At 71.2% G+C, this 55,137-nt stretch carries 55 protein-coding genes, 3 tRNA genes and 3 pseudogenes (1 of these 61 only partly in view); 36 read left to right on the top strand and 25 right to left on the bottom strand.

The features are described 5' to 3' along the window. From E6R18_RS25995 to E6R18_RS25985, 3 genes are all read right to left on the bottom strand, one after another. Positions 1-284: the 5' portion of a hypothetical protein gene (locus E6R18_RS25995; protein ID WP_240799855.1), read on the bottom strand. Its footprint begins 358 nt before the window's first position; 284 of the gene's 642 nt are visible here — the first part of the coding sequence; it begins with the start codon at positions 282-284; its stop codon lies off the left edge, out of view. Further along, positions 277-1,179 (bottom strand): radical SAM protein, encoded by a 903-nt coding sequence (locus tag E6R18_RS25990; protein WP_136319330.1) that lies wholly within the window; start codon positions 1,177-1,179, stop codon positions 277-279. The genes E6R18_RS25995 and E6R18_RS25990 overlap by 8 nt, the downstream gene beginning before the upstream one ends. 108 nt (positions 1,180-1,287) lie before the next feature. Continuing rightward, entirely contained in the window at positions 1,288-1,980 is a 693-nt protein-coding gene (locus E6R18_RS25985) for a haloacid dehalogenase-like hydrolase (RefSeq protein ID WP_136319329.1), read from the bottom strand. 99 nt (positions 1,981-2,079) lie between these two features. Between E6R18_RS25985 and E6R18_RS25980 the strand changes: the two genes are divergently transcribed. Then, complete coding sequence (locus tag E6R18_RS25980; RefSeq protein ID WP_136319328.1) at positions 2,080-2,853, top strand: XRE family transcriptional regulator; 774 nt, start codon at positions 2,080-2,082, stop codon at positions 2,851-2,853. After that, a complete protein-coding gene (locus tag E6R18_RS25975) occupies positions 2,840-3,307 on the top strand; it encodes an NUDIX domain-containing protein (RefSeq protein ID WP_136319327.1) in 468 nt (155 codons plus the stop codon). The genes E6R18_RS25980 and E6R18_RS25975 overlap by 14 nt, the downstream gene beginning before the upstream one ends. Here the strand turns inward: E6R18_RS25975 and E6R18_RS25970 are convergent. From E6R18_RS25970 to E6R18_RS25960, 3 genes are all read right to left on the bottom strand, one after another. Next, positions 3,295-3,858, bottom strand: a complete 564-nt coding sequence (locus E6R18_RS25970) for an HD domain-containing protein (RefSeq protein WP_136319326.1) — start codon at positions 3,856-3,858, stop codon at positions 3,295-3,297. The two genes, E6R18_RS25975 and E6R18_RS25970, sit on opposite strands and share 13 nt — an antisense overlap. Before the next feature lie 603 nt (positions 3,859-4,461). Next, positions 4,462-4,905, bottom strand: a complete 444-nt coding sequence (locus E6R18_RS25965; protein ID WP_136319325.1) for a hypothetical protein — start codon at positions 4,903-4,905, stop codon at positions 4,462-4,464. Between the two features lie 150 nt (positions 4,906-5,055). After that, entirely contained in the window at positions 5,056-5,454 is a 399-nt protein-coding gene (locus E6R18_RS25960; RefSeq protein ID WP_136319324.1) for a hypothetical protein, read from the bottom strand. A gap of 756 nt (positions 5,455-6,210) precedes the next feature. Here E6R18_RS25960 and E6R18_RS25955 point away from each other — a divergent pair. Next, a pseudogene (locus tag E6R18_RS25955) lies at positions 6,211-6,402 on the top strand (VapC toxin family PIN domain ribonuclease); the annotation flags it as partial. A 140-nt stretch (positions 6,403-6,542) separates the two neighbouring features. On the opposite strand, the gene E6R18_RS25950 reads toward E6R18_RS25955, so the two are convergent. Next, entirely contained in the window at positions 6,543-7,208 is a 666-nt protein-coding gene (locus E6R18_RS25950) for a hypothetical protein (RefSeq protein WP_136319323.1), read from the bottom strand. Between E6R18_RS25950 and E6R18_RS25945 the strand changes: the two genes are divergently transcribed. From E6R18_RS25945 to E6R18_RS25930, 4 genes are all read left to right on the top strand, one after another. Further along, positions 7,183-7,695: a TetR/AcrR family transcriptional regulator C-terminal domain-containing protein gene (locus tag E6R18_RS25945; RefSeq protein ID WP_136319322.1), complete on the top strand. Its 513-nt coding sequence runs from the start codon at positions 7,183-7,185 to the stop codon at positions 7,693-7,695. The genes E6R18_RS25950 and E6R18_RS25945 overlap by 26 nt on opposite strands. 161 nt (positions 7,696-7,856) lie before the next feature. Further along, positions 7,857-8,366 (top strand): SigE family RNA polymerase sigma factor, encoded by a 510-nt coding sequence (locus E6R18_RS25940; protein ID WP_136319321.1) that lies wholly within the window; start codon positions 7,857-7,859, stop codon positions 8,364-8,366. 94 nt (positions 8,367-8,460) lie between these two features. Continuing rightward, complete coding sequence (locus E6R18_RS25935) at positions 8,461-9,702, top strand: hypothetical protein (protein WP_136319320.1); 1,242 nt, start codon at positions 8,461-8,463, stop codon at positions 9,700-9,702. A gap of 86 nt (positions 9,703-9,788) precedes the next feature. Then, entirely contained in the window at positions 9,789-10,682 is an 894-nt protein-coding gene (locus E6R18_RS25930) for a phosphorothioated DNA-binding restriction endonuclease (protein WP_136319319.1), read from the top strand. Positions 10,683-10,743: 61 nt separating this feature from the next. Here E6R18_RS25930 and serS read toward each other — a convergent pair whose 3' ends face one another. Continuing rightward, positions 10,744-12,036, bottom strand: coding sequence for a serine--tRNA ligase (serS, locus tag E6R18_RS25925; protein WP_136319318.1), 1,293 nt, complete (start codon positions 12,034-12,036; stop codon positions 10,744-10,746). 269 nt (positions 12,037-12,305) lie between these two features. On the opposite strand from serS, the gene E6R18_RS25920 reads away from it, so the two are divergent. The 4 genes from E6R18_RS25920 (at position 12,306) to E6R18_RS25905 (ending at position 16,263) form a co-directional block, all read left to right on the top strand. Continuing rightward, on the top strand, positions 12,306-14,399 hold the full coding sequence (locus tag E6R18_RS25920; RefSeq protein WP_136319317.1) for a TerD family protein: 2,094 nt from the start codon (positions 12,306-12,308) through the stop codon (positions 14,397-14,399). Positions 14,400-14,491: 92 nt separating this feature from the next. Continuing rightward, positions 14,492-15,112 carry an HhH-GPD-type base excision DNA repair protein gene (locus E6R18_RS25915; RefSeq protein ID WP_136319316.1) on the top strand — a complete coding sequence of 207 codons (621 nt, stop codon included), beginning with the start codon at positions 14,492-14,494 and terminating at the stop codon, positions 15,110-15,112. A 129-nt stretch (positions 15,113-15,241) separates the two neighbouring features. Further along, entirely contained in the window at positions 15,242-15,538 is a 297-nt protein-coding gene (locus E6R18_RS25910; RefSeq protein ID WP_003955420.1) for a type II toxin-antitoxin system VapB family antitoxin, read from the top strand. 131 nt (positions 15,539-15,669) lie between these two features. Further along, positions 15,670-16,263, top strand: coding sequence for a LytR C-terminal domain-containing protein (locus E6R18_RS25905; protein WP_136319347.1), 594 nt, complete (start codon positions 15,670-15,672; stop codon positions 16,261-16,263). 41 nt (positions 16,264-16,304) lie between these two features. Here E6R18_RS25905 and upp read toward each other — a convergent pair whose 3' ends face one another. After that, positions 16,305-16,940 (bottom strand): uracil phosphoribosyltransferase, encoded by a 636-nt coding sequence (gene upp / locus E6R18_RS25900; protein ID WP_136206637.1) that lies wholly within the window; start codon positions 16,938-16,940, stop codon positions 16,305-16,307. A gap of 116 nt (positions 16,941-17,056) precedes the next feature. Between upp and E6R18_RS25895 the strand changes: the two genes are divergently transcribed. The 5 genes from E6R18_RS25895 to E6R18_RS25875 all read left to right on the top strand — a co-directional run bounded on the left by E6R18_RS25895 (position 17,057) and on the right by E6R18_RS25875 (position 19,607). Further along, complete coding sequence (locus E6R18_RS25895) at positions 17,057-17,269, top strand: hypothetical protein (protein WP_136319315.1); 213 nt, start codon at positions 17,057-17,059, stop codon at positions 17,267-17,269. 194 nt (positions 17,270-17,463) lie between these two features. Continuing rightward, positions 17,464-18,021, top strand: a complete 558-nt coding sequence (locus tag E6R18_RS25890) for a hypothetical protein (protein WP_136319314.1) — start codon at positions 17,464-17,466, stop codon at positions 18,019-18,021. A 9-nt stretch (positions 18,022-18,030) separates the two neighbouring features. Next, complete coding sequence (gene tadA / locus E6R18_RS25885) at positions 18,031-18,537, top strand: tRNA adenosine(34) deaminase TadA (protein WP_136319313.1); 507 nt, start codon at positions 18,031-18,033, stop codon at positions 18,535-18,537. A gap of 77 nt (positions 18,538-18,614) precedes the next feature. Beyond that, positions 18,615-18,702: transfer RNA gene (locus E6R18_RS25880), tRNA-Ser, on the top strand. Between the two features lie 224 nt (positions 18,703-18,926). Continuing rightward, complete coding sequence (locus E6R18_RS25875) at positions 18,927-19,607, top strand: class I SAM-dependent methyltransferase (protein WP_136319312.1); 681 nt, start codon at positions 18,927-18,929, stop codon at positions 19,605-19,607. 22 nt (positions 19,608-19,629) lie between these two features. Here the strand turns inward: E6R18_RS25875 and E6R18_RS25870 are convergent, their stop codons facing one another. Then, a complete protein-coding gene (locus E6R18_RS25870; protein ID WP_026250074.1) occupies positions 19,630-20,124 on the bottom strand; it encodes an RNA methyltransferase in 495 nt (164 codons plus the stop codon). Between the two features lie 127 nt (positions 20,125-20,251). Between E6R18_RS25870 and E6R18_RS25865 the strand changes: the two genes are divergently transcribed. The 6 genes from E6R18_RS25865 (at position 20,252) to E6R18_RS35415 (ending at position 25,343) form a co-directional block, all read left to right on the top strand. Next, entirely contained in the window at positions 20,252-21,373 is a 1,122-nt protein-coding gene (locus tag E6R18_RS25865) for a DUF371 domain-containing protein (protein WP_136319311.1), read from the top strand. A gap of 412 nt (positions 21,374-21,785) precedes the next feature. Beyond that, positions 21,786-21,950, top strand: coding sequence for a hypothetical protein (locus tag E6R18_RS34175; protein ID WP_168712436.1), 165 nt, complete (start codon positions 21,786-21,788; stop codon positions 21,948-21,950). A gap of 9 nt (positions 21,951-21,959) precedes the next feature. Then, positions 21,960-22,253, top strand: coding sequence for a Dabb family protein (locus tag E6R18_RS25860; RefSeq protein ID WP_136319310.1), 294 nt, complete (start codon positions 21,960-21,962; stop codon positions 22,251-22,253). 292 nt (positions 22,254-22,545) lie between these two features. Beyond that, positions 22,546-23,397, top strand: coding sequence for an RNA polymerase sigma factor SigF (locus tag E6R18_RS25855; RefSeq protein WP_136319346.1), 852 nt, complete (start codon positions 22,546-22,548; stop codon positions 23,395-23,397). Between the two features lie 234 nt (positions 23,398-23,631). Beyond that, positions 23,632-24,498 (top strand): RNA polymerase sigma factor SigF, encoded by an 867-nt coding sequence (locus E6R18_RS25850; RefSeq protein WP_136319309.1) that lies wholly within the window; start codon positions 23,632-23,634, stop codon positions 24,496-24,498. Between the two features lie 638 nt (positions 24,499-25,136). Next, a complete protein-coding gene (locus E6R18_RS35415) occupies positions 25,137-25,343 on the top strand; it encodes a hypothetical protein (RefSeq protein WP_136319308.1) in 207 nt (68 codons plus the stop codon). Positions 25,344-25,370: 27 nt separating this feature from the next. Here the strand turns inward: E6R18_RS35415 and E6R18_RS25835 are convergent, their stop codons facing one another. Beyond that, the gene (locus E6R18_RS25835) at positions 25,371-25,586 is read right to left on the bottom strand and encodes a hypothetical protein (protein ID WP_136319307.1); all 216 of its coding nucleotides are present in this window, start codon (positions 25,584-25,586) and stop codon (positions 25,371-25,373) included. Positions 25,587-25,834: 248 nt separating this feature from the next. Between E6R18_RS25835 and E6R18_RS25830 the strand changes: the two genes are divergently transcribed. From E6R18_RS25830 to E6R18_RS25810, 5 genes and pseudogenes are all read left to right on the top strand, one after another. Next, positions 25,835-26,356 (top strand): MarR family transcriptional regulator, encoded by a 522-nt coding sequence (locus E6R18_RS25830; RefSeq protein ID WP_136319306.1) that lies wholly within the window; start codon positions 25,835-25,837, stop codon positions 26,354-26,356. Positions 26,357-26,379: 23 nt separating this feature from the next. Further along, positions 26,380-28,881 (top strand): MFS transporter, encoded by a 2,502-nt coding sequence (locus E6R18_RS25825; protein WP_136319305.1) that lies wholly within the window; start codon positions 26,380-26,382, stop codon positions 28,879-28,881. 225 nt (positions 28,882-29,106) lie between these two features. Beyond that, the gene (locus tag E6R18_RS25820; protein ID WP_136319304.1) at positions 29,107-29,925 is read left to right on the top strand and encodes a YceI family protein; all 819 of its coding nucleotides are present in this window, start codon (positions 29,107-29,109) and stop codon (positions 29,923-29,925) included. A 26-nt stretch (positions 29,926-29,951) separates the two neighbouring features. Further along, positions 29,952-30,150, top strand: a pseudogene (locus E6R18_RS25815) (hypothetical protein). Beyond that, positions 30,147-31,076, top strand: a complete 930-nt coding sequence (locus E6R18_RS25810) for an NAD(P)-dependent oxidoreductase (RefSeq protein ID WP_136319303.1) — start codon at positions 30,147-30,149, stop codon at positions 31,074-31,076. Before E6R18_RS25815 ends, E6R18_RS25810 begins: the two are co-directional and overlap by 4 nt. Here the strand turns inward: E6R18_RS25810 and E6R18_RS25805 are convergent. After that, positions 31,070-31,864, bottom strand: a complete 795-nt coding sequence (locus E6R18_RS25805) for a TetR/AcrR family transcriptional regulator (RefSeq protein ID WP_136319302.1) — start codon at positions 31,862-31,864, stop codon at positions 31,070-31,072. The two genes, E6R18_RS25810 and E6R18_RS25805, sit on opposite strands and share 7 nt — an antisense overlap. 97 nt (positions 31,865-31,961) lie before the next feature. Then, a complete protein-coding gene (locus E6R18_RS25800; protein WP_136319301.1) occupies positions 31,962-33,518 on the bottom strand; it encodes an MFS transporter in 1,557 nt (518 codons plus the stop codon). A gap of 169 nt (positions 33,519-33,687) precedes the next feature. Between E6R18_RS25800 and E6R18_RS25795 the strand changes: the two genes are divergently transcribed. Then, positions 33,688-34,563 carry an endonuclease/exonuclease/phosphatase family protein gene (locus E6R18_RS25795; RefSeq protein ID WP_136319300.1) on the top strand — a complete coding sequence of 292 codons (876 nt, stop codon included), beginning with the start codon at positions 33,688-33,690 and terminating at the stop codon, positions 34,561-34,563. 12 nt (positions 34,564-34,575) lie between these two features. Here E6R18_RS25795 and E6R18_RS25790 read toward each other — a convergent pair whose 3' ends face one another. Further along, positions 34,576-36,750 carry a glycosyltransferase family 39 protein gene (locus E6R18_RS25790; protein ID WP_136319299.1) on the bottom strand — a complete coding sequence of 725 codons (2,175 nt, stop codon included), beginning with the start codon at positions 36,748-36,750 and terminating at the stop codon, positions 34,576-34,578. Continuing rightward, positions 36,747-38,153, bottom strand: a complete 1,407-nt coding sequence (locus E6R18_RS25785) for a bifunctional glycosyltransferase family 2/GtrA family protein (RefSeq protein WP_240799854.1) — start codon at positions 38,151-38,153, stop codon at positions 36,747-36,749. Before E6R18_RS25785 ends, E6R18_RS25790 begins: the two co-directional genes overlap by 4 nt. Positions 38,154-38,524: 371 nt before the next feature. Here E6R18_RS25785 and E6R18_RS25780 point away from each other — a divergent pair, with 371 nt between their 5' ends. Next, complete coding sequence (locus E6R18_RS25780) at positions 38,525-39,868, top strand: hydroxymethylglutaryl-CoA reductase (protein ID WP_240799853.1); 1,344 nt, start codon at positions 38,525-38,527, stop codon at positions 39,866-39,868. A 197-nt stretch (positions 39,869-40,065) separates the two neighbouring features. Here the strand turns inward: E6R18_RS25780 and E6R18_RS25775 are convergent, their stop codons facing one another. Further along, on the bottom strand, positions 40,066-40,539 hold the full coding sequence (locus tag E6R18_RS25775; protein WP_136319298.1) for a carboxymuconolactone decarboxylase family protein: 474 nt from the start codon (positions 40,537-40,539) through the stop codon (positions 40,066-40,068). 70 nt (positions 40,540-40,609) lie between these two features. Between E6R18_RS25775 and E6R18_RS25770 the strand changes: the two genes are divergently transcribed. Further along, a complete protein-coding gene (locus E6R18_RS25770) occupies positions 40,610-41,491 on the top strand; it encodes a sigma-70 family RNA polymerase sigma factor (protein ID WP_136319297.1) in 882 nt (293 codons plus the stop codon). A gap of 170 nt (positions 41,492-41,661) precedes the next feature. On the opposite strand, the gene E6R18_RS25765 is transcribed toward E6R18_RS25770, so the two are convergent. From E6R18_RS25765 to E6R18_RS25750, 4 genes are all read right to left on the bottom strand, one after another. After that, positions 41,662-43,230 (bottom strand): HAMP domain-containing sensor histidine kinase, encoded by a 1,569-nt coding sequence (locus E6R18_RS25765; protein ID WP_136319296.1) that lies wholly within the window; start codon positions 43,228-43,230, stop codon positions 41,662-41,664. After that, complete coding sequence (locus E6R18_RS25760) at positions 43,223-43,960, bottom strand: response regulator transcription factor (RefSeq protein ID WP_168712435.1); 738 nt, start codon at positions 43,958-43,960, stop codon at positions 43,223-43,225. The genes E6R18_RS25765 and E6R18_RS25760 overlap by 8 nt, the downstream gene beginning before the upstream one ends. An 89-nt stretch (positions 43,961-44,049) precedes the next feature. Beyond that, positions 44,050-44,925, bottom strand: coding sequence for an amidohydrolase family protein (locus tag E6R18_RS25755; protein WP_136319294.1), 876 nt, complete (start codon positions 44,923-44,925; stop codon positions 44,050-44,052). 13 nt (positions 44,926-44,938) lie between these two features. Next, the gene (locus E6R18_RS25750) at positions 44,939-45,820 is read right to left on the bottom strand and encodes a DUF2797 domain-containing protein (RefSeq protein ID WP_136319293.1); all 882 of its coding nucleotides are present in this window, start codon (positions 45,818-45,820) and stop codon (positions 44,939-44,941) included. Positions 45,821-45,907: 87 nt separating this feature from the next. Between E6R18_RS25750 and E6R18_RS25745 the strand changes: the two genes are divergently transcribed. The 4 genes and pseudogenes from E6R18_RS25745 to E6R18_RS35035 all read left to right on the top strand — a co-directional run bounded on the left by E6R18_RS25745 (position 45,908) and on the right by E6R18_RS35035 (position 48,592). After that, on the top strand, positions 45,908-46,852 hold the full coding sequence (locus E6R18_RS25745) for an RNA polymerase sigma-70 factor (protein ID WP_136319292.1): 945 nt from the start codon (positions 45,908-45,910) through the stop codon (positions 46,850-46,852). Between the two features lie 93 nt (positions 46,853-46,945). Then, complete coding sequence (locus E6R18_RS25740) at positions 46,946-48,139, top strand: FAD-dependent oxidoreductase (RefSeq protein ID WP_136319291.1); 1,194 nt, start codon at positions 46,946-46,948, stop codon at positions 48,137-48,139. 46 nt (positions 48,140-48,185) lie between these two features. Further along, positions 48,186-48,407 (top strand): annotated as a pseudogene (locus tag E6R18_RS35040) (thioesterase domain-containing protein); the annotation flags it as partial. Positions 48,408-48,415: 8 nt separating this feature from the next. Further along, a complete protein-coding gene (locus E6R18_RS35035) occupies positions 48,416-48,592 on the top strand; it encodes a thioesterase domain-containing protein (protein WP_240799859.1) in 177 nt (58 codons plus the stop codon). A 54-nt stretch (positions 48,593-48,646) separates the two neighbouring features. Here the strand turns inward: E6R18_RS35035 and E6R18_RS34170 are convergent, their stop codons facing one another. From E6R18_RS34170 to E6R18_RS25710, 5 genes are all read right to left on the bottom strand, one after another. Further along, positions 48,647-48,820: a hypothetical protein gene (locus tag E6R18_RS34170; protein WP_168712434.1), complete on the bottom strand. Its 174-nt coding sequence runs from the start codon at positions 48,818-48,820 to the stop codon at positions 48,647-48,649. Then, entirely contained in the window at positions 48,817-49,233 is a 417-nt protein-coding gene (locus E6R18_RS25730; protein ID WP_136319290.1) for an ATP-binding protein, read from the bottom strand. Before E6R18_RS25730 ends, E6R18_RS34170 begins: the two co-directional genes overlap by 4 nt. Positions 49,234-49,358: 125 nt before the next feature. Further along, on the bottom strand, positions 49,359-50,573 hold the full coding sequence (locus tag E6R18_RS25725; RefSeq protein ID WP_136319289.1) for a helix-turn-helix domain-containing protein: 1,215 nt from the start codon (positions 50,571-50,573) through the stop codon (positions 49,359-49,361). A 285-nt stretch (positions 50,574-50,858) separates the two neighbouring features. Continuing rightward, a tRNA-Arg gene (locus tag E6R18_RS25715) sits at positions 50,859-50,931 on the bottom strand. A 182-nt stretch (positions 50,932-51,113) separates the two neighbouring features. Further along, positions 51,114-51,204 (bottom strand) — tRNA-Ser (locus E6R18_RS25710). A gap of 196 nt (positions 51,205-51,400) precedes the next feature. On the opposite strand from E6R18_RS25710, the gene E6R18_RS25705 reads away from it, so the two are divergent. Together E6R18_RS25705 and E6R18_RS25700 are read left to right on the top strand one after the other, a co-directional pair. Then, entirely contained in the window at positions 51,401-51,859 is a 459-nt protein-coding gene (locus E6R18_RS25705) for an SSI family serine proteinase inhibitor (RefSeq protein ID WP_136319288.1), read from the top strand. 212 nt (positions 51,860-52,071) lie between these two features. Continuing rightward, the coding region (locus tag E6R18_RS25700; RefSeq protein ID WP_206308429.1) for a PAS domain-containing sensor histidine kinase at positions 52,072-55,137 on the top strand (3,066 nt) is incomplete at its 3' end.

The following is a 55,137-nucleotide window of genomic DNA, read 5'->3' as shown; positions in this document are numbered from 1 at the left end:
TGGTTGGCCAGACAGCGTGCGAAGTAGCTTTCGACGACGACCGGGATGCCGGCGGACAGGTACCGCTGGATCTGATCGGTGGCGGTGAACAGGGCCGAGAGGTAGAAGCACATGCGCGCCTCTACGTTTCCCAGCCGGTCGACCTCCTGCCGCAGTGCCTGGTAGGTGGGCGGCACGGTGGGGACCAGTACCGCGCCTCGGGCGGCTGCGAGCATGGGGGCGAGGGTGGATTTGCCGGTGCCGCGGAGCCCTTCGACGCTCTCGAACGATGCCGGGTCAGACACGTCCGTACACCACGTCCGGTACCGCGAGGGTGAGTTCGTCGGTGGCGGAGGGCCGGTGGTCGATGTGGTCGGTGAGCTTGTCGTACCAGAAGGCGTGCGAGTCCTTGCCGACGGCCTTGCAGGACATGGTGAGCGCGCCGCGCGGGTCGGCCTCGATCCGCTCGATCTCCACAGGGCCACCGGCGGGGAGGCAGGCGTCCGGTGCACCGAGCTCGGACAGGTCCTCGTCGAGGATCACCTCGATGTCCAGCTCGGCCGAGGCCAGGCGCTCCCGCAGACGGGTGTAGGCCGTGGCGTCGTTGACGAGGAGCTCGGGGTGATCCGCTGCGTTGCCGACCGGCCGGAGGCAGTAGAGTTTCAGCTGCTCCACCCCGTAGTGCTGCAGTGTGCGGGCGAGCGGCAGGACCTCGTCGATGTTGCGTGAGGTGACCGTCATGGTGGCGCCGGTGCGGACGCCGAGCTGCTGGGCGATTTCGAGGGCGCTCAGGGCACTGCGGTAGCTTCCGAACTTCCGGATCTTATCGTTGGTCGTACCGATGCCCTCCAGCGACACCCGGAGCAGGTCCAGGTCGGGGGCGATCTCGGTCAGCCGGCGTTCGATGCGGTAGCCGTTGGTGCAGATCTCGACCTGCATGCCCAGGTCCCGCTTGGCGTACCGGACGACCTGGGCGAGGTCTCGGTAGACGAACGGCTCGCCGCCCAGCAGGGTGACGGCCTCGGTGCCGTACTCGTCGCGCATCAGCGTGAGGAGGTTGGCCGCCTCGTCCGTGGTGAAGGCGTCGGCGTGCTGGAGCCGTTTGCCGTGGAAGCAGTGCAGGCATTCGAAGTTGCAGCGGTAGAGCAGCTGCAGGTAGAGCATCCGGATCCTGCGGATCCCGGTGACTTCGCTGATCACGAGGGTCTCCTTCGAGGCGCTTGCCTGGTGGGAGACCTGATATTGGCGGGACAGATACGGACCTCGTCACCGCGTATCGGGACGCTCCGAGGACGTCCTGGGACGTTTTCAGCGTGCGGAGAGCCCCTCCAGGATCCTGAGTACACGGCCGGTGTCCGTCAGATCGGGCAGGACCGTATGGGCACCGGCGGCTGCCAGCTCCTGGGCGCTGTGGACGCCGGAGGCGACCGCGATGATCTCGGAGCCCGTGGAGAGTGCGGCTTCCACGTCCCTTGGGGTGTCTCCGACGAGCACGACGGGCACGCCATCCGGGGCGTCCCGGAGCCGCTGGGCACGCTCCCGGGCGACAGCGACCAGGTCGGGGCGCTGGAGGGCATCGGCCCCGTAGGCACCGACCGGCAGGTCGAGGAGTGGATCAAGGCCGAAGGCCGCGACCTTCACGCGGGCGTTGTCCGCGATATTGCCGGTGAGCACCGACGACACCCAACTGCTGCGTACAGAGACCTCCTTCAGGACTTCCCGTACGCCGGGCAAGGCTGTTCCCCGACGGCTGAGGTCCTGGAGACGCGCCTCTCCTGCGTCGGACAGCGCCCCCTCGATGGCGGTCCAGTCCGGTTCGGCCAGGCCGTTCCGCTCGAACATGTCGCGCATGATCAGCCGGTCCGTACGCCCTTCCGTCCGCGCCGGCCCTGCGGGCGCCCTTCCCGCCAGGGCCGTGAAGGCGGCGGCGTAGATCTCCTTGCTGACCCCGGCGTTCTCGATGAGGGTGTGGTCGATGTCCCACAGGACGATGAGCTCCATGCCTCCAGCGTAAATACAGCGGTCATGGCCCCCTTCCTTCTGGGGAACGTCCCGAAACGTCCTTGCCGCTCCTGACCGGTCTCGGCTTGTATGGCGTCTGTGAACGAGCGATTGCACTCCGTGCTCGCCCAGCGCGGCATCCCACCCGAATCACTCGCCGAAGTCTGCGAGGTGGACCCCAAGACCGTTGGCCGGTGGCTCGGCGGACGCGTTCCCCATCCTCGCCACCGCTTCCGCGTGGCCAAGCACTTACGGGTGGAGGAACTGTTCCTCTGGCCCGCACCGGCGCCGAGCACGCCCCAGCAACTCGCAGGTTCAGGACAGGAGCTGATCGGGACCTACCAGAACCGGGCGAGCGTCCCGCGCGACACGTGGCTGTCGCTGCTCAACAGCGCCCAGGAACAGATCAGCGTCCTCGTATTCTCCGGCACCTTCTTCGCCCAGTCCAACCCGCACGTCGCCAAGATGCTCGCCGAGCGCGCGTCGAGCGGGGTGCGAGTGCGGCTCTGCTTCGGCGACTCGAAGGGCCAGGCGGCAGCAATCCGGGGCCACGAAGAGGGAATCGGCGACACACTCGCCGCCAAGATCCGTGCCTCCCTGACCTACTACCGGCCCTTGTTGTCCGAGGCCGGATGCGAGGTGAGGCTGCACGACACCACGCTCTACACCTCCATGTTCCGGTACGACAATGATCTTCTGATCAACCCGCACGTCTGGGGCCAGCCGGCCAGCGCCAACCCCCTCCTCCATCTCCGCAGAGCAGACACGGCGGGCTGGTTCGACAACTACGCTCAGAGTTTCGAAGCTGTCTGGGCCACCGCACGGCCCTGGACACCAGACCAGGAGGGGCCCTCGCCGCATGGGCAGGACTGAGTACTACAACGACCCCAAGGCCCCCAAGGCGAACACACTCATCCCCGCCAACAACCTGCTCGTTGTCGACGACAACGGCGCCATCCTCCTCCAGCGCCGCCGGGACACCGGCCAATGGGCCCTGCCGGGCGGAGCCCAGGACATCGGCGAGACTGCGGCCCAGTGCGCCGTGCGTGAATGCCAGGAAGAGACCGGGATCATCGCCGAGGTCACGGGCTTCCTGGGGGTCTACACGAACCCGAACCACATCGTGGCCTACACCGACGGCGAGATCCGCCAGCAGTACGAGAACACTTACATCGGCCGGCCCGTAGGCGGTGAGCCCACGATCAACAACGAGGCCGACGGCGTCCGCTACGTCCAGCCGAGCGATCTGGACGATTACGACATCCACCCCAGCATGCGCCAGCAGATCGGTGACTACCTCGCCGGCACGTACCCCTACCTGGGCTGAGCCGCCAACGCTGCTTCCACCCGGCTCACGGCCGCAAGGATGTCTGGCTCCGCCCGACGGATGAATCGTCCCACCAGGCTGTCAGGGCCGTACCGGGCGGTGATCTCCGCTAGCCGGGCCTCTGCCGAAGTGATCTCACCATCGGGCGTTGTCGTCATATCGCAGTAGACCAAGGCGTCAACGAGCAGCTTGTTCTCAAGCAGGGGAAACTCGGTCTCCAGCACGTCCCGCAGCCCGCGCTCCGCAGCTTCCAGCAAGGCCAACGAGTGGTTCGCCACCAACCGAACCAGCCGTTCATTCGCAGCGTGGACGTCACGAAGAAACCGAGCGCCATCCAGTGGATGAAATCCGGTCACGGTCAGCCGCGGAGCGTAGCCCACATCGTGCAGCACAGCGGCGGACGCCAAGAGCTCCGCCTCGCCTCGCAGAACCCCAGCCACTTCGGCCGCGCGCTGCGCGACGCCTTGCGAGTGCGCCCATCGACGAGGAAGTGCCTCGCTCAACTCCGCCTCGGCCACGGCGCGTGCCCACCTCGACATTGCTCCGTTCATGGGTTGATCCTTGTCCCGGAACAGCTCGGCCCAGTCTCAGTCTGGCAGACCAGCGAAGCAGCCATCACTTCTACGACTGGGGCCCGATAATCAGAGTTCTCCAGCATTGAATTATGATAGCGAACTTCTTTGGCATCTCTGCCAATGAGTTGATCCACGTCACGGTCACCGCGTCGGTGTCCGAATCCCACCGTTGAATTGTTCACCCAGGGTCGCCGAGCGTCTAGCACTGCGCGCAGGCTTACTCGCCCAACCGGGCAGATGTCGTTGTCGAGCCAGCCATCTCACAGGGCTCGACAGGCGTCACTCAATCACGGGTCCCAAAGCACGCCGTATCGGCTTCGATGGTCCCCAACTATCGCTGGTGGCGATCAGGCTGGCCGATCGACCCAGCCTACACAAGGGCCCTTTTCGGCTCGCAGAAAGGGCCGCTAAAACGCTGAACTATTCTTTCACGCCAACCGACTCTTAATCAAATCCACCATTATCAGAACGGGAAAGTGGATCGCTCATTTCTGGATTCCCCAAAAATCGCTATGAGGACGACCCTGTTGCTCAGCAAGTCGTCCTCATGGTGCGATTTTCGCGTAGCGGTTGGGACTGCTACCTGGCCGTAGCGTGGCAGAGACCCTCCATGGAACGAGTTGCCCGTTTCACCGCCACTTGCGATTGGTGCGTTATTTGCTCTCTGGGCTTTCCCGACATGCCTAAAGCGGTCAGCAAACCCTGGATAGCGATCCTCAACCTGCGGAGGAGGCGATCGAGTCGGTACAACATCAGCTTCGACCGCAAGTCGAGTGGGCCAAGACCCTCTCGCGCCGCCCCTATCGCCAGATCCACCACTCCATCCGCATGCCGCAGATAGACGCGCAGGCATTCCATTGCCGCTTCGAGGTGTTTCTCTTTCTCCTCCACGCTGCCCGCTCGCGCCATCGCTTCCAGGCGACCCTTCGCGTAGAAGAATTGTTCAAACCCTTCTAGCAGCACGCCATTAAGATCCTTCATCTTCTGTCGCTTCAGAGCAGCGATTTCACTCGCCTCTGTCACGGATGGCAATAGATAGCCTGGGCCGCTATGAGTTATTGCGTCGAGGAGTTGCCTGACGCCCATACGCGGTTCATCCCAAGCACCCTCTTGCGATAATTCGTACCCGGGACCGCTGTGGGTCAGGGCATCCAAAAAGCGAGTTCCCATGATCTACACGACACCTTCCTCAGCTGTTGAACGACCTACGGCCATTCTCGTTACGCCAGGATCTATTTCTCCTGATTGCTGAGATGTTTCCGTAAGCGTTGCGTGCTGAGTCATCGCGAGCCCTGGCGCCGCCCGCTGCCACTTATCGAGGATGGCAGGCGCCCCAGCACCAACCATGATCGCCCCGAAGACGCCCAGTTGATCCGTTGCGGCCAGCCCCCACGCCACGCCAGCACCTAACAAGATGCGTATGGCTTCCCCCGTGAAGTACATCGGCGGCGTTGGACCGTTCTTCACTTTCCAGGGCCACTGGTTCCGCGTCTGCAGGTGCTTGTAGAGCGTCACCAGTGCCACTAGCGCTCCACCGGCAGCGCCATAGCAGAGCATCTGCCAATGCAGCATTAAAGCTCCCCCCAGGTGTTACGACCCCCAAGCATGCGATCTACAAGGCTAGCGACTGTCGCGCCGAGTGTCATATGCATGGTGTACTACTCCGGCCGCCCTGCTGCGACGAGGCTCGCAGAGTTACCTCCCATGCGTCACGTATGCCAAGGTGAGCGCGGCGCATGGCGGCCTAGATCATTGAATCTCGGTCACGCACGTGACCGAAAACCTCCTACGCTGCACCCGTCTCAAGCACGTCAACATCTTGTGATGCGTGCGGTCGCCACGACCTGGGCGCACGTGCAGGGCGTGGCAGGTGCGGGTTCTACTGCCCAAGCGCGGGCGGCACTGCAGTGCAGCGCGACCACGACGACCTCATCGCGGCTCTTACCGGACAAGCCATGCCGAGGTGAGCCTCTACGCGCGGTAAGCGACTGCACTGCTGGTCTCAGTTCTGGTCTCGTTCGTCCCGGTCCAGCATCGCCCACCAGCCATCCGGCGCCCCGCTCCGCTCCAGGCCAGGACGCCCCCATCCCCCGCCGGACCCCCAGGCGAACATTTGGAAAGCGTGTTGGGGGCAACCCCTCACGAGTTCGAATCTCGTATCCTCCGCCATTGCTCTCACCGGGCAATACGTCGAAGGCCCCCGCAGCTTGCTGCGGGGGCCTTCGACGTTCGTAGCCTCAACGAGACCCTTCGAAGCCCTCCGGTCCGCTCGCCCCGGTCTCCTGCGCCGTTTCACGCGGCTCACCGCACCGCGACGCACCGCACGGTCGTGCTTGGCAAGTGCAGGAGCTGTTGACCCAGCATGGTCAACACCGCAGCGCCGGAGCTGTGGACCTCGTCGTTGCCGCCACCGCGGAACTTCAGGGGCTGACTCTCCTGCACCGCGACCACGACTTCGAATGTATCGCCGCCGTCACCGGCCAGGCCATGCAGTGGTACGGCCCGGAGTCAGGCAAATGAACGCCTCACCGTCTCAATGACCGCCCAGCGGTTCGGCCCTTCGACGCGTTCCGCCCTCGGGCCGCCGCAGTGGTCCTAAGCCGTGCCCCGCAAGCCCGCGTAGGCCGCGCCGTGCGCGAGCGGCCGCCTGAGTACCGCGGTCAGGCCGTGCGGCCGCGTGCCGGGCGGGCCGCCCGGCTGCGCACCGCCCACGCGGCGCCGCCGAGGATGAAGCCGTAGACGGCCACCAGTCCGTGGCCGTTGTCCTGGGCGAGCCACATCGCGAGGCCGAGCGCCGGGACACCGGTCGCCAGGGCGATTTCCTTGGGCAGGCGGGTGCGGGTGAGGAAGGCGAGGGCGAGGGTGGCACCCAGGAAGTAGGTGGCACGCAGGAAGTAGGTGGCGCCGGAGCTGTCCGCGAAGTTGCGGGGGTCGGTGCTGGGGCCGTCGCCGAGGCCGAGCAGGGCGTCCACGCGGCCGGGCAGCAGAATGCCGGCGAGGAAGAAGGACAGGGTGAGCGGGCCGCCCCAGTACCACTGGGCGAGCGCGGCGACGGCGGCCAGGGTGAGAAGGTTCCACAGGCCGCCGAAGAGGCCGCCGTTCTGCATGAACACCGAGGTGAACTCGCGCCACCAGCCGGACTTGGCGGGGTCGGCGTCCAGAGCGTCCATGGCACCGGACCAGACCAGCTGGAGCAGGACGCCGCCGACTGCGATCGCGGTCGGCGCGATCGCCGCCCAGGGCAAGGGCCGCGTACGCAGGGTGTCGCGACCGACCACGCCGAGCCCGCAGTTGACCGTCATGACCATCAGCGCCGCCGTGGTCACGTTGAAGACGATCGCCCTGATGGCCGACCGGGTCTGCCGCCTGGCCTACGACGCCGGCACCGAAGCCCTCGCCGCCCTGCCGTCCACCGCCACCTGGCAGGACCGCATCGCGACCCAGGCCGCCGCCTTGCGCCTGAGTATCAAGCAGCATCCCGGCGGTGCCCAACTCCTCGCCGAAAGCCCCGGCACGCTCAGCACCGGCGCCCTCTCCCTGATGGAACGCCTGCTGCGTACCCTCCTCGACGCCGGCCTCCCCGCCGACCACTGCGCCATCGCCGCCGACACCCTGCTCAGCCACGTCACCGGCTTCGTGCTCCAGGAGCAGAACCAGCCCGCCGCGCCACCGCCCGTCACCGCCGAGCGCTACGCCGAACTGTGCGAGCGGTTCCCCCTGCTCATGAGCCCGTCGACGCCACGCCTGAGCCAGGACGAGAAGTTCACGCGGAGCGTCCGCCTGCTCAGCGCCGGCTTCGCAACACCGGCGTAGCCACCGACGCCCGGACTCGCCGGAGTCACCGTGCCCTCGGCCGGAGGGCGTCTCGGCCGGTCCGGGCGGGGAGTGAAACATCCCCACCCCCACCGCGGGGAGTGAAACATCCCCCACCCCCCACCGCATCTAGAAGAGTGTGGGGAGAGGGAGGGCGGCGGATGAGGCAGGCCGGTGAGGGGGCCTTTCGTGAGTTCGCGGAGGCCCGCATGGGGCCGTTGTTTCGTTCGGCGTGTCTGCTGACCGGTGGGGATACGCACTTCGCCGAGGACCTGGTGCAGGACACGCTCGGGCGGATGTACGCGACGTGGGGGCGCATCGCGCGGGTCGGGAATCCGGCGGCGTACGCGCAGACCGTGCTCGTACGGTGCTATCTGGGCCACCAGCGGCGCAGGTCGGCGGGGGAGCGCCCCAGTGGTGAGCTGCCGGACCGGGCGGAGCGGCCCTCGGGGGACTCGGCCCTGCGGATGACGCTTCTCGACGCGTTGCGGGGGCTGCCGGCCAAGGACCGGGCGGTGATCGTGCTCCGTTACTGGGAGGACCGGTCGGTCGCCGAGACCGCGGATGCGCTGCACGTCAGCTCGGCGGCCGTGCGCACCCGCAGTACCCGGGCGCTGGCCCGGCTGCGGGAGCAGCTCGGCAGCAGCATCGGTGAGCTGTCCGCGCGCTGAGGCGGCCACGTACCCGTTTCTCTTCTCTTTCCCCCTTCTCCTTCTTCTCCCCCTTCTCCTTCTTTTTCTTCAACAGGACGGTGGTGGTGTCGGCATGTCCGGAAATGACGCCTTCGAGGACGAGCTCGTCGTGGCGATGAGGCAGGCGGGGGAAGAATTCTCCGCGGCGGGGCGGCCCCTCGTGGACGGTGGGATCGCGCGCGGTCGGCGCCGGAAGGTACTGCGTCGTAGCGCCGTGGTGAGCGGGAGTGTCGCGGCGCTGGCCGTGATCGGCCTCGGCGGGTCGTACGTCACCGGGGGCGTCGGCCACGCCTCGCGGGACGACGGCAGCGGGGCGGCGGTGGGCTCGTCGGCGAAGTCGTCCGAGCCCGCTTCCCCTGACGAGCAGGTGGTCAGGGCGCTTGAGGGGCTGTTGCCGGAGGCGGAGCTCAGCGAGCCCGAGGACGGTCGCACCGAGCGGCCGGGGCAGCCGGAGCAGCGCGACGCGGGGGCATCCGTCGTGTACGACGACGGGCACGGGAAGGCTGCCCTGGCGGTGAACCTCAGCCGTCAGCGCCCCGGCGAGGAACCGGAGGACGGCGACCTGTCCTGCCCCGACGCGAACCTGAGCCGGTTCGAGGGGTGCACCGCCACCACGCTGGAGGACGGCTCCCGGCTCCTGGTGTTCAAGGGCTGGGAGTACCCGGACCGCCGCGAGGAGACCAAGTGGTGGTACGCGGACCTGCTGACGCCCCAGGGCTACCGGATCTCGGTGCACGAGTGGAACGCGCCCGCGGAGAAGGGCGCTCCGGTCAGCCGGGCCACCCCGCCGCTGTCCCAGGACCGGCTGAAAACGCTGGCCCGGGCCGAGGCGTGGCGCCCGATCGTCGCGGCCCTGCCCGAGCCGGAGGAGCCGGCGCAGGAGCAGCCGGCCCCGCAGGGCATGAGCGGTGACGAGATCCTGACCAGGCTGACCGCGCAGCTCCCCGAGCGTCTGTCGGTGAAGGACTCCGGGAAGCAGGAGACGGAGTACGCGTACCTCGTGGTCGACGACGGCCGGGGCAGGAGCTTCGTGCAGATCAACGTCCAGCCGGGGATGAAGGCGGGCGACCTCTTCGGCTCCGACGCGAAGGTCCTCCCCGACGGGACGAAGGTCGCCACGCGCCAGGGGCCGGGCGAGAAGGGCGGCGCGGGCGTGAAGGTGACGGAGGTCGACACGATCCGTCCCGACGGGCTCCGGGTCGTGATCTCCGCCTTCAACTCGGCGAACCAGAACGACGCCGCCACCCGCGAGGACCCCGCGCTGACGCCCGCCGAGCTGGAGAAGATCGCCACGAGCGAGGTGTGGCTGAGTTGAGTCGAGGCGGTCCGCCGCCGGGTACGGCTGGCGTACGGGCCGGCGGTGGACCGCAGCCCGTACGCCCGGCCGTACCATCCACCGTCATGGACTGGCTGGAGCGCACCGCGAAGTTGAGGCAGTGGACCAGGAGCGGGACCCGTGCCCCGCACAAACCGCTGCTGGTCCTCTACGCGCTTGCGCGCTTCCAGCAGGACGACGGAGACGCGTTGCGGTACAGCGCCGTGGAGGGGGATCTGAAGCGGCTGCTGGCCGAGTACGGGCCGGCCAACCCGACCACGCCCGCGTACCCCTTCCACCACCTGGTCAGCGACGGGGTGTGGGAGGTGCGCACCGACCGTGGGGCGGGGAGTCCCGGCACCGGCGTACGGGAGCTGCGGGCGACGGGTGCGACCGGGCGGCTGGCGCCGGAGTTGCGGGCCGCGTTGCGGCGGGAGCCGTCGCTGCTCGGGCGGATGGCGCGGGTGCTGCTCGACCTCAACTTCCCGCCCTCGCTCCACGACGAGCTGTGCGAAACGGTCGGTCTGGAGCTCCAGCAGGCCGAGGTCGTCGAGGTGTCGGCCGTGCAGCGGCGGCGGGACCGGCGGATGCGGGACCTGGTGCTGACGGCGTACGAGTACCGGTGCGCGTTCTGCGGTTACGACGGGCGGATCGGCGCGGTGCCGGTCGGGCTGGAGGCCGCGCACGTGCGGTGGTGGGCGTTCGGCGGGCCCGATGACGTCGAGAACGGGCTCTGCCTGTGCTCGCTGCACCACAAGCTGCTCGACAAGGGCGTGCTGGGGGTCGGCGAGGGCCACCGCATCCTGGTCTCGCAGAGCTTCGTCGGGCACAGCGCGGCGGCCGGCGAGCACGTCGTCGCGCTCGCCGGCCGTCCGCTCATCGGCCCGCAGCCGGGCTTCGGCCGCATCGCACCGGAACACCGCGCCTGGCACGCGAGCCAGGTGTTCCACGGCGACCCGCGCCCGGTGCCGGCGGCCTGAGCCCCGCCTACGCCCACGCCCACGCCCACGCCCACGCCCACGCCTACGCCTACGCCTACGCCTACGCCTCCGGCGTACCGTCCGCCGCGATGCGGTGGAAGCCGAGGTACGGGGTCAGGGACTCGGGCAGGACGAGGGAGCCGTCCTCCTGCTGGCACTGCTCCAGGAGGGCGGCCAGGGTGCGGCCGACGGGGAGGCCGGAGCCGTTGAGGGTGGCGACGAGCTTGGGCTTGCCGTCCTCGCCCCGGGTGCGGATGTTGGCGCGGCGGGCCTGGAACGTGCCGAAGTCGGAGACCGAGGAGATCTCGCGGTAGGTGTTCTGGCTCGGGATCCAGACCTCGATGTCGTACGTGAGGCGGGCGGAGAAGCCCGTGTCGCCGGCCGCGAGGGTGACGACGCGGTAGGCCAGGCCGAGTTCCTTCAGGCATGCCTCGGCGTGGCCGACCATGCGTTCGAGTTCGGCGTCGGCCTGCTCCGGGTCGACGATCCGCACCATCTCGACCTTGGAGAACTGGTGCTGGCGGATCAGCCCCCGGGTGTCCCGGCCGTACGAGCCCGCCTCGGACCGGAAGCACGGGGTGTGCGCGGTGAGGGCGAGGGGCAGGTCGGCGGGCGGGATGATCTCGTCCGCGTAGAGGTTGGTCAGCGGGACCTCTGCCGTGGGGATGAGGAAGAGCTCGCGGTCGGCCACGCCCGTCTTGAACAGGTCCTCCTCGAACTTCGGGAGCTGTCCGGTGCCCGTCATGGTCTTACGGGTGACCAGGTACGGGACCGCGTGCTCGACGTACCCGTGGCGGCGGGTGTGGAGGTCGAGGAAGAGGGTAGCCAGGGCGCGTTCCAGGGCCGCGCCGGCGCCGCGCGCGACCGCGAAGCGGGGGCCGGAGAGCTTGGTCGCCCGGGCGAAGTCGAGGATGCCGGTGGCCTCGCCGAGGTCGACGTGGTCCTTCGGTTCGAAGGCGAACACGGGCGGCGTCCCCACGCGCCTGACCTCGACCGCGTCCGCGTCGGTGTCGCCGTCCGGGGCCGCGTCGGACGGGAGGTTCGGGATGCTGAGGAGCAGCTCGCGGAGCTGCTCCTGCACCTGCTCCTGGCCGGCCTCGATCGCCCGGATCTCGTCCTTCAGCTCGCGGGCCCGCTCCTTCAGCTTGGTGATGTCACCGCCCTGCCTGGCCGTCTGCTGGACCTCGCTCGCCACCCGCTTCGACTCCGCCCGCAGCTCGTCGGCAGAGCGGATGTTCTGGTTCCGCCGGGACTGGAGCTCCTCCAGTGCGGGCAGGTCCAGCGAGTAACCGCGACGAGTGAGCCGACGAACCGCTTCGGCACCCATGTCGATCAGGGCGCGGGCATCATGCATCAGGAGGATCCTTCTGTTCCGGTGAGGCGGGAGAGGTCGGTGGGTTGCGGAATCGACGGTAGCAATCACCGCGCCCCGCGCGATCCGGAATCCCGAGCGTCGGTCAGGCCCTGTGCGCACGGGACGCATTCGGAGTTCACGGTTCCTTCACGTGTAGTCCATACGGGCGATACGGTTCTCCCGTGTGCAGCGAGTTGCGCTGTGTCATGGATCAACTTGCTGCCGTAGCCAGGGCGGGACCCGACGCGGCCGCGTGTCTGGGGGGCTGCATGCGAGAGATGACCAAGGGCGCCAACGTCGGGCTGGCGGACCTGAGCGACGATGCCGGTACGGTCATCGCCGCTCTGAGCTGGAGCAGCGCCACCGGGGACGGGGACGCGGACGTGTCCGTGCTCCTGCTGGACCGCAGCGGCAAGGTCCGCAGCGACGCCGACTTCTTCTACTACAACAACCCGGCCGCCGCCGACGGCAGCGTGCAGCTGCTCGGCAAGACGCCGACCGATGGCGGCAGCGAGGACCGCATCGGCCTCGACCTGACCGCCGTCCCCGAGGACGTCGAACGCCTGGTCGTCGCCGCGAGCCGGTACGGCGGCTCCCGCTTCGGCGATCTGGACGATCTGCGGATGACCGTCTCCGACCGCTCGGGCGAAGTGCTCCTCGGCTTCTCCATCACCGACGCGTCGGTCGAGAGCGCCTTCATCTTCGGCGAGCTGTACCGGCGCGGTACGGAGTGGAAGTACCGGGCCATCGGACAGGGGTACGAGACCGGCCTCGCGGGGCTCGCCACCGACTTCGGCATCGATGTGGACGACGAGGGCGAGGGCGCCGCTGAGGGCGAGGAGGTGTCCGCCTCCGGTGACGCGGGCGGTCCCGTTGTGGAGCAGGCCGCGGAACCCGTCCCGGCACCGGCCCCCTCCGCACCCCCGCAGGAAACGCGGGAAGCGGTGGCCGCCGCGCCGCCCAAGCGGGCGCGCGGGCCCCGTACCGCGAAGAAGAAGGTGACCCTTCCCGCCGTCGCCACGAAGTCGCTCGCCGAGAACGACGCCTGGCGGGCCGCGCGGCTGTTCCCCGCGTCGAACCTCAAGAGCGACAAGGAGAGGGAGGTACGGGCGACCTCCGTGCTGTTGTCGGTGATGGCGCAGGTGCCGGAGTTCGGGCGCCGGCTGACCGCCGCCTTCGGGGCGCCCGCCGGGCGGATGCAGACCTTCACCGAGGTCTCCCTCCCGCACGGCGACACCCCCAAGCGCCCGGACGGGGTGATCCGGGTGGAGCGGGCCGGGAAGCTGTGGACGGCCCTCGTGGAGACGAAGACCAACGGCAACGCGCTGAAGCCGGAGCAGGTCCAGAACTACATGGACATCGCCGCGCGCCGGGGCTACGAGGCCGTGATCACGCTGTCCAACGACGTGGCCCTGGAAGGCAGCCCGCTGGTCGAGGTCAAGACCGACGGGCGGCGCAAGCACAAGGTGGCGCTGCGGCACCTGTCCTGGGCGGAGGTCGCGCACCAGGCGCAGATGCTGATCCGGCACGAGGGCGTCGGCAACGCCGCCCACGCCTGGCTCCTCCAGGAGCTCCTGCACTACCTCCAGCACGAGAACTCCGGCTGCCACGGCTTCCAGAACATGGGCCCCTCCTGGGTGCCCGTGCGCAACGGCATCGACGAGGAGACCCTCAGCCAGGGCGACCCGCGTGCGGTGGAGGTCGTGGAGAGCTGGGAGCGGCTCATCCGGCAGGTCTGCCTGCGCCTCGGCGGTGAGCTGGGCCAGAAGGCGCTGCCCGTCCAGCGCACCCAGCGCGGCACCACGGCCCTCTCGCGGCGGGCGGAGCACGCCGACCGGCTGTGCGAGGAGGGGCGCCTCGCCGCCGAACTGCGCGTCGACGGCTCGCCCGGCACCATCACGATCGTGGCGGACCTGCGGACCGGGAAGCTGCGCACCTCGGTGGAGATCCCGGTGCCGGAGGGGGCGTATCCCCTGACGTCGGCCAAGCGGCTGATGCGGCAGCTGGCCGATGCGCCCGCCGATCTGCACGTCGAGACGCTGGTCGAGGGGCAGAGCGGGCCGCGCGGCACGCTGGAACGCCTGCGTCCGGAACCGGGCGACGTGCTCCCCCGGGACGGCAGCCGGATCACCGGGTTCCGGCTCTCCCTGTTCAAGGGCATGGGCGCCACCCGCGGCAACGCCGAGTCCGGCTTCATCCGCAGCGTCGACAACGCCGTGGACCGCTTTCACTCGCACGTGATCGTCCACCTCGCGCAGGCCGACCGCCGCACCGCCCGCCGGGCCTCGGCCCAGGCGGCCGTCTCCGTACCCTCGGCACCGGTGCCGGAGCAGTCGGCGCCCCGGACGCCGGTGGGGGCGTGACCGGCGCGAGGTGACCGGCAAACGGCTGCAAACCGGTCCGTCGGCGGTGGTTGTGCTGGCCGTCGCCTCCCCTGCTCGCCATGATTCGGCCCATGACCAACAGCGACGCAGGCCGAGACATCACCCTCCGGATCGCCCAGGAGCCGGCGGCGGACGAGCTTCTCGCACGCAGTCCGCTCGCCGCCCTGGTGGGCATGCTGCTGGATCAGCAAGTGCCGATGGAATGGGCGTTCGCCGGGCCGTACGCGCTCGCGCAGCGCATGGGCAAGGACGGTCTGGACGCGCACGAGATCGCCGCGTACGACCCGGAGGCGTTCACCGAACTGTTCACCGCCAAACCCGCGCTGCACCGCTATCCGGGCTCGATGGCCAAGCGGGTGCAGCAGCTGTGCCAGTTCCTGGTGGCGCAGTACGACGGTGAGGCGGCGGCCGTGTGGCGCGATGCCGCGTCCGGGGCGGAGCTGCGCAGGCGGCTCAACGCGCTGCCCGGCTTCGGTACGCAGAAGGCGCAGATCTTCCTCGCGCTGCTGGGCAAGCAGTTCGAGGTCCGGCCGCCGGGCTGGCGGGAGGCGGCAGGGCCGTACGGGGAGGAGGGCTCGCACCGGTCGGTCGCCGACATCACCGGGCCGGAGTCGCTCGCCGAGGTCCGCGCGTACAAGCAGGAGGCCAAACAGGCCGCCAAGGCCGCGAAGGCGGCGGCGAAGAGCCGGTGAGCGGCGGCGCACCCGCGCCCCCCAATTCCGGAATGCTGTCCTATATGGGGTTCTTGTGTGGCGTCACGGCCCGCAGCGTGGTGGAGCCCATGGCTGCGGGCGGTGGCCCTTGACCGGTAGGCTTTCCGTGTGATCTTCAAGCGCATCGGAAATGGGCGGCCTTATCCCGACCACGGCCGGGAAAGCACCCGGCAGTGGGCGGACGTCGCGCCGCGCCCGGTCCGCCTGGACCAGCTGGTGACCACCAAGGGCCAGCTGGACCTCGAAACCCTGCTCGCCGAGGACTCCACGTTCTACGGCGACCTGTTCGCGCACGTCGTGAAGTGGCAGGGCGACCTCTACCTGGAGGACGGGCTGCACCGCGCGGTCCGTGCCGCGCTCCAGCAGCGCCAGGTGCTGCACGCCCGCGTGCTCGAACTCGGTTAGGACGCGCGGGGCCGTACGGCGTTCGTTCGGGTGTTTTCCCACCCGCACGGGTGCGATCGATTGATCATTTAGTAGGCATCATCACCGGGTCGCACTACGCTGCGCCCATGAGCATGCTCACTCCCCCCGGCATCGGCGGAAAGTACCGCATCACGGGTGACAAGTACCCCCGCATGCGACGCCCCCGCCGCCGCAGCAAACTGGTCCTCGCGGCCATCGCCTCCGTGGTCGCCCTCGGGCTGGCCGGATGGGGCACGCTGCAGCTCATCGATGTCTTCACGGGCAGCGACAGGACGGCCAGCGCCGCCGATCGCACACAGTGCCCGTCCCCCAAGCCGTCGGCGCCCGCCAAGGTGCTGCCGAAGCCCGCGAAGATCACGGTCAACGTCTACAACGCGACCCCGCGCAGCGGTCTCGCCAAGGCGGCCGCCGATGAGCTGAAGAAGCGCGGTTTCAAGATCGGCAAGGTGGGGAACGCCACCGCCGCCTACGACAAGAAGGTCCCCGGGACCGGGCTGCTGCTGGGCGCCCCGGCCGCCGTCGACGGCTCGTTCCCGGTGCTCGGGACCCAGCTGCCGGGGGCTCTGACCAAGACCGACGCCCGCGAGAACGCGGAGGTCGACCTGATCATCGGTACGAAGTTCAAGGCGTTCAGCAAGCCGCAGGCCGCCGCCGCCGCGCTCACCGCCCTGACGAAGCCCGCCCCGGCGCCGTCCTCCTGCTGAGGACGCCGCCGGGCGGGACGGGGGCGTGAAGGGGGGACCGCCTAGTCGGCGGTGCCGTACATGCGGTCGCCCGCATCGCCGAGGCCCGGCACGATGTAGCCGTTCTCGTTGAGCCGCTCGTCGACCGAGGCGGTGACCACGGTCACCGGGGTGCCGGCCAGCTCGCGCTCCATCACCTCGACGCCCTCGGGGGCGGCGAGGAGCACGACCGCGGTGACGTCGTCCGCGCCGCGCTTGATCAGCTCCTGGATGGCCGCGACGAGCGTGCCGCCGGTGGCCAGCATCGGGTCCAGGACGTAGACCTGGCGGCCGGAGAGGTCGTCGGGCATCCGGCTCGCGTACGTGGACGCCTGGAGCGTCTCCTCGTCGCGGATCATGCCCAGGAAGCCCACCTCGGCGGTCGGCAGCAGCCGGACCATGCCGTCGAGCATGCCGAGGCCGGCCCGCAGGATCGGCACGACGAGGGGACGGGGGTGCGACAGCTTCACGCCGGTGGTGGGTGTCACCGGGGTCTCGATGTCGACCTGTTCGGTGCGCACATCGCGGGTGGCCTCGTACGCGAGCAGGGTCACCAGCTCGTCGGCGAGGCGCCGGAAGGTCGGGGAGTCGGTGCGCTTGTCGCGCAGGGTGGTGAGTTTGTGCGCGACCAGCGGGTGGTCGACGACGTGGATCCGCATGACTCCCACAGTAGCCGCGCCTCCCGTACCCGTGCGCTGGCATCATCCACACGTTCGGAGGGAAGGTGGTGGCATACGGAGCCAGCGACGGAGCCAGCCCTGGGGGTGATGAGCCGATGGCGGACGGGCCGCAGAGCGCCGAGGAGCCCGGGAAGGCCCCCGGGGACACGCCGGACGCGCCGGAGACCGAAGCGCAGCGGCGGCGGCGGCGCGCCCAGTTCCTCCGCGAGCTCCACGAGGCGAAGGCGCTGCGCGACCGGGTCCAGCCGCGCCGCGTCAAGGCCGCCCGAATGCGCCAGGCGATGCGGATGCGCACGTTCCGCTGGTAGCCCTCCGGCCTGCGGAAAACCCTGCGGTGACGGTGGCCGGGAGAACTGATGGCCGACTCAACGGCCGAACTGCTCTCGCGAAGCCCTGGTTTCTGCCACGATTCCGAAGGGGCGGGACGCAGGGGCAGCCGGACAGCCGACTGCCTCTCCCGTCCGGACCGGCCCTTGGCCCCGAGACCAGTGGGAGAGTCACGGTGTACTTCGCCGCACTGCTCGCGCGCACCGAAGACGGGTGGGAAGCGAGCGACACGGAGCTCGACGATGTGGAGACCCTGTCCGACCTGACGGATCTGGCCCGTGATGCCTCGGTTGACGAGGACACGGTGCTCGTATTCATCGAGCAGGAGGACGCCTGGTTCGGCGTCGTCCGGGTGGACGGTGAGGAGGACCCCCGGATCTACGTCTCGGACGCCTCCGCCGCCGCCCGCTCCTCGTACGGGGAGATCCTGCTCACCGACGAACTGCTCGGCCGCGAACCAGGGGCCGAGGACACGATCGCCGCCCTTGAGGAGCTCGTCGGCCTCGACGGTACGGAGGACGGCGAGCCGGACACCGCCGACAACGACAACGACGACGATGACGACGAGGACGGGCCGGGTGCCGGTGTCGTCCCGGCCGGTCCGCTCGGTGACACCGGGCTGCTGTCCGACCTCGGGCTCCCCGAGGCCGAGCTGCTGATGCTGCGGACGGACGCCCTGGCGGAGATCGCGGACGCGCTGGGAGCGGCCGAGGTCCTGGAGACCGTCCGTTAGGGTCCGCGGGTGACCGAAGCACCCCACCCGCACGACCCGAGCCCGAACGACCCGCCCGATCCCGTGCGGGACCCGTGGCGGGCGGCCATGCGCCGCGCCCTGACCGAGGCGGACCGCGCGGCGGCGACCGGTGACGTACCGGTCGGCGCCGTCGTCCTCGGCCCGGACGGGGCGCTGCTCGCCACGGGCCACAACGAACGCGAGGCGACCGGCGACCCGACCGCGCACGCCGAGGTCCTGGCGCTGCGCCGGGCCGCCGCCGCGCGCGGTGAGTGGCGGCTGTCCGGCTGCACCCTGGTCGTCACCCTGGAGCCCTGCACGATGTGCGCGGGCGCCCTGGTGCAGGCCCGGGTGGACCGGGTCGTCTACGGGGCCCGGGACGAGAAGGCGGGAGCCGCCGGTTCGCTCTGGGACCTGGTGCGCGACCGGCGCCTCAACCACCGGCCCGAGGTGGTCCCCGGTGTCCTGGAGGCCGACTGCGCATCCCTGCTGACGGCCTTCTTCCGCCACCGCTGACCTGGCGCGGCCCGCCCCCGAAGTGCTGTCCGGTATCGGATTTCGGCGGACGGCCCACATGGTCTAAGCTCTCTCTCGGTAGCGTGTCCGAGCGGCCGAAGGAGCTCGCCTCGAAAGCGAGTGTGGGGAAACTCACCGTGGGTTCAAATCCCACCGCTACCGCCAGCAGAGAAACCGCCTCCGAACCGTGCGAACGGCTCGGGGGCGGTTTTGCGTGCGCCCGGGATCCGGGTGCCGGGCGCACGCAGCCGGTTGGTCAAGGGGACCGGCGCTGGGGGATCATGCCCGGGGCGGCGGACGGGTCGGCCACCGCCGCCCGGTCCGTACGAGACAGACGGCTCGCCGCGGGTGAACGCGTGCGGAGCCACGATAAGAAAGCACTGGCCGTTATGCAGATCGTGCGAGGCAAGAAGCTGGAGAATGCCTCCGAGGGGGAATTCCAGCAGCTGGTCGAGGAAAGCTCCCGGGTCGTCGTGGACGTCGGGACGGGCGATGCCCGGGCGTCCTACCGCATCGCCAAGGAGAATCCGTCCTGGCTCGTCGTGGGGGTGGACCCGGCCTGGCAGCGGATGACGCAGACGAGCATTCGCAGCCGGCGGAAGCCCGCGAAGGGCGGCGTACCGAATCTGCTGCTGGTGAATGCGGCGATCGAGAACGCCCCGCCCGAGCTGCTGGGGGCCGCCGATGAATTGCTGGTCCTGATGCCCTGGGGGAAATTGCTCCACGGCTTCGTGCGCGGGGACGAGGACATCTGGAACGGGCTGCGGTCCGTCGCCAAGCCGAATGCGCCGCTCACCGCGACGGTCGGCACCAGCATCTGGCGCGAACCGGTGCCGCGCGACATCCAGGGCCTTGCGGAGCTGACCCACCCGTACGTGGACGAGGTGCTTGCCGGAAAGGCGCTCGCGTCCGGGTGGAAGGTCACCGGTTTCCAGCTCACCAGGGCGGAGGAGGCCGCGGCCGTCTCGTCGTCGTGGGCGCGCAGGCTGGACGCGGCCAGCACCGAGGTCATCGCCACGCTGACGGCCGTCGCCGCCGAGGCGGACGGGGCCGCCGAAGCGGAGCGGTGAGCCGGGGGCCGGGGCGGGGGCGTCAGCCCGTCGGGAACTGCTTGCAGTACTCGTACATGGCCATGGCGCCGGCCGTGGCGACGTTGTAGCTGTGCGGGAAGCCCCAGACCGGGATTTCGACGCACTCGTCCACGCACGCGAGTTCGTCCTCCTTGAGGCCGGTGCGCTCGTTTCCGAGGACGATAACCGACTTACGGGGGAAGCTGATCTCGTGCAGGCTCTTGGAATTCGTGGCCTGTTCGAGCGCGATGATCGTGTAACCGTCCTCGCGCATCTTCTTCAGTACCGGGGGAAGGCTCCGGCGCATTTCGATCTCGACGTGCTCGGCACCGTCCCGGGCGATCTTCGGGTCGAGTTTCGCGTTGCCGCACGCGATGATCTTCTCCACTCCGCAGCATCCCGCCGTGCGCACCACGCTCGACAGATTGACGCGGCTGCGGAACGCCGAGCACGCGATCACGAGCTCGCGCTTACGGAGCAAGGAAGAGCCCGGCTTGTGGCGGAGATGTTCGAACATGCCGATGAGTCTACGCGGGCGCCGCATACGGTTAACTCCGCGAACTCCGCTCAACTCCGCGAGAGGGCCCGCAGGTCAGCATGATCAATCGGAAGAACGGGACAATGTACCTAGCCGTGAGTAGGCCATGAAGATCCGTGCCAGGGGCCACGAGAACGTCCGCGCGACCCACGCCAAGACCCTGGAGATCACCGGCGAGCAGGACATCACGCCCCGGGCGACCTGTGTCATCGGTGTCGGCGCCTCCTTCGACGGCGGGGAGCTTGCGCTCCTGCGCGGACCGGTCGCCGTCCGGCTGTCGGCCGGGCCGCACGTGGCGGCCGGCACCGCCGTGGTCAACCCGCACCACGCGGTGACCGACCGGCTGGTGCTGAGGCGCAGCGACCACGCCTCGCCGGACACCTTCGCCGTCCGCAGCACGCTGGTGGCGAGCGCCCTCGACCCGGAGTTCGTCGCCGCGCTGGCCGACCCGGCGAACGAGGTGACCCTGACGCTCACCGAGGCGGGGCCGCGTCAGCCGCTGGTGCTCGTGCACCGCAGGGACCAGCCGGAACCGCAGGGCCGGCCGGGGCTCCTGTGGCGCGCGGCGGACGCCACGGTCGACCTGGACGCCGCGCGCGTCCCGGACGACGCGCGTGCGGCCCTGGCCGAGGGCGGGGTGATCGCGGCGGTCGTCTCCGGCTCGCTGGAGGGCGTCTCGCAGGCGGCCGGTGCGTGGCTGGCCGAGGCGGCCGGGCTCGGGGCCCGGTTCGAGGTGCCGGGCGACACGACCGGGACCGTGGCGGCGCTCCTGGCGGCGGGGCTGCCGGTCGCGCCGGTGATCCAGCTCGGCCGGGCCGACCGGCGGGCGCTCGCCGGTGCGCCCTGCGCGGACCTGCTGCGCACGGCGCCGGTCCCCGTGGTGTTCCGGGCGCCGGCCGCCGATCTCGGGGTGCTCGGCGAGGTGCTGGCCGGGGGCTTCGGCGAGCGCCGGATCGCGGTCCCGGACGGGCGCCCGGACCTCGGGCACGGGATGACGTGGCTGCCGCTCCCCGAGGCCGTCGAGTCCTTCGGGGGCGACGGGGAGGGCGAGGGCGTGTTCGTCCTGGCGCCGCCGGAGCGCGCCGCCTGGAACGTGGACCTGCGGCCCCTGCTCCCGCTCCTGGTCGAACAGGGCGTCACCGCTCGGACGTTGAGCACGGTGCTGCGGCCGTTCGGGATCAGCCGCCGGGACCTCTACGACGCGTTGGGCGACGGCCCGAAGAAGTAAGACGCCCAAAGAAGTAAGCCACCCGAAGAAGTAAGGCGCCCGAAGAAGCGGGCGCACCGAGAAGCGAGGGGAAGGGGAAGCGGCCTCGGGGGGCAAAGCCGCTTCCCCCGGGAGCAGGTCCTGCCGCTCCTTGCCGCGGTCGGGGGAGGCCACGGCACGGGTCCCACGGAAGGGTCCTGTTCCCCGGCCCCGGAAACCTGTCGGCTCCGCAGGGCTCGCTGCCCATCCTGCCGCGCCGAGGGGGCCGCGTGGGCGGACCAAGGGCCCCGATCGGCGGGTCGTTGGTCCTCAAGGTGGGCGCCCGCCCCGTCCCCGAGCCTCGGCAAGTGATCGCAAACAGCCCATGGATACGGGCATGCGTACGGATAGACTCGCCCGACCGCACAGGGGAGCGAAGGGGAGTCAGGGGCTGATGGTGCAAGCGAAGAAGATAGCCCTCTACGTGATAGTCGTCTTCGTGCTCTACACGATCATCACGTCCCCCGCCCGCGCCGCCGATCTGGTGCAAGTAGGGTTCGAAGGCATTTCGAACGCCGCCCAGGGCGTCGGCGACTTCATGTCCGAGCTGGTCAATTAGGAGTACCGCGTGATCCGCCATCTGGTCCTGTTCAAGCTGAACGACGGCGTCGAGCGGGACGATCCCCGGGTGGTCGCGGGTGCCCGGGCGTTCGAGGAGCTGGCGGGCAAGGTCCCCGAGCTGGAGTTCTGGGAGTGCGCCTGGAACATCACGGACCGGCCGATCGCGTACGACTTCGCCATCAACTCCGCCGTCGCGGACGAGGCCGCGCTGAAGCGCTACATCGAGCATCCGGACCACCAGGCGGCCGCCGGTCAGTGGCGTGAGTTCGCCACCTGGGTGATCGCCGACTACCCGTTCTGACGGCTTCGGCCCTGCGAGCCCCTCACCGCGCCGGTGAGGGGCTTTTCTTTGTGCTGAGGCCATGGCGAGGCGTTTTAAACCAAGGCCGGGTCAACACGGCGCTATGGGGTGCTTGCACATAGTGGTCATGTCTTGTGATGCTATGACCGCTTTTGACGGATGAATTGACCGAAGTTGACCGCGAAGGGGTGGCGTCATCGTGCCGGCCAGTACAGCGCCTCAAGTGCCGCCCCAGACCTATCAAGCGGCCCAGCCCCACCAGGCGGCCCAGCCCCCTCAGGCGGCGCCGGTCGTGCCGCCGGCCGGGGCCGCCCAGGCACCGGGCACGGTGCAGACGATCGAGACCGAGACCCCGGACGAGACGGTCGCGCCCGCCAGGTCGCGGGGCGCGGACACCCGGGCGCTCACCCAGGTGCTCTTCGGGCAGCTCAAGGGCCTGGAGCCGGGCACCCCGGAGCACGACCGGGTGCGGACCGCGCTCATCGAGGCGAACCTCCCCCTCGTGCGGTACGCCGCCGCGCGCTTCCGCAGCCGCAACGAGCCGATGGAGGACGTCGTCCAGGTCGGCACCATCGGCCTGATCAACGCGATCGACCGGTTCGACCCCGAACGCGGCGTCCAGTTCCCGACCTTCGCCATGCCGACCGTGGTCGGCGAGATCAAGCGCTACTTTCGGGACAACGTGCGCACCGTGCACGTGCCCCGCAGGCTGCACGAGCTCTGGGTCCAGGTCACCGGCGCCACCGAGGACCTGACGACCGCTCACGGCCGCTCCCCCACCACCGCGGAGATCGCCGAGCGGCTGAAGATCTCCGAGGAGGAGGTGCTGGCCTGCATCGAGGCCGGCCGCTCGTACCACGCCACCTCGCTGGAGGCCGCCCAGGAGGGGGACGGGCTGCCCGGACTCCTCGACCGGCTCGGCTACGAGGACCCGGCCCTGGCGGGCGTCGAGCACCGGGACCTGGTCCGGCACCTGCTCGTACAACTGCCCGAGCGCGAACAGCGCATCCTGCTGCTGCGGTACTACAGCAACCTGACGCAGTCCCAGATCAGTGCCGAACTGGGTGTCTCCCAGATGCATGTGTCAAGGCTCCTGGCCCGAAGTTTCGCCCGGCTTCGATCCGCAAACAGGATCGAAGCGTAGCTGGAACGGGTAGACCGTCCTCGGGGCGATTCCCGTGGGCCAAATGCCGCACACCCCTTGTTAACTGCACAGACTCCCCCTGGACTTGTCGACAAGTCACTACAGCGCGTTGCCGACATGTGACATTCTGCGGGAAGTGAGTTTGCCGCAGTCCCGCCTCCGGTATTCAGGTGGAGGCTGCGTTCCTCCGATGGTCGTGGCCACCGCGACCGTCCGCGACCTCAAGGGGGTGGCATGTCCGAAGAACAGGGCAGCTCGAAGGTGCTCACGCTCACCAAGAGCGCTCCCGCACCCGTTGCGCTCACCAGCTCGCCGGAAGCCATCGACACCCGCACGCTGTCCCGCTCCCTGTTCCTGCGGCTCGCCGCGCTGGGGCCCGCTCCGGGCCCCGGAGGAACCGACACCCCGGAGCGCGCCTATGTGCGGGACACACTCATCGAGCTCAACCTGCCGCTGGTGCGTTACGCCGCGGCGCGGTTCCGCAGCCGCAACGAACCGATGGAGGACATCGTCCAGGTCGGCACGATCGGCCTGATCAAGGCGATCGACCGCTTCGACTGCGAACGGGGCGTCGAATTCCCGACGTTCGCGATGCCCACCGTCGTCGGCGAGATCAAGCGGTTCTTCCGCGACACCTCGTGGTCGGTGCGGGTGCCTCGCCGGCTCCAGGAGCTGCGGCTCGCCCTGACCCGGACCAGCGACGAGCTCGCGCAGAAGCTGGACCGCTCCCCGACCGTCCCGGAGCTGGCCAAGGCGCTCGGCGTCTCGGAGGAGGACGTCGTCGACGGCCTCGCCGTGGGCAACGCCTACACCGCCTCCTCGCTCGACTCGCCCTCCCCCGAGGACGACGGCGGCGAGGGCTCGCTGGCCGACCGGCTGGGCTACGAGGACACGGCGCTGGAAGGCGTCGAGTACCGCGAGTCGCTCAAGCCTCTGCTGGCCAAACTGCCGCCGCGCGAACGGCAGATCATCATGCTGCGGTTCTTCGCCAACATGACCCAGTCGCAGATCGGCGAGGAGGTCGGCATCTCCCAGATGCACGTCTCCCGTCTGCTGACCCGCACCCTCGCCCAGCTCCGGGAAGGGCTCATCGCGGACTGAACCGGTCCGCAGGGGTTCTGAACTGACGAGGCGTCAGGCACACTGGCGCGATGCGACGTCAGACACGCGTCCCCGCCGGCCGCCGAGGCACCGTGCTCGCCGCCTCGGCGGCCGTGCTGTTCCTGGGCGGCGCGCTGGCGGGCTGCGGGGCGGGCGGAGGCGATGACGGCTATACGGCGCTCGGCGCAGCCGCCGCGGGTCCGGGCAAGGCCCCCTCGGGGGCCGTAGCACCCTCGGACGACGTCACGCTGATCCCGCTGGACGGGGCCGCCCGCAGCGGCACGAAGGGCGGCGGCGGAGCGAGCGCGTCGCCGGGCGCGACCATGGGCGGGGGTACGGACCCGACGCGGCCCGGTGGCCCGGGGTCCACCGTGGGACCTGCCGCGGGGCCCGCCTCCGGCCGTACGACCGGCCCGTCCGGCTCACCGGCCCCGGAGACCACGGCGCCCTCGCACGGCACCCCCCGCACCCCCGGCACCAAGAGCCCCGCAGTTCCATCCAGCCCCACCGAACCCACCGCCCCCGCCGCCCCCACCGGACCCGCCGTGCTCCACGTCGGCGCGCCCGTGCGGGCGGCGGCGGACGACCGCTGGTGCGAGAAGGTGACCGTGGAATTCCGTAATAGCGGAGGGTCGCCCGTGCGGTCGGGGACCGTCACCTTCGCCACGCACGTCATCGGCGGGCTCGGCGTCGACTGGGCGACCCTGGAATCGACAGCGCCGCTGCCCGCGCCGATCGACGCGGGAGCGGCGCGGAAGAAGACGTACACCGTCTGTGTGGACGCCTGGCGGGTGCCCCTGGGTATGCATGTCGAGACCCGGGACGTCACCGCCGCCTGGAAGTGACGAGGGACGAGGAGCGAGCGGTAACGGTCAGCCGAGTGCGAGCCAGGCGACCGCGCCGAGCACGATGACCACCGCGACGATCCCGACGATCAGGCCGGTCCTCGGGCCGGAGGAGGAGACGGCGGCGGGCTGCTGCCGGCGCTGCGGCTCGCCCTCGTCGACGAAGGCGCGGAACATCTGGGTGCTGCCGGCCGGGTCGTGGGAGCCCTCGGGACCCTGCGGTGCGTGGGGATTGTGTGCCATATCGCAGGACCCTAGCGAACTCGGCCGAACGGCCCAACCCCCGGGCGCCACCTCCCGATCCACCACCTCTGTGGCGCGGGACACACCCGGCACTTCTCTACCGCAGACCCTGCGGGTTTGACCAGTGCCCTACGGAGCCTTTTGCGTTCCTTTACTCCACCGGGCCCCTTTTCGTTTGCCTGCAGCAACCAACGGCTTCTATGGTTGCCCTAAGCAACAAGATGACCGGTGAGATGTCTGGGGGTCCCGTGGCCGAACGGAGTCAGTACGAAGAACTGGCCCGTCAGCTGAGCGCCATCGGAGCCGTCAAGCGAGGTCTCGCCCGCATCCTTCCCGCCGAATGCCCCGGTGGGTCCGCCGCCGTGCTGACTCTGCTGAGGCGGCACGGGGAGATGCGGATCAGCCGGCTGGCCGAGCTCCTGTCGGTCGACATGTCGGTGACCAGCCGGCACGTCGCCCACGTGGCGGAACGCGGCTGGATCGAACGGTTCTCGGACCCGGCGGACAAGCGGTCCCGCATTCTGCGGCTGACCCCCGCGGGGGAAGGGGTCCTCGACGACCTCTCCCGGCGGACGACCGAGATGTTCGCCGGTCATCTTCAGGATTGGTCCGACGAAGAGGTCGGACAGCTCAACACGTTGCTGGCCCGGCTGCGCGACAGCTTCTCCTGTCGCGGCACCGGAGGATGCGCCCCGGGGAAGCACAGCGGCGACTGCCGCCCCCGGCAGGCCGACAGCCACAACGGCTCGTACACCCGTACACCCGTGTAACAGAAGCAAGGACAAGGACTTAAATGGCTACGACCACACCAAGCGGTGTGCGGGGCGGCCACGCCAAGCACGGAGGGCACGACGCCTCCGACGGCACGCCGATGACACACCGGCAGATCATGGAAGCACTCGCCGGGCTGCTGCTCGGGATGTTCGTCGCGATCCTGTCGTCCACCGTCGTCTCCAACGCCCTGCCGGAAATCATCTCCGACCTGGGCGGCGGCCAGAGCGCCTACACCTGGGTCGTCACGGCCTCGCTGCTGGCCATGACGGCGACCACCCCTCTGTGGGGCAAGCTCTCCGACCTGTTCAGCAAGAAGCTGCTGGTCCAGATAGCCCTGATCATCTACGTCGGCGGCTCGATCGTCGCCGGCCTCTCGACCAGCAGCGGCATGCTGATCGTCTGCCGTGTGGTCCAGGGCATCGGCGTCGGCGGTCTCTCCGCCCTCGCCCAGATCGTGATGGCCGCGATGATCGCCCCGCGCGAGCGCGGCCGTTACAGCGGCTACATCGGCGCGGTCTTCGCCGTCGCCACCGTCGGCGGCCCGCTGCTCGGCGGTGTCATCACCGACACCAGCTGGATGGGCTGGCGCTGGTGCTTCTACGTGGGTGTGCCGTTCGCGGTCATCGCCCTCATCGTGCTCCAGAAGACCCTGAAGCTCCCTGTCGTCAAGCGTGAGGTCAAGGTCGACTGGACCGGCGCCTTCTTCATCAGCGCCGCCGTCTCGCTGCTGCTCCTGTGGGTCACCTTCGCGGGCGACAAGTACAACTGGATGTCCTGGCAGACCGGCGTGATGCTCGCGGGCTCCGTGGTGCTCACGCTGCTCTTCGTCTTCACCGAGTCCCGGGCCAGCGAGCCGATCATCCCGCTGCGTCTCTTCCGCAACCGGACCATCACGCTCGCGTCGCTGGCCTCGCTGTTCGTCGGTATCGCGATGTTCGCCGGGACCGTCTTCTTCAGCCAGTACTTCCAGCTGGCGCGCGGCAAGTCGCCGACGATGTCCGGCGTGATGACGATCCCGATGATCGGCGGTCTGTTCCTCTCGTCGACGCTCTCCGGCCAGATCATCACCAAGACCGGCCGCTGGAAGGCATGGCTGGTCAGCGGTGGCTTCCTCGTCACCGCCGGTCTCGGCCTCCTCGGCACGATCCGCTACGACACGACGTACTGGCACATCGGCGTCTACATGTTCGTCATGGGTCTCGGCATCGGCATGATGATGCAGAACCTGGTGCTCGCCACGCAGAACCAGGTGGACCCGTCCGACCTCGGTTCGGCCAGCTCCGTCGTCACCTTCTTCCGTTCCCTCGGTGGTGCGATCGGTGTCTCGGCACTGGGCGCCGTCATGGCGAACCGCGTCACCCACTACGTCAAGACCGGCCTGTCGGACCTCGGTCCCGAGGGTGCGGCCCTGGGCCACGGCGGTACCGGCGGCGGGGGCATCCCCGACCTGGACAAGCTGCCCCCGGCCTTCCGCACGGTCGTGGAGGCCGCGTACGGGCACGGTGTCGGTGACGTCTTCCTCTACGCCGCTCCGGCCGCGCTCATCGCCTTCCTGATCACGATCTTCATCAAGGAGGTCGCGCTCAAGACGAAGGCCGTCAGCGACACCCCGGCACAGGACGCGACACCCGCCGAGGTCCCCGTCGGTACGGCCGAGGCCGTCGCCGAGGGAACCGCCGGAGTCACCGCGGTCGACACCTCCGAGGCCACCACCGCGGTCCTCCCGGCCGACGCCCCCGTGGACTTCGCCAAGGGCGGCACCGCCGTCCACGGTGTGGTGCGCGGCGCCGAGGGCGCGCCCGTCGGCCGGGCCGCCGTCACGCTGATCTCGCTCGGCGGCCGCCAGCTCGGCATCGCCGCCGCACAGGGCGACGGCCGTTACGCCCTGGAGGCCCCGGGCACCGGTTCGTACGTGCTGATCGCGTCCGCCGACGGCTTCCAGCCGCAGGCGTCCACCGTGGTCGTCGGCGACGAGCCGCTGGCGTACGACATCCTGCTCTCCGGTACGAGCGGCCTGGCCGGTACCGTGCGGGCCGCCGAGAGCGGCACGCCGGTCGCGGACGCCATGGTCATCGTGACCGATGTGCGCGGCGACGTGCTGGCCACCGGCAAGTCCGGTGAGACGGGCGACTTCACCTTCGGTGAGCTGGTCCCCGGTGCGGTGACCGTCGCCGTCAACGCGGCCGGTTTCCGCCCGCTGGCCCTGCCGGTGGAGGTCGGCGGCCAGGGGATCACCCGGGTCGACGCCGCCCTCCAGGCCGGTGCGCTGGTCCAGGGCGTCGTCCGCGCCGGTGCGAGCCGCAGCCCGCTGCCGGACGCCCGGGTCACGCTGGTCGACGCGGCCGGCAACGTGATCGCCACCTCGACGACCGGGGAGGACGGGGCGTACGCCTTCGCCGACCTGGACGCGGGCGAGTACACGGTCATCGCGACCGGCTACCCGCCGGTGGCCGGTGCCCTGACCGTGGCCGGTCACGGGGCCGACGGCCACGACATCGAGCTCGCCCACCCCGGTGAGTAACACGGGCGAGTAACCCGAGCGGTCCGGGGCATGCCCCCGGACCCACAGGACCCCCGGCGGGGCGGCGTTTCGAGCGGAGGCGCCGCACCGGCCCGGTGGAAATGGGCCCCGGCGGCGGGGACGGCAGGCAGGGGACGGCCTGCCGCCCCCGCCCCGGGGCCCGACTCATTGAGTGGCCCGGCCCGGCGACCGGGCAGGCCACTGAGCAAGGAGAGAGAGAACGGGATGGGACTTCGCGCACAGGTACGGACGCGGGACGGCTGGGCCGTGCAGCACGCGGTCGTGACGGTCACCGACATGACCGGCACACAGGTGCTGCGCGCCGCCGCCGACGAGGCCGGCGCGGTACGCACCGAGACCCCGCTGTCCGCGGGCGCGTACACGGTGATCGTGACCGCGGTGGGATACGCCCCCGCCGCCTCCACGGCCCTCGTCACGGCGAGCGGCCTGGTCGAGGCCGGCACGGTCGTACTGAACCGCCAGGGCGGCGTGGAGCTGCCGCCGCCGGGCACCTGGTCGCTGGACCCGGCGCACTCCTCGGTCGGGGCGGTCGCACAGCACCTGGGCATCTCCAGCGTGCACGGCCGCTTCACCGAATTCTCCGGGCGCATCGAGATCGCGGAGGACGTCCAGAACTCCCGGGTGGAGGCGGTCATCGACGCGGCGAGCATCGACACGGGCAACGGCATGCGGGACAAGCACCTGCGCTCGCCGGACTTCCTCGACGTCGACCGGTTCCCCGAGATCACCTACCGCTCCAGCGGGCTCACCCCGGCCGGGCCCGACCGCTGGACCGTGCACGGCGAGCTGACCCTGCGCGGGGTGCGCCGGCCCATCGACCTCGACCTGAGCTACCTCGGCACCGGGCCCGACCCGTGGGGCGGGGTGCGCGCGGCGTTCAGCGCGACGGCCGAGCTGCGCCGCGAGGACTTCGCCATGAACTACAACCAGGTGGTCCAGGCCGGCATCTCGGCGATCGGCACCACGCTGCGGGTGGCGCTCGACATCCAGGCCGTGCAGGGCGATTCCCTGCCCGCCGTCTGACGGTCCCTGGCCGTAGGGTCTGTTCCATGGCACCCGACAGCGCCGTGGAACTCGACGACTTGCTGGCCTTCGTGCGGCCCCGGCACCGGGCGATCCTGCTGACCACCCGGGCCGGACGAGTACCGGGCGGCGATGCTGAAGCAGGGCAAATCGATCATCCGGATCACCCCGGAGCGCTGGGGCCCGGTCGCCACGGGCGGCTTCCCCGCGCACCTGGCCCCGTGACCGCCGCTCTTCCCTCGCCCGGACTGCTGGACCGGGCCCGGCTGCTGGCCGGGCCCGAGGTGAGCGAGGCCGCCGCGCGGGGGCTCGCCCGGGCCGCCGGGCGCCCCGTGGAGCGCGGCGGCCCCGGTGACGGCCCCTTCGTGTACGTGGGCGCCTCGCTGCCCGACGCGCCGCACGGGGCGGACCTGGTCTGGTTCCACAGCGTCAACGCCGGCACGGACGCCCTGCTGGACGCCGGTCCCTGGCCGCAGGGTGCGCTGCTCACCCGGACGGTGGGCCGGATGGGCGAGCGGATCGCGCAGTACGTGCTCGGCTGGGTGCTCGCCGAGTGCCAGGCGGTCCCGGAGTACGCCGCCCAGCAGGCCCGCGCCGAGTGGCGCCGTATCCCCGGTGAGCTCGTCGCCGGGCAGACCGCCGTCGTGCACGGCATCGGCCGGATCGGCTCCGCCGTCGCCGCGCTGCTGCGTGCCTGCGGCATCCGGACGGTGGGCGTGGCCCGCACCCCGCGCGAGGTGCCGCCCGGCTTCGACGCGCTGGCCGCCCCGGACGAGCCGGTGGCCGCCCGCTGGGTGATCGCCGCGCTCCCGCTGACCGGGGCGACCGACGGGTACTTCGACGCGGACCGGTTCGCCGCGATGGGCGGGGCGACGTTCCTCAACGTGGGGCGGGGCGCGACCGTGGACCTGGGGGCGCTGGAGGGGGCGCTGCGCTCGGGGGCGGTGGGTCGGGCGGTGCTCGACGTGCTGCCCGACGAGCCGGCCGCGCCCGACGACCCGTGCTGGCGGCTGCCGCGCACGGTGATCACCTCGCACTCGGCGGGCATCACGGCGGACGACGACATCGTCACCGACTTCACGGCCTGCCTGCGGGAGTTGGCGGCGGGGCGCGTACCGCCGCTCACCGTGGACACGGCACGCGGCTACTGAGCCCGTTCCGCGTGGGACCGCTCCCCTTCGGCGCGTTCGCGCATCGCGTCGATGCCCGCGATCAGCAGGTCCAGCGCGAAGGTGAAGTCCCGGTCGCGCATCTCCTCGATGCAGACGCCGCCGCGCGCCGCCATGAGGTCCCGCGAGTCCTCCACGAACTCGTCCAGCTCGGGCTGCTCCTGGACCGCGGACATCGCCTGCCGGAAGTACTGGTCCTGGGTGAGCCCCGCCTCCGCGCTGCGCTGCGCGAACTGCCCTTCCACCGTGCCGAATCCGTACACGAACTGGAAGACGGCCGCGAGCGCGCCGCTGCGGCCCTCCAGGGGGAGGCCGGTCGCACGGATCACGTCCTGGATGGTGTGGGTCACCAGGAGCGAGTGCGGTCCGAGGTTCAGGAACTTGCCCGCGAGCGGCGAGACCCAGGGGTGCCGGACCAGCAGCGTGCGGTACGCGGTGGCCACCGCGCGCAGCCGGTCCTGCCAGAGGGCGTCCGCGGGCGGCGGCCCGATCTCGCTGTAGACCGAGTCGAGGGCCAGTTCCAGCAGGTCGTCCTTGGTGTCGACGTACCAGTAAAGGGACATCGCGGTCACGTTCAGCTCGGCGGCGAGCCGGCGCATGGAGAACTTCGCCAGGCCCTCGGCGTCCAGCAGCCGGACCGAGGCGGTGGTGATCCTCTCCCGGTCGAGTCCGGCCGGCTGGTCCGTCCTGCGGGAGCGGGAGGGCGGCCGGCGGTTCAGCCACACGCTGGTCCGGGCAGGGTCCTTCACGCGGTCGGCCGCGGACACCATGGCGCACTCCCTCGTCTCACCGGCGGGACGGACGGACCGGCCCCGTACCGCGTACCCCGAAAACGGAGGCGCGCGGTCCGATGGGTCCCGACTGATGCTATGCCGCCGGCGCGGCCGGGTCTGCCTGGGTCGATTCTCCTCGCTCCGCTTCTCCGCCCTCCGCTTCTCCTCGCTCCGCCCGGCGCAGCAGGAGGGCGGCCAGCAGGCCGCCGGCGAGGACGGCGACGGCCCCGCCCAGCATGCTGGTCTCCAGGCCCGAGGCGAACGCGTCCGTGATGCGCGACCGCTCCCCCTCGCCGCGTGCGGCGGCCAGGGCGGCGGGCAGCGAGGCGGCGCCGACTGCGGACGGGACGAGCGCGGCGAACCGGGAGTTGAGGACCGCGCCGAGGACGGCGACCCCGAGGCCGTTGCCGCACTCGGCGAGCGTGCCGTTGACCCCGGCGCCGACACCGGCCTTCTCGGGCGGGATCGCGCTCATGATCGCGTTGGCCATGGCGGGCATGGCGAGCGCGATGCCGGCGCCCATCACGAGCAGGCCGAGCAGCATGCCGCCGTAGCCGTCGCCGCCGAGCAGGGCGATCGAGGCCAGCCCCGCGGCGAGCAGCCCCATGCCGGACGCGATGGTGAGCGGGGTGCCGAGCTTGGGGACCAGCCGGGCGCCGAGCCCGGTGAGGTTGAGGGCGACGACGCTCAGGGCGAGCGGTGCCGTGCGCAGTCCGGCCTCCAGCGGGCCGTAGCCGAGGACGAACTGCAGCTGCTGGGTGAGCAGGAAGAGCGAGCCGCCCATTCCGAACGCGACCAGGACCGCGCCCGCGACCGCCCCGACGAACTTCTGGTTGCGGAAGAAGTGCATGTCCAGCATCGGGTACGGGATGTGCAGCTCCCACAGCACGAAGCCGGTGAGGACGGCGACCCCGGTGAACGCGGTCAGCAGCACCCGGCCGGACGTCCAGCCGTGCTCGGGCCCCGAGATGATCGCGTACACGACCGCGGCCATGCCGATGGTGGACAGCAGCGCGCCCAGCAGGTCGGGGCGCTCGCCGCTCGCGTTCTTCGACTCGGGCACCAGCCGCACCACGGCGACCAGGCCGAGCACGGCGACCGGGATGTTGATCAGGAAGATCGCGCCCCACCAGAAGTGGTCGAGCATGACCCCGCCGATCAGCGGCCCGACGGCGAAGCCGAGCGAACTCACGGTCGACCAGATGCCGATGGCCTTGACCCGCTCGCTGTCGTCGAAGATCTGGACGACGACGGCGAGCGTGGTGGTCATCAGCAGCGCCCCGCCGACGCCCATCCCGGCCCGTGCGGCGATCAGCTGGGCGGACGAGTCGGCGAGCCCGGCCACCAGGGAGCCGATGCCGAACAGGGCGAGCCCGGCGATCAGCATCTTCTTGCGGCCGTAGCGGTCGGCGGAGCTGCCGGCGGTGAGCAGCAGCCCCGACTGGACGAGCGAGTAGGCGTTGATCATCCACTGCACGTCGGCGGTGGAGGCGTCCAACTCCCGGGTCAGGGAGGGGATCGCCACGTTGAGAACGGTGTTGTCGAGCAGCACGGTGAGCTGGGCGAGGCAGATGACGCCGAGGATCAGCCAGCGCTGCGGATGGCTCGGCGGGGCGAGCGGGTTGGTCTGCGCGGCGTCGGTCGCCGTCATGCGTACTCCCGGGCGGTCGGTGGGGGCTCCCTCGCACCTTCTTATACGGTGTACAGGAGATTGAGTTGTACACCGTATAAGGACCGGGTGGGGCGTACAACCGACTTTTCGCGGGTACGGTGCCGGTCGCTGATCCGACAACGGCCTGTCCCCCTGGAGTTGGAGCGATATGTCACTGCGTCGTCGTACGGTGGAAATCCTGGTGGCCGTGGGCCTGTTGGGGACGGCGCTCGCGCCCCCCGCGACGGCTGCGGGACATGGGCACGGGCACGGCCCCGGGCAGTCGGTGCCGCTGCGCGTCGCCACGTACAACATCCATGCCGGGGCCGGCATGGACAACGTCTTCGATCTCGACCGGCAGGTGGCCGCGCTCCGCTCGCTCGACGCGGACGTCATCGGGCTCCAGGAGGTCGACGTCCACTGGGGCGACCGCAGCGAGTGGCGCGATCTCGCGAGCGAGCTGGGCCGGCGGCTGCGGATGCACGTCTCCTTCGCCCCGATCTACAGCTTCGACCCGCCGGCCGAGGGCGGGCCGAGGCGCGAGTTCGGGGTCGCGGTGCTGTCCCGGTACCGGATCGTGAGCGCCGAGAACCACGACATCACCCGCCTTTCCACCCAGGACCCCGACCCGGTCCCGGCGCCCGGACCCGGCTTCGGCGAGGTGGTCCTGCGGGTGCGCGGGCTGCCCGTCCACGTGTACGCGACGCACCTCGACTTCCGGGGCGACCCGTCCGTCCGCGTCGCCCAGGTCGCGGACACCCGGCGGATCATGGCGGAGGACCAGAAGCACGAGCGGCGGCCGGTGCGGCAGATCCTGCTCGGCGACTTCAACGCGGCCCCGACCGCCCCGGAGCTGGCCCCGCTGTGGGAGAACCTGACCGACATCGAGCCCGGCAGGCCCACCTTCCCGGCGCAGGACCCGGTGCAGCGGATCGACTACGTGGCCGTCTCGAAGGACACCGTCCGGGTACGGGACGCGGCGGTGGCCGAGACGCTCGCCTCGGACCACCGCCCTGTCGTCGCCGACCTGGAGCTGCGGCGCTGAGTGGGTGAACGGTCAGCTGCCCGTCTGCGCCCGGGTCAGGTCGTAGAACGTGGCGCTGCCCACCGTCACCTCCTTGAAGTTCTTCTCGACCCAGGAGGAGATCTGCGAGGCGGTGCCGCCGCTGCCGCCCATTCCGCCGCCGCCCTCTCCGCCGGAGACGAAGTAGTGGATGCGGCCGTCCTCGACGTACTTCTCGAACTGCGCGAGCGTCGGGGACGGGTCGCTGCCGTTGAAGCCGCCGATCGCCATCACCGGCTTCTCGGTGGCGAGTTGGTAGCTCGCGGCGTTCTGCGAGCCGATGGCGGCCGCCGCCCAGGTGTAGTCGTCGGCGTTCGCCTCCAGGAGCTTCCTGGCCTCGGAGCCGACGGACGCGCCGTTGAGGAGGCCCCCCATGCCGCCGCCTCCGCCACCGGGGCCGCCGCGTTCGCCGGTGGGCCGGCTGTTCTGGCTGTTCTGTCCCTTCTGTGAGGGTGCTTGGCCCTGGCCTGTGCCCGTGCCCTGGCCGGGCGGGGTGCCGGTGGGGGGCCGGCCCATGCCGGTGCCTTGCTGGTTTCCGGCGCCCTGCTGGTTCGTACCCTGCTGGCCGCCCTGGCCGGGGGGCCGGCCCATGCCGCCACCGCCGCCCGGACCGCCGCCACGGCCGCCACCGCCACCGGGGCCGCCCATGCCGCCGGAGGACGGGCCGGCCGTGACGATCGAACCCTGGTGGCCCGTGTTCAGCGTGCTGACGGTGTACGCGGTCGGCCCTGCCAGGGACGCGGCGAAGCCCAGGACCACCGCGACCAGGGCGAGCCGGCGCCCGAGCCGGGCCGCGAGCAGCAGGCCCACCGCCGCCACGAGCCCGGCGACGAGCACCGTGGTCCGCAGCCAGGGCTGGTAGTCGGGTGTCCGCCCCAGCAGGACGTACGCCCAGTACGCCGTCACCGCGACCACGGCGGCGAGCGTGGCGCCCGCCCACCAGCGGGACCGCTCCTCCCACAGGACCGTGACGCCCATGCCGATCAGCGCCGCGATGTAGGGGGCGAGGGCCACCGTGTAGTACTGGTGGAAGATGCCGGCCATGAAGCTGAACACGGCCGCCGTCATCAGCAGCGAGCTGCCCCAGGCGAGGAAGGCCGCGCGGGCGGTGTCGGTGCGCTTCGCCCGCCAGGTCAGCCAGACGCCCGCGACGAGCAGGATCAGGGCGGCGGGCAGCAGCCAGGAGATCTGTGACCCGATCTCGGAGTTGAACATCCGGCCGATGCCGGTCTCGCCCCACTGACCGCCGCCGCCCCGGCCCCCTCCGCCGCCGACGCTGCCGGTCTCGTCGCCATTGATCCGGCCGAGGCCGTTGTAGCCGAAGGTCAGCTCAAGGAAGGAGTTGTTCTGCGAACCGCCGGTGTACGGGCGTGAGGATGCGGGCCACAGCTCGACGATCGCCACCCACCAGCCGCCCGCGACGATCATCGCGAGCGCGGAGAGGCCCAGCTGCCCGAACCGCTTGCGTACGGAGACCGGCGCGAACACCGCGTACAGCACCGCGAGCGGCGGCAGGATCAGGAACGCCTGGAGGGTCTTGGACAGGAACGCGAGCCCGACCGCGACGCCCGCCCACACCAGCCACTTGGTGCGGCCGTGCTCCATCGCGCGCAGCACGCAGTAGACGGTGACGGTCATCAGCAGCGCGAGCAGCGCGTCCGGGTTGTTGAAGCGGAACATCAGCGCGGCGACGGGCGTGAGCGCGAACACCGCCATGGTGATCAGCCCGGCGGCGGCGCTGAACCGGCGGCGTACGGCCGCGTACAGCACCCCGGCCGTCGCCGCGGCCATCAGCACCTGCGGGGCCAGGATCGCCCAGGAGCCGAGGCCGAAGATCCGCACGGACAGGGCCATGGGCCACAGGGTGGCCGGGGGCTTGTCGACGGTGATGGCGTTGGCCGAGTCCAGCGAGCCGAAGAAGAACGCCTTCCAGCTCCGGCTGCCGGCCTGCACGGCGGCGGAGTAGAAGGAGTTGGCGTAGCCGGAGGCGCTGAGGTTCCAGAAGTACGTCAGCGTGATGACGAGGAGCAGGGCGAGGAAGGCGGGGCGCACCCAGGGCGCGTCCTCGGTCCGGCCGCGCCAGGCGCGGCGCGGCAGCGTGCCGGCCCGTGCGTGACCCGGGGGCGTGTCCGGCCGGGCCGGCGCGTAGGCGGGGTCGAACGTGGTCATCGGGCGTTCCTCAGGTGGTGGGTGCTTTCGGCGGCCGGTGCGGGGACGGGGACGGCTGCGGGGGCCGGGGGCGCCACGGCGTGCGCGGGGCCGGCCGTTTCGCCGCCCCGGTCCCTGCCCCGGTCACTGCCCCGGTCACCGGCCCCGTCCCGGTCCGGGAAGACCCAGGCGCGGAAGAGCAGGAAGCGGAGCACGGTCGCCGCGAGGTTGGCCGCGATCAGCACGGCGAGTTCGGTGGTGTGCGAGGGCGATCCGGACGCCGCGCCCAGGGCCGCCAGCGAACCGCTGGTCAGGGCGAGGCCGATGGCGAAGACCACGAGGCCCTGCGCCTGGTGGCGGACGGCGCCGCCCCGGCCGCGTACCCCGAAGGTGAGCCTCCGGTTCGCCGCGGTGTTGGCGACGGCCGAGACGAGGAGCGCGGCCCCGTTGGCGAGCTGGGGCCCGGCGCCGAGCCGGAAGAGGGAGTACAGCGCCAGGTAGAACAGGGTGGACAGGGCGCCCACCACACAGAACCCGACGAGCTGCCGGGCCAGCCCGCCCGGCACCCCGCCGATGCCCCGGTCGCGCGGGTCGTCCCCGAAGGGCCGCGCCAGCCGGTCCAGCGGCAGCGCCCCGACGGCCAGCGCCCGCCCGACCCGCCACACGCCCTTCAGGTCATCGGTGGCGGTGCGCACGATGTGAACGGTGGAGTCGGGGTCGTCCACCCAGTCGACCGGCACCTCGTGGATGCGCAGCCCGGCCCGCTCGGCCAGCACCAGCATCTCGGTGTCGAAGAACCACCCGGTGTCCTCCACCATCGGCAGCAGCCGCTGCGCGACCTCCCGGCGGATCGCCTTGAACCCGCACTGCGCGTCGCTGAACCGGGCGGCCAGCGACGAGCGCAGGATGATGTTGTAGGCCCGCGAGACGAACTCCCGCTTCGTCCCCCGCACCACCCGCGAACTGCGCGCCAGCCGCGAGCCGATGGCGAGGTCCGAGTGCCCCGAGATGAGCGGCGCCACCAGCGGGAGCAGCGCGTTGAGGTCGGTGGACAGGTCCACGTCCATGTAGGCGAGGACCGGCGCGTCCGAGTGCGTCCAGACGGTACGCAACGCCCGCCCCCGCCCCTTCTCCTCCAACCGGAACGACCGAACCCCCGGCAATGACCGCGCCAGCCGCTGCGCCACCTCGGGCGTACGGTCGGTGCTCGCGTTGTCCGCGACGGTGATCCGGAAGGCGTACGGGAAGGTGCGCGCCAGGTGGTCGTGCAACCGCAGGACACACGGTTCGAGGTCCTTCTCCTCGTTGTAGACGGGGACCACCACATCGAGTACGGGCGCACCCGCCGCACCGCCCGCACCGCCCGCACCGGCCAGGAGGTGGTCCCGGGCCGGCAAGGTGCTCCAAGGAGTCTCTGTTCGCATGCCACCGACACTCGCCAACCGTGCTGTCACGGGTGTGTGGTGAGGCTGTGGGACGTCTGTGAGTGGTTCTGGGGCCCTGTCGGGTGGTGCGCTCCGTGCACACGTTGGAGTGGGCATGCGTAACCAACGGGGCGACGTGTCGTTGAGCTGGGACCGGGGGTGCCGGCGGGCGTCGAGGTGGGGGAGCAGTGTGAGCCCGTCCGAAGCAGGGCCCCTTGCCGAGCCATCGCATCGACGGCCGGGCCGATCGGGCCGGGGCGTTTCGTCGTAGGCGCTATTGCGGTGGGCTCGGTCACCACTCGACCCGGCTGCGAACAGTGGCGTGGAATTTCCTCCCCGGCCGGGCCGCCGCAGGAGAAGGGCAATGCTGTATGAGTTCCGAAGAGAGCCCCGGCCGGTCCGGTCCACCGCGCTCCCCGGGCCGGTTCGTGCCCGCGCGCGGGGTCTACACGGAGGCGGCGCGCCTGCAAAGGCTGAGCTGGCTCCGCTCCAGGACCCGGTCGGCGCTGGACTCCCTTCAGCACACCCGGCTCGATGCCGGCAGGCTGACCGGGAACATCGAGGGGCTTGTCGGCGCCGTCGAGATCCCGGTCGGCGTGGCCGGGCCCCTGCTGTTTCGCGGGACGAACGTTCAGGGTGAGGTCTACGCGCCGCTGGCGACCACGGAAGGCGCCCTGGTCTCGTCGGCGACACGTGGGGCGCTGGCCGTCACGATGGCGGGCGGCGTCAGCACGCACGCCGTCTCGCAGGCGATGACGCGTGCCCCCGTATTCGCGTTCGCCCGCCTGGCGGACGCCTGCCGTTTCGCCTCGGCGGTCCCCCGGTACCTCGGTGATCTCCGTACGGCCGTCCGGGAGGTTTCCGGCCATGCCGTACTCAACTCGATCGAACCCGTGGTCCTGGGCAGGGCCGTTCACCTGAGGTTCAGGTACACCACCGGGGACGCGGCGGGGCAGAACATGACGACCGCCTGCACGTGGCAGGCGTGTCAGTGGATTCTGCGGCAACCGCAGCTGCTCGCGGACGGGGCACTCGAATCCTTCATCATCGAAGGGAACTCGTCCGGCGACAAGAAGGCGTCGGCCCTGGCCATGGCGGAGGGCCGCGGGACCAGGGTGGCCGCCGACTGCGTGCTGCCGGCCGGAGTGATCGAGCGGGTCCTCAGGACCACCCCCGACGAGCTGGTGCGGGGATACCAGCACATCGCGGCCGGGGCGGTCCACAGCGCGATGCTGGGGTCCAACGCGAACTCCGCCAACATCGTGGCGGCGATCTTCACCGCGACCGGCCAGGACATCGCCTGCGTCCACGAGTCGGGCGCGGGGCAGTTCGTCCTCGAACGCACCCGGGACGGCGTCTACGCGAGCATGACCCTGCCCGGTCTGGCACTCGGCACGGTCGGTGGCGGCACCCATCTGCCCACGCAGCACGAGCTGTTGGAGATGATGGGATGCACCGGCCCGGGGAGCGCCGCCCGGCTGGCGGAGATCATCGCGGGCTTCGCCCTGGCCCTGGACCTGTCGACCGTGTCCGCGGCCGTGTCGGGAGACTTCGCCAGCGCCCACGAACGCCTCGGGCGCAACAGGCTGCCCCAGCAGAGCGGCACCGGCCAGTACGCCGCACCGCCGGCCGGCGGCGAGTACCGGATCGACGGCCCGACAGCAGGAGGAGCGGGACAGTTGCCCGCCCCACCGGCCGTTCGGACGCGGGAGTGAGCGGCGGGGGCCGTCCGTATCTCCCGGCCCCCGGAATCTCCCGGCCCCCGGAATCTCCCAGCCCCCGGGAGACGCACCGCGAAGACCGTGTCGGCCGGCACCGGTCTCGCCGGGGAGAAGCGCGGCTTCGCTCTCCCATGAGGGCACACCGTCCTCGCTGAGGTGAGCTCCCTGACGCCAGGCCGGCAGCGCACCGGTCACCAAGTGGTGCCGGCGGGCTCCTCGATGGTGGTGTTGATGCGGTTGAAGAAGTTGGTGAGGCCGATCATCAGGATGATCGCGGAGAGCTGCTCCTCGTTGAAGTGGTCCGCGGCCTCGTTCCACACCTCATCGGGGACGGCCTTGCCGGAGCGGTCGGCGATCCGGGTGGCGGCCTCGGTCAGGGCCAGGGCCGCGCACTCCTCGTCGGTGAAGAACGGTGCCTCACGCCAGGCGGCCACGGCGTGGAGGCGTTCGTCGCTCTCGCCGTGCTTCTTCGCACCGGCCACGCCGGCGAACACGCAGGCGCTGCAGCCGTTGATCTGGCTGGCCCGCAGGTGGACCAGCTCCAGGGTCTGCGGGGAGACGCCGCCCTGGTACATGGCCTTGTAGATGTTCTGGACGCCCTTCACGGCGTCCGGCAGGACCAGGGCGGGGTTCTTCATCCGGGCGGTCGTGGTCTCGGCGTTCATCTGATGCGCTCCTCGTGATCCGTTAGCGTCTGTCACTGGATCGACGGATCCCGACGCGGGGGTGTGACAGGTGAGCGAGAACTTTCTTCTGGCCGACCGTTTCGAGGCGGAGCGGCCCGGGCTGAGGGCGGTGGCCTACCGGATGCTGGGGTCGCTCGCCGAGGCGGAGGACGCCGTCCAGGACGCGTGGCTCAAGCTCAGCCGTGCCGATGTGAGCGACGTGAAGAATCTGGGGGCCTGGCTCACCACGGTCGTGGGCCGGGTCTCCCTGGACATGCTGCGTTCGCGTACCTCGCGACGTGAGGATCCGCTGCCCGAGCAGGACGGGACGGTCCGGTTGCCGGATCCGGTGGTCACTGCGGCCCGCGTCGACCCCGAGCAGGAGGTACTGGTCGCGGACTCGGTGGGCATCGCGCTCATGATCGTGCTGGAGATCCTCTCCCCGGCCGAGCGACTCGCCTTCGTCCTGCACGACATGTTCGACGTGCCCTTCGACGACATCGCCCCCGTCCTCGGCCGGACCACTGTCTCCACCCGGCAGCTCGCCAGCCGCGCCCGCCGCCGGGTCCAGGACGCCGCCCCGGCGGCCGACACGGACCTCGCCCGGAAGCGCGATGTCGTGGACGCCTTCCTGACCGCCTCCCGCGGCGGCGACTTCGAGGCGCTCCTGGCCGTCCTCGCCCCCGACGTGGTCGCGCGCTCGGACGGCGGCACGCGCGTCCCGAGCATCCTGCGTCGCGGCGCGGCCGACGTGGCGTCCCAGGCGATCACCTTCGCCCGCTTCGCGGCGGACGCACGCCTCGTCCTGGTCAACGGCACACCCGGCGTCGTCTCATTCGCCGAGGGACGACCGCTGTCCGTCATGTCGTTCACCATCCGGGACGGCCGTATCACCGGACTCGACATCCTCACCGATCCTGACCGCTTGGCCTCGTTCGGCCTGACCGCCTGACCGCCTGACCGCCTGACCCAACGGCGCCGACCGGGAGGCGGAAGTCCGAGGCCGACACGGGCGCGCGTGGCACACCGCTGCCACGCGACGGGCCCGTACTTCTGTCACCGGGGCGGACGGGCGGACAGAGCGACGTACGCCTCGGAGCGGGGCGATTGGCCCGCCCCTTCTCACGGACCGGTGCTGTCGGATGCCTCGTAGGACCGGACCGCGTCCGCCGGCAGATGCACCGCGAACAACGTCTCCCCCGCCACCGACCGGACCTCCGCCACCCCGCCGTGCGCCGCCACCACCGCCTGGACGATGGCGAGGCCCAGGCCCGTCGAACCCGCGTTGCGGGAGCGGGAGGCGTCGCCTCGGGCGAAGCGTTCGAAGACGTGGGGGAGGAGGTCGGGCGGGATGCCGGGGCCGTTGTCCTGGACCTCCAGGGTGACCCACGGGTCGCCTGAGGCCGCCAGGACGCGGGTGGTGACCGTGGTGCCGGGTGGGGTGTGGGTGCGTGCGTTGGCCAGGAGGTTGACCAGGACCTGTTGGATGCGGGTGGGGTCGGCGCGGACCGCGGCGGGGGCGTCGGGGAGGTCCAGGTGCCAGTGGTGTGCGGCGCGGTCCGCCGCGCGGGCGTCGCTCACCGCGTCGACCACCAGCGGGGACAGATCGGTGCTCTCGTACGAGAGCGGGCGGCCCGCGTCCAGGCGGGCGAGCAGGAGCAGGTCCTCGACCATGCCCGTCATGCGCTGCGCCTCGGACTCGATGCGGCCCAGGGCGTGGCGGGTGTCGGGGCCGGGGTTCTCACGGCCGCGCCGGGTGAGTTCGGCGTAGCCGCGTATCGAGGCGAGCGGGGTGCGCAGTTCGTGGCTGGCGTCCGCGACGAACTGGCGCACCCGCGTCTCGCTGCGCTGCCGCGCGTCCAGGGCCGAGCCGACGTGGCCCAGCATCCGGTTGAGGGCCGCGCCGACCTGGCCGACCTCCGTGCGCGGGTCCGCCTCGGCCTCCGGGACCCGTTCGAACAGGGCCACCTCGCCGCTGTGCAGGGGGAGTTCGGAGACCCGGGTCGCCGTGGCGGCCACCCGGCGCAGGGGGCGGAGAGCCACCCCGACCATGGCGGTGCCCGCGATCCCGGCGGCGACGAGACCGGCGCCGGTCACGCAGACCTCGACCAGGATCAGGGTGTTGAGCGCGCGGCTCACCTCGGTGGTGGGGATGCCCACGAGGACGGCCCCGCCGTCGCTCGCGGGCACCGCCCGCACCCGGTAGCCGCCCAGGCCGGGCAGCTCGACGTCGTGCGCACGGTTGTCCGCCGTGACACCGGCCACCGTGAGGGCCCTCTGCTGCGCCTCGGTCAGCGGTTCGGTGTTCTCGGCGGCGTCCGGCCCGCCGTCCTCCACGACCGCGGAGTCGGTGATGGCGCCGTCCTCCACCAGCGCGCCGAACGTCTGGAGGGGCTGGCCGCCCATGCCGATGAAGGAGAGCGGGTCGCGGGCCGGAGAGTCCTCCGGGCTCTTCGGGTTCTTGGCGTCCTTGGCGTCCTTCCCGGGGCCTCCCTGGCTCGGCGCGCCCGGCACGCGTTCCGCGCGGACCGCGATGTCCCGCAGCTGGTCGTCCAGCTTCCCGTACATGTAGCTGTGGAAGGCGATGGCGGTCACCGAGCCGATCACGGCGGCGACCACCGCGATCAGGGTCACCGCCGAGACCACGAGACGGGTGCGCAGGGTCCAGGGGCGGCCCGTGCGGCTACTCACCGGGCTTGATCAGGTATCCCGCCCCGCGCCGGGTGTGGATCATGGGAGAACGGCCCGCGTCGATCTTCTTGCGCAGGTAGGAGATGTACAGCTCGACCACGTTGGCCTGGCCGCCGAAGTCGTAGTTCCAGACCCGGTCCAGGATCTGCGCCTTGCTCAGCACCCGGCGCGGGTTGCGCATCAGGAACCGCAGCAGCTCGAACTCGGTCGCCGTCAGATGGATGTTCGTCCCGCCCCGGCTCACCTCGTGGCTGTCCTCGTCCAGCATCAGGTCGCCCACCACGAGCTGCGACTCGCTGCGCACCGCCGCCGTGCCCGAGCGCCGGATCAGCCCGCGCAGCCGGGCCACGACCTCCTCCAGGCTGAACGGCTTGGTGACGTAGTCGTCGCCGCCCGCCGTGAGCCCGGCGATCCGGTCCTCCACGGAGTCCCGCGCGGTCAGGAACAGCACCGGCACGTCGGACAGCTCCCGGCGCAGCCTGCCGAGAACGGCGAGCCCGTCCATGTCGGGCAGCATCACGTCCAGGATCACCGCGTCGGGCCGGAAGTCTCTGGCCGTCCGCACGGCGTCGGCGCCGTCCCCCGCGCTGCGCACCTCCCAGCCCTCGTAGCGCAGCGCCATGGACAGCAGCTCCGCGAGCGGGACCTCGTCGTCCACGACCAGGACCCGGACGGGGGTGCGGTCCGGCCTGAGCAGTTCGGTACGCCCCTGGGGCGAGGTCGTCGTCATGCGCCCCAGCCTGTGAGACGGCTCTGAGAGAGTTCTTTTCCGATTCTGTGAATTCCCTGAGAAAGCCCGCCCCGGTCGATGCGGCGGTCTCAGAGGCCGAACAGCGCCTTCGCGTTGTCGTGGCAGACCGCCCGCAGCCAGTCGTCCCCGAGCCCCAGCCGTTCCAGCGCGTGCAGTTGGTGGGCGTACGGGTACGGGATGTTCGGGAAGTCCGTGCCCAGCAGGATGCGGTCCCCGAGCGCCGCGAGCCGCCCGTGCTCCGCCTTCGGGAACGGGGAGAAGTCCTCCGTGAAGTCGGTGAACGCCATCGTCGTGTCCAGCCGCACTTCCGGATACGTCTCCGCGAGCGTCAGGAACTCCGCGTACTCCGGCATCCCCATGTGCGCCACGATCAGGGGAAGGCGGGGGTGGCGGGCGAGGACGCGGGCCATGGGGCCCGGGCCGGTGTGCTCACCCGGGGCGGGTCCTGAGCCGCAGTGCGTCACGACCGGGACGCCCGCCTCCGCGAGCAGCCCCCACACCGGGTCGAGCAGGGGGTCGAGGGGGTCGTACGCCCCGACCTGGAGGTGCGCCTTGAAGACCCGCGCCCCGGCCTCCACCGCCTCCCGTACGTACTGTTCCGCTTCCGGTTCGGGGAAGAAGGTCGCGGTGTGCAGGCAGTCGGGGGTCCGGGCGGCGAAGTCCGCCGCCCAGCCGTTCAGCCAGGCCGCCATGGCAGGCTTGTGCGGGTAGAGCATCGAGGTGAAGCGGAGCACGCCGAACGAGCGGAGCAGGGCGAGCCGTTCGTCCTCCTCGTGCCGGTAGGTGATCGGCCACTCCAGGCCGGTCAGCGGGCCCGCCGAGTCGAAGTACGCCCAGACCTTGCGCAGCACCCGCTCCGGCATGAAGTGCGTGTGGACGTCGATGAGCCCGGGCAGCCCGAGCCGCTGCCGGAACCGCACCACGTCGTCGTGATCGTCACCCATGCGGCCGACCCTCTCAGAACAGCCCGTCCTGCGCGGCCCCGCCCCCCACCGCCGCGGTCGGCACGCTCACCCCGGCGCCCGCACCGGCCGCCGCCAGCGCCCAGCCGGTCATCAGCCGGGTGTCGACCACGACGACCCCGTCCGCGCCGGTTTCCAGGTGGAGGTCGGGTCCGGCCGCCGCGACCAGCCTCCCCGCGACCGCGCCGCCGTCCACCAGGCCGGTCACCGCCCTGCTCGGCCGGGGTACGGCCCCGAGCCCGAAGACCGCCGCATGGTCGACCGCCTCGAACGGCAGCCGCTCCAGCGCCTCCGGCCGGCCGCCGCCCTCCAGGGCCACCGCCTTCCCGTACAGCTCCGCCACCTCGGCCGCCCGCACCGCCGGCTCCGGCAGGTCCGCCCGCACCGCCCGCTTGCGCGCGTACGGGATGCGGTCCGGCACCCCGAGCGCCGCCCGCAGCACCTCCTCGGCCCGGCGCGCCGCCATCAGCGGGCCGCGCCCCAGCCAGCTGAAGACCACCGCCCCCTGCTCCCGCAGCCGGGCCGCGCCCCGCTCCTCGGCGGTGATCCCGACCTTCACCATCCCGGTCCCGAACCAGGCCAGGTACACGCGGTACGTGCGGGGGTCGTCCGGGATCGTGTCGGCGGCGACCGAGTGCGCCCGGTCGAGCCGCCCGCACTCGGGGCAGCGCCCGCCCGTGCTGTGCGCGGGGACCACGGCCCCCAGCGGGCAGGCGTGGCCCCGGGCCCCGGAGCACTGCCGTCGCCCGGCGGCCCGGAAGCCGAACTCCGTCCCGTAGCCCAGCGCACTCCCCCGCACCCTCGCCCCCTTGCGCCAGCCCAGAACGGGCCCGCCGGTGGCCTCGGGCCACCGCAGGCCGGTGCACTGCCATTCCATGCGCGCACCCTACGACCGGGCACTGACATTGATGCTGGTACTCAGGTTCCGGTGGCCGTGGCTCGGGCACTGACTACTATCCCGGGCATGGACCTGACGGTGCAGGACGTGGACCGGTTCGAGGCGGCCAGGCCCCGCCTGGAGGCCATCGCCTACCGCCTCCTCGGCTCGGCGAGCGAGGCCGAGGACGCCGTACAGGACACCTTCCTGCGCTGGCAGGCCGCCGACACCGGCCGGATCGAGGTCCCCGATGCCTGGCTGACGAAGGTCCTCACCAACCTCTGCCTCAACCAGCTCACCTCGGCCCGCGCCCGCCGCGAGACGTACGTCGGCCAGTGGCTGCCCGAACCGCTGCTCGCCGGGGACGCCATGCTCGGCCCCGCCGACACGGCCGAGCAGCGCGAGTCGGTCTCGTACGCCGTGCTCACGCTCATGGAGCGGCTGGCGCCGAGCGAGCGGGCGGTGTACGTGCTGCGCGAGGCGTTCGGCTACCCGCACCGGGAGATCGCCGAGATCCTGGACCTCACCGAGTCCGCCGCCCAGCAGGTCTTCCACCGGGCGAAGAAGCACATCGCGGACGGCAGGACGCGCACCGAGGTGGACGAGGCCGCCGCCCGCCGCGTCATCGAGGAGTTCCTGCTCGCCGCCGCCGGGGGCCGGACCGAACCGCTCGTGGAGCTGCTGACCTCGGACGCCACCTCGGTCGGGGACGGCGGCGGCAAGGTTCCGGCCCGCACCAAGCCGTTCGTGGGCGCGCAGGCCGTCGCGACGTTCATGCGGGGCCTGCTCAAGCCGGGCAAGGCCAAGACCGCGATCACCGGCGGTTCCGTGGGCCTGTACCTCACGCACGCCAACGGCTCCACCGCCGTCGTGGCAGCCGTCGGCGAGCGGGTCATCGGCGTCATGTGTGTGGACGTCACGCCCGAGGGCATCGCCGCGATCCGCAGCCAGGCCAATCCGGACAAGCTGGAACGGGCGACCCGGCAGTGGGCGGCCATGGAACATGGAAAACCGCTGCTCACAGCCTTCTAGGCGGCCTGTGATCCGCGTCACACCGCTCTTCTGTCAGGAAATCGCGGGCTGCCCGGTTCAAGGGGCGAACCCGCGCGAGACAGGAGCAGGCACATGCAGCACCGCATCATCGTCCTCGGAGCCGGATACGCCGGAGCCATCGCCGCAGGCCGCCTCGCCAAGCGGCTGCGCCGCGGCGACGCCACCGTCACCCTCGTCAACGCGGAGCCCGACTTCGTCGAGCGCGTCCGCATGCACCAGATCGCGGCGGGCCGGGACCTCACCCCGCGCCCCTTCGCCGAGATGTTCGCCGGTACCGGCGTGGCGCTGAGGATCGGCAGGGTCACCGCCGTGGACGTGGAACTGAAGACCGTCACCGTCCAGGGCACCGAAGGGACCGAGGAGCTGGCGTACGACACCCTCGTCCACGCCCTCGGCAGCGCATGGAACCCCCAGGGCGTCCCCGGCACCGCCGACCACGCCCACGAGATCGCGAGCCGCCCCGGGGCGCTGCGGCTGCGCGACCGGCTGGCCGCCCTCGCGGCCGGGCAGTCCGTGGTCGTCGTCGGCGGCGGGCTGACCGGTCTTGAGGCGGCGACCGAGTTCGCGGAGGCACGCCCGGACCTGGACATCGCGCTCGCCGCACGCGGCGGGCTCGGTGACTGGCTGTCCCCGGCGGGCCGCCGGCACGTGCGCAAGGTGTGCGACCGGCTCGGCGTCACCGTCCACGAGCACACCGCCGTCACCGAGGTCGGCGCCGGTCACGTCACCACGGCCGAGGGCACCTCGTACCCGGCGTCGGTCACCGTGTGGACGGCTGGCTTCGCGGTCCACCCGCTCGCGGCGGCCACCGCCCTGGAGACCGACGACACCGGCCGGATCGTGGTCGACGCGACCATGCGCTCGGTCTCGCACCCGGACGTGTACGCGATCGGGGACGCGGCCCTGGTCGCGGGCCCCGGGGGCAAGCCGCTGCGGATGTCCTGCGCCTCGGGCATCCCGACCGCCTGGCAGGCCGCCGACGCCCTCGCCGCCCGGCTGACCGGCCGGAAGCCGCCGCACACCCCGCTGCGCTACTTCAACCAGTGCGTCTCGCTGGGCCGCAAGGACGGTCTGATCCAGTACGTCACCGCCGACGACCGCGCGGTGCGCGGGGTCCTGACGGGCCGGGTCGCCGCCGTCTACAAGGAGCTCGTCTGCAAGGGCGCGGCCTGGGGCGTGGCCCACCCGACCGTCGGCATGCCGGTCCGGCGCCACCCGGCCACCCTGCGGACCGAGCCGGCCCCGGCCGCCGCCGGGGGACTGTGACCGGGGGCCTCAGACGAGGCGTTCGGGCAGCGGCCCCGCGCTCGGCGTGCCCCTCACCCTGTTTGCCTCGGGCCGCCTCGCCCCTTCCCGCCACCGCGAGAACGAACACGTCCACGAGTCCCCCGACGCCCAACTCCTGTCCACCATCCGCCGAATGAGCGGCACCGACCCGGCAGTCCTGGCCGACGAAGAACTCCTCCGCTCCATCCTCCCGGCCATCCGCGCCGACTACAGAGCCGCAGAAACGCACCGCTACCAGGCGGGCCCACCCCTGTCGTGCCCGATCGATGTCCTGAACGGCACAACGGATCCCGAGGAGCGGAGGCCGAAGCAGCCGCCTGGAGCACCCACACGACGGCGGCCTGCACCTTCCACAGCTACCCGGGCGGCCACTTCTACCTGAACGACCACGCGATGAAGGTGATCGAACTGATCCGGGAGCGGATCGCGTAGGAGGACCACTGACGAAGGGAAAGCCCCGGCCCAGTGAATTCACCGGCCGGGGCTTCACCGCTCCCCGCGCCACTCAGGTCGTTCGTCTTCCTCCGCCTCGTCCTCGACATCTGGGTCGGGTTCACGAATCACGGTGACCCGCAGGCAACCACCCGTGCCGAACATGTCGATCAACTGCGACAGGTGGGCTCGGGCGAGGCTGCGGGCGGAACTCTCTCCGGTGGTCACCCGCGCCCCTCCCGCTCCGCCCACACGACCTTGCCCCAGCGACGCTCGTCCGTGCCCCAGTCGACCGCCGGAGCCGCCACCGGTAACAGGCCGCGCCCGCCTTCGCCATCGTTCCCCGCCTGACGTTCCCCGGGCCGCGCCCGGGAGAAGTCCATGACAGCCACACGCACCTTCCGCGCCGCGGTGCGCTCCACCACCACCCGGATGGAATCCCGTCGGGCGTGCCGCACGGCATTGGCGACCAGTTCGGTCACGATCAAGGCGCCGTCGTCGGCCAACTCCTCCAAGCCCCAGCAGGAAAGGGCGGCATCAGTGAGGCGCCGGGCGACGGCGGCGCTCTTCGGCTCACGGGGCAGTGTCTGGCTGTAGCCCGGATGCCCGGTTGGGCGAGCCTGCGTTGCAGGTTGCGGCATGTCGGTCTGCTCTTTCAGATCGGCCGAGCCCCGGGGCCGGTCGCACGGCCGCCGGGGCGCTGTCCGCTCATGTAAGCGACATGCGAGAAGTGGTAACAGGGACGCCGCGTCCCACTTTCACCACGCTATTCGCAGACCCCCAGAAACTCCGCCAACGACCGCAGTCCAGCCGGATGGTTGGGCAGTGTCCAAAGGTCCCGGACGATGGCCACGGCCAACGTGTGGTGCTGCATCCACGTGGGAGCCACACGACGCAGGGACTCCAGGGCCTTTACGGCGCCGACCGCGTCGCCGAGGTCCGTGTGAGCGCGTGCCACGTCCAGCAGCAGCCACGTCCGCCAGGACGGCGGTGTGTCCTCGCTCAACCGCATCCCCTTGGCCAGGGCCAGGGCATCCTGCGGGTGTCCGTACTGAACGGCAAGTCGAACACGCTCGATGCGAACGGAAGACGGGCTGAAGACACTCACCATCCGGTTGTCACCACCGTCGGGCAGCTCCACCACGCGCGCCGCTTCCTTCTCCGCCGCCTCCATCATCGCCGCCGCACGCTCGTAGTCCCCGCTCCGCGCGGCGGACGTGGCGGCGCTCATGGTCAGCGCGCCCCAAACCTTCAGTCCGTCGCCGGTGTCGAGCCGGCCCGCGCCCACCAAGCCATCGGCATGGCGAAGCGCGATACCCGACGCGTCGTCCAGCCTCCCCTGCCGCTGGTATGTCCACGCAGTCGAGTTGACGATCATCGGCACGAGCAACGGATCTCCGGACTTTCCCGCAGCGTCTATTGCCCGCTCCAGGCTGGTCAGCGCGAGGTCGGTCTTCCCCATCCGCACGGCAACATGCCCGGCGAGCTGAAGTGCCTTGCCCAGAGCGCCGAAGCCGGCGCGCCGCACCTCTCCATCGGCCGAAGCAGTGGCCGTACGCGCATCCGCGATGAGATCCGGCAGCGCCTTCATCACCGTGTCGAACTCAGCGGAGTGGTACCGCGTCCATCCCGCCGCGATCTGTTCGCGCAACTGATCCAACGAGAACTCGGCCCCGGGCGGCTCCGGCCCCGCCCCCCCGAGCGCGGGCATGATGGCCCGCCGCACAGCCACGAAGCGCGGCCCGTCGTTCTCCCCCGAAGACGCGACGGCAGGCGGATCACCCAACAACGTGGTGAGCTCCACGCCCAGCCCGTTCGCCAGAGCGTGCAGCGTCGGAAGCCGCGCCGACTGCTTCCGCCCCTGTTCAAGCTGCCTGATCACATCGACGGACACACCGGCCCGCTCAGCCAACTCTTCCTGCGTCAGGGAAGCCAGCCTCCGCAGCCGCCGCAGAGTCCGCCCCAGATCACCGTTCGCCACGCAGCCACGGTACGCCGAGAGAACTGGCCTGGAGGGGAGCCGGAAGAAGAGCCCAATTCACCGAAGTCAACAACGCCGACGTCTGGTCGGGAAGCAGCACCGCCGACCCCGACCCGTGGACCTTGCGCCTCGCGACTGCCGCCACCACCTGGCACGCACACCGCAAACCTGTTTGAACTGAACTCTCGGCTCGGGGCGAGGACACTGTACGAAAGCTTCCGCGTACCGCTGCGCACACGACAAACACGAGAGGCCCGGACTTTCGTCCGGGCCTCTCGCCTGCTGTGCACTCGGCAGGATTCGAACCTGCAACCTTCTGATCCGTAGTCAGATGCTCTATCCGTTAAGCTACGAGTGCTTGTGCTTCCTGGGCTTTTCTGCCCCGTCCGCGTTGCGAGAACAACATTACATGACCTGCGCCGGGACGCGAAATCCATTAGCCGCACCCCGCCTGACCTGGGCAAACACCGGGAACCCACCCCGAGCGGGCCGGGAACGACCGAAGCCCCGGGCCAGTGGCTCGGGGCTTCGGTGGTGGGGCGGAGGCGGAGGGATTTGAACCCTCGATGGGGGGTAAACCCCAAACCGCATTAGCAGTGCGGCGCCATAGACCGGACTAGGCGACGCCTCCAGCACACCCCGCGCAAGCGCGGGTGGTGCGTGCAGATGATGACACAGCTGCACGCCGCGCCACCAATCGCGGCCTACGGTACTAGGCAGTCGGCCAGGAGGGCAAAGCGGTTCGGTTGCGCAACGCCGTGGCGTGCGGAGCGTTAGGCATGGCGGGGGCGCCGCCCTCCGCAGGTTCACCGGTCACAGGAGTCCGCATGATGCGCCGTCTCGCCCTCACCGCTGTCGCGTCCCTCGCCACGCTGACCGCGGCCGCGCCCGCCGCCACCGCCGCGGCCGGGCCCCTTCCGCTCCCCCTCTCCCTGCCCCTCCTCCAGAACGACGACGCGGGCACCCGGCTCACCGTGGTCGTCGCCGGATCGGGCAACCCGGAGGCGGACGGGACGTACGAGCTGGGGTGCGGGCCGGCCGGGGGCAGCCACCCGGTCGCGGCGCAGGCGTGCGAGCGGCTGGAGCAACTGGAGGCGGAAGGGGCGGACCCGTTCGCTCCGGTGCCCGGGGACGCGATGTGCACGTTGCAGTACGGCGGGCCGGCCACCGCCCGGGTCACCGGAACCTGGCACGGGCGGGACGTCAACGCCTCGTTCAAGCGGACCGACGGGTGTGAGATCGCGCGCTGGAACGGCCTGCGCCCCGTCCTGCCGAACGTGCGGTGAGCTGCCCCGCAGCCCGGCGGCGGGGCTCCGCGGGGCGCGGCGAGAGTCGGAGTCGTACACCGTATGCACCAAACCTTGGTGAGAGCTCCCCCTCATCCGCAGCCTCGCGCCCCTCCCCTGCCTTTAGACTCCTTCAGTGACAGCCTGAGGCCCGAGGGGCAAGATGGGGCCGCTGTCGGGCAAGGTGCAGTAATCAGGGAGGAAGCGTCGTCGTGAGCAGCAGGCCATCCCGAGGCGCTGCTCGCCTCGCAGCCATACTCGACGCCCTTCCGGACGGGCTTCTGCTCGTCAACTGCAACGGTACGGTCGTCAACGCCAACACCATCGCCCTCGAAATGTTCGAGACCCCGGGCACCGCGCTCGTCGGTCGCGGGCTGCTCGATCTGCTGCCGGAGTTCGACTCCAAGCTGATCCCGGGATCGATGCGTAGGCCGGAGGCTGCGGACGAGCGGGGCCGTACGAAGCCCACGCGGATGATCGCGCGGCGTACCGACGGCAACGAGTACCCCGTCGAGGTGACGAGCGCCAGCCTGGAGGACGGGCAGGCGGCGTACAAGGACGTCCAGCACTCGTACGGCGGCGGCTATACGGGTGACGAGCTGCTGATGCTCGTCGTGCGCGACCTCTCCGGCACCGTGGACACCGAGGCCGAGCTCGCCCGCTCGCAGCGCCAGACCGAGATGATCCTGCGCGCCGCTGCCGAGGGCGTCGTCGGTACGGACACGGACGGCCGGGTCGTCCTCGTCAATCCCGCCGCCGCGCAGATCCTGGGCTTCCGCGCCAGCGATCTCGGCGGCCGGGAGCTGCATCCGCTGATCCTGCACTCGCGTGCGGAGGGCGAGCCCTTCCCGTACGAGGAGTCCCCGCTCGCCGACACCCTGAAGTCCGGGCGCAAGCACCGCGTGCGCGGGCAGGTTCTGTGGTCCAAGAGCGGGGAACAGGTACCGGTCGACCTGACCACCGCCCCCGTCCGCGACGGTGACCAGCTCGTCGGCGCCGTGATGACGTTCACCGACCGCCGGCCCTACGAGGAGCTGGAGGCTCAGCGCAAGGCCGAGGCCGCCGAGCTGACCGAGAGCCACACCGCCGAGCTCACCGAGCTCACCGAACGGCACACCGCCGAGGTCGCCGCCCTGAAGGAGGCGCACGCCGCCGAGCTGGCCGACCGCACCGAGCGCTACGCCGCCGAGCTGGAGGAGCAGACCGAGCGGCTGACCGGCCTCACCGCCCGGCACAGTCAGCTCACCGCCGTGCTCGGCGAGTCGCTGCGCGGGCCCCTGGAGGAGCTGCGCGGCGAACTCTCCGCGCTCGCCGCCGACCCGGCCGGCCAGCTGTGGCCCGAGGCCAACCAGATCCTGCACCACCTCGCCGCGGGCTACGCGCGTATGACGACGCTCATCGACAACGTGCTGAGCTACCAGCGCCTCGACGGCGGCGCCGAGGCGCTCGTCAAGACGAGGGTGCTGCTCGACGGTGTCGTCACGGCCGGTGTCGACGCCTCGGTCGAGCTGATCGGGCCCGGCCGCGCCCAGTTCGCGGTGCACGCCCCGCCGATCGAGGCGGAGATCGACGCCGGACGCCTGGTGACCGCGCTCGCCCACCTCGTCGCGGACGTCGCCGGCGTCGATTCGACCGGCAAGGCGCGGCTCATGCCCGGCGGCGGCTATGTCGACTCGACCATCGTGGTCGCCGCCGCCCAGCGCGGTGACGTCGTACGCATCGAGGTACGGGGGCCGTTCGCCGGGGGCGACCCGGTGCATGTGCCGATCGTCAGCGGCATCGTGCGCGCGCACGGCGGTGTGCTCCAGACGCACGAGATGCCGGGCATGAGCGGTAGTGCGTACGTGCTTGAGGTGCCGATCGGCGCGGGGTCGGGGACTGTCGCGCCTCCCGCCGAGTCGCCTGCTCCGGTGGATGTTGTGCCGCCTGCGGCTGTGCCCGAGTCCATGCCTGAACCTGCGGCTGTGTCCGTGCACGAGCCTGCGGCTGTTGCCGGGCCTGCGGCTGTTGCCGGGCCTGCGGCTGTTGCCGGGCCTGCGGCTGTTGCCGGGCCTGCGGCTGTTCCCGTTGTGGAGTCCGGTCATGCGGGTCGTGCGGGTCATGCGGCCTCGGTGCCGTCTGACCCGTCTGTTCCGTCTGTTCCGTCTGTTCCGTCCGTGCCTTCGGCAGCCGAGGTTCCCGAGGCCGGGCGGGGGCGGCGCCGGGCGCGTCGTCCCTCCACCGACGCCTTCCTGGAGAGCCCTGTCGGCGGGTCCGACGGCACCGGCGAGCTCCAGGCCGCCCCCGGCGACACCGGCGCGGCCGAGCCGACCGGGCGCCGGCGTGCGCGCCGTGCGGCCCCGGCGCCCGAGGTGGCGCCGAACGAACTCATCCCCGCCCAGCAGGCCGAGGGCTCCGGGCGACGGCGCGGGCGGCCCAGCCCCGCCGAGACGGGGGCCCAGGCGCCGGGGCAGGCCCTCGCGCTGCCCTCGGCCGCCCCTGCCGCCCCGGCCGCCCCCTCGGAGGGGTCCGTGGTGACCGCCGCCGAGGGTGCGCAGGGCGGCGGTGGCCGGCCGCAGCGCGGGCAGACCGTGCCGCCGCAGGGCGTTCCGGCCGATGCGCAGGTCCCGGTCGGGGCCGGCGGGCACGGGGGGCACCGGGGGCGCCCGGGCGAGGAGAACCGGCTGGCGCTTCCCGCCGCTGTGAACGCCATCGAATCCACGGCCCCCGCCGCGTTCTCGAACCTGGACGACGCGGGCCACACGGCTCCCGGTGCGGGGGCCCCCGTACCGGAGCTGCCCGCACCGGCGCCGCAGCCGACCGGCCGGAGGGCCCGGCGCGCGCTGGCCGTCGCCCAGGAGCGGGCCGCCGCTGCCGAGCAGGCCGGGCCGCGCGTCCCCTTCGCGCTGCCGCCCGCCGATGCGGACCGGGTGGTTCCGGCCGGTGGTGAGGTGGACGGTTCGCTGCCTGCGGGGCTCGGTGCTGTGGGTGCCGCCGGGCCCCAGGGGGCCGGTGCGGTGTCCGGTGCGCCCGAGGGCGGCGCCGGGGCGCCTGGTGGTGTGGTCGGTGCGCCTGGTGGTGTGGCCGGGGCGTCCAACGCCCCCTTCGGTGCGCCGGAGCACGCCCCCGTACCGCGTCAGGCCGCCCAGGCCCCGGCTGCCCCGCAGGCCCCGCCTGCCCCACAGGTCCCGCAGGCCCCGCCTGCCCCGCAGGTCCCGCAGGCCCCGCCTGCCCCGCCTGCCCCGCCCGCCCCGCAGGTCCCGCCCGCCCCGACCGGTCGGCGCCGCGCCCGCCCGATC

The organism is Streptomyces sp. A1277, assembly GCF_004795015.1.
In the GTDB taxonomy this organism is placed as follows: Bacteria; Actinomycetota; Actinomycetes; order Streptomycetales; family Streptomycetaceae; genus Streptomyces.
The sequence above is the reverse complement of the archived record's forward strand: the minus strand, read 5'-3'. Positions and strand labels throughout refer to the sequence as shown.

Bases quoted from the DNA above. Each gene is read 5' to 3' on its own strand.
- E6R18_RS25985 (WP_136319329.1), bottom strand. From the start codon at position 1,980: ATGGAGCTCATCGTCCTGTGGGACATCGACCACACCCTCATCGAGAAC.
- E6R18_RS25870 (WP_026250074.1), bottom strand. From the start codon at position 20,124: ATGTTCGAACATCTCCGCCACAAGCCGGGCTCTTCCTTGCTCCGTAAG.
- E6R18_RS25755 (WP_136319294.1), bottom strand. From the start codon at position 44,925: ATGGGTGACGATCACGACGACGTGGTGCGGTTCCGGCAGCGGCTCGGG.
- E6R18_RS25800 (WP_136319301.1), bottom strand. From the start codon at position 33,518: ATGACGGCGACCGACGCCGCGCAGACCAACCCGCTCGCCCCGCCGAGC.
- E6R18_RS25915 (WP_136319316.1), top strand. From the start codon at position 14,492: ATGACCAACAGCGACGCAGGCCGAGACATCACCCTCCGGATCGCCCAG.
- E6R18_RS25730 (WP_136319290.1), bottom strand. From the start codon at position 49,233: ATGCCGCAACCTGCAACGCAGGCTCGCCCAACCGGGCATCCGGGCTAC.
- E6R18_RS25785 (WP_240799854.1), bottom strand. From the start codon at position 38,153: ATGCGAACAGAGACTCCTTGGAGCACCTTGCCGGCCCGGGACCACCTC.
- E6R18_RS25940 (WP_136319321.1), top strand. From the start codon at position 7,857: ATGAGGCAGGCCGGTGAGGGGGCCTTTCGTGAGTTCGCGGAGGCCCGC.
- E6R18_RS25935 (WP_136319320.1), top strand. From the start codon at position 8,461: ATGTCCGGAAATGACGCCTTCGAGGACGAGCTCGTCGTGGCGATGAGG.
- E6R18_RS25930 (WP_136319319.1), top strand. From the start codon at position 9,789: ATGGACTGGCTGGAGCGCACCGCGAAGTTGAGGCAGTGGACCAGGAGC.
- E6R18_RS25740 (WP_136319291.1), top strand. From the start codon at position 46,946: ATGCAGCACCGCATCATCGTCCTCGGAGCCGGATACGCCGGAGCCATC.
- E6R18_RS25850 (WP_136319309.1), top strand. From the start codon at position 23,632: ATGTCCGAAGAACAGGGCAGCTCGAAGGTGCTCACGCTCACCAAGAGC.
- E6R18_RS25920 (WP_136319317.1), top strand. From the start codon at position 12,306: ATGCGAGAGATGACCAAGGGCGCCAACGTCGGGCTGGCGGACCTGAGC.
- E6R18_RS25760 (WP_168712435.1), bottom strand. From the start codon at position 43,960: ATGACGACGACCTCGCCCCAGGGGCGTACCGAACTGCTCAGGCCGGAC.
- serS (WP_136319318.1), bottom strand. From the start codon at position 12,036: ATGCATGATGCCCGCGCCCTGATCGACATGGGTGCCGAAGCGGTTCGT.
- E6R18_RS25960 (WP_136319324.1), bottom strand. From the start codon at position 5,454: ATGCTGCATTGGCAGATGCTCTGCTATGGCGCTGCCGGTGGAGCGCTA.
- E6R18_RS25970 (WP_136319326.1), bottom strand. From the start codon at position 3,858: ATGAACGGAGCAATGTCGAGGTGGGCACGCGCCGTGGCCGAGGCGGAG.
- E6R18_RS25820 (WP_136319304.1), top strand. From the start codon at position 29,107: ATGGGACTTCGCGCACAGGTACGGACGCGGGACGGCTGGGCCGTGCAG.
- E6R18_RS25745 (WP_136319292.1), top strand. From the start codon at position 45,908: ATGGACCTGACGGTGCAGGACGTGGACCGGTTCGAGGCGGCCAGGCCC.
- upp (WP_136206637.1), bottom strand. From the start codon at position 16,940: ATGCGGATCCACGTCGTCGACCACCCGCTGGTCGCGCACAAACTCACC.
- E6R18_RS25775 (WP_136319298.1), bottom strand. From the start codon at position 40,539: ATGAACGCCGAGACCACGACCGCCCGGATGAAGAACCCCGCCCTGGTC.
- E6R18_RS25795 (WP_136319300.1), top strand. From the start codon at position 33,688: ATGTCACTGCGTCGTCGTACGGTGGAAATCCTGGTGGCCGTGGGCCTG.
- E6R18_RS25835 (WP_136319307.1), bottom strand. From the start codon at position 25,586: ATGGCACACAATCCCCACGCACCGCAGGGTCCCGAGGGCTCCCACGAC.
- E6R18_RS25750 (WP_136319293.1), bottom strand. From the start codon at position 45,820: ATGGAATGGCAGTGCACCGGCCTGCGGTGGCCCGAGGCCACCGGCGGG.
- E6R18_RS25780 (WP_240799853.1), top strand. From the start codon at position 38,525: ATGAGTTCCGAAGAGAGCCCCGGCCGGTCCGGTCCACCGCGCTCCCCG.
- E6R18_RS34175 (WP_168712436.1), top strand. From the start codon at position 21,786: ATGGTGCAAGCGAAGAAGATAGCCCTCTACGTGATAGTCGTCTTCGTG.
- E6R18_RS25825 (WP_136319305.1), top strand. From the start codon at position 26,380: ATGGCTACGACCACACCAAGCGGTGTGCGGGGCGGCCACGCCAAGCAC.
- E6R18_RS25975 (WP_136319327.1), top strand. From the start codon at position 2,840: ATGGGCAGGACTGAGTACTACAACGACCCCAAGGCCCCCAAGGCGAAC.
- E6R18_RS25790 (WP_136319299.1), bottom strand. From the start codon at position 36,750: ATGACCACGTTCGACCCCGCCTACGCGCCGGCCCGGCCGGACACGCCC.
- E6R18_RS25875 (WP_136319312.1), top strand. From the start codon at position 18,927: ATGCAGATCGTGCGAGGCAAGAAGCTGGAGAATGCCTCCGAGGGGGAA.
- E6R18_RS25945 (WP_136319322.1), top strand. From the start codon at position 7,183: ATGACCATCAGCGCCGCCGTGGTCACGTTGAAGACGATCGCCCTGATG.
- E6R18_RS25895 (WP_136319315.1), top strand. From the start codon at position 17,057: ATGGCGGACGGGCCGCAGAGCGCCGAGGAGCCCGGGAAGGCCCCCGGG.
- E6R18_RS25865 (WP_136319311.1), top strand. From the start codon at position 20,252: ATGAAGATCCGTGCCAGGGGCCACGAGAACGTCCGCGCGACCCACGCC.
- E6R18_RS25705 (WP_136319288.1), top strand. From the start codon at position 51,401: ATGATGCGCCGTCTCGCCCTCACCGCTGTCGCGTCCCTCGCCACGCTG.
- E6R18_RS25805 (WP_136319302.1), bottom strand. From the start codon at position 31,864: ATGGTGTCCGCGGCCGACCGCGTGAAGGACCCTGCCCGGACCAGCGTG.